Source organism: Viridibacillus sp. NPDC093762, from assembly GCF_050279675.1.
Classification (GTDB): Bacteria; Bacillota; Bacilli; order Bacillales_A; family Planococcaceae; genus Viridibacillus.
The window spans coordinates 1-52,735 of the sequence record NZ_JBNNUK010000011.1 but is presented as its reverse complement, the minus strand read 5'-3'; the positions used below and the strand labels follow the sequence as shown (position 1 = coordinate 52,735).

54 protein-coding genes, 4 tRNA genes, 1 pseudogene and 1 riboswitch are annotated in these 52,735 nt (G+C 33.8%); of the genes and pseudogenes, 9 read left to right on the top strand and 50 right to left on the bottom strand.

Annotated elements, in window-relative coordinates; all coding sequences use genetic code 11:
* Window positions 1-228 precede the first annotated feature (228 nt).
* Window positions 229-402 (bottom strand): hypothetical protein, encoded by a 174-nt coding sequence (locus tag ACQKM9_RS14220; RefSeq protein ID WP_157059193.1) that lies wholly within the window; start codon window positions 400-402, stop codon window positions 229-231.
* A 255-nt stretch (window positions 403-657) separates the two neighbouring features.
* On the opposite strand from ACQKM9_RS14220, the gene ACQKM9_RS14215 reads away from it, so the two are divergent.
* On the top strand, window positions 658-1,092 hold the full coding sequence (locus ACQKM9_RS14215; protein WP_427734994.1) for a hypothetical protein: 435 nt from the start codon (window positions 658-660) through the stop codon (window positions 1,090-1,092).
* A 131-nt stretch (window positions 1,093-1,223) separates the two neighbouring features.
* Here ACQKM9_RS14215 and ACQKM9_RS14210 read toward each other — a convergent pair whose 3' ends face one another.
* From ACQKM9_RS14210 to ACQKM9_RS14170, 9 genes are all read right to left on the bottom strand, one after another.
* A complete protein-coding gene (locus ACQKM9_RS14210) occupies window positions 1,224-3,335 on the bottom strand; it encodes a DUF2339 domain-containing protein (protein ID WP_427734993.1) in 2,112 nt (703 codons plus the stop codon).
* Between the two features lie 432 nt (window positions 3,336-3,767).
* Window positions 3,768-3,840: transfer RNA gene (locus tag ACQKM9_RS14205), tRNA-Phe, on the bottom strand.
* Window positions 3,841-3,843: 3 nt separating this feature from the next.
* Window positions 3,844-3,920 (bottom strand) — tRNA-Met (locus ACQKM9_RS14200).
* 31 nt (window positions 3,921-3,951) lie between these two features.
* Window positions 3,952-4,044: transfer RNA gene (locus tag ACQKM9_RS14195), tRNA-Ser, on the bottom strand.
* Between the two features lie 6 nt (window positions 4,045-4,050).
* Window positions 4,051-4,125 (bottom strand) — tRNA-Gly (locus ACQKM9_RS14190).
* Window positions 4,126-4,791: 666 nt separating this feature from the next.
* Window positions 4,792-6,396: a M20/M25/M40 family metallo-hydrolase gene (locus ACQKM9_RS14185; protein ID WP_427734992.1), complete on the bottom strand. Its 1,605-nt coding sequence runs from the start codon at window positions 6,394-6,396 to the stop codon at window positions 4,792-4,794.
* Complete coding sequence (locus ACQKM9_RS14180; protein ID WP_427734991.1) at window positions 6,396-7,826, bottom strand: amino acid permease; 1,431 nt, start codon at window positions 7,824-7,826, stop codon at window positions 6,396-6,398. The genes ACQKM9_RS14185 and ACQKM9_RS14180 overlap by 1 nt, the downstream gene beginning before the upstream one ends.
* A 24-nt stretch (window positions 7,827-7,850) precedes the next feature.
* Entirely contained in the window at window positions 7,851-8,612 is a 762-nt protein-coding gene (locus tag ACQKM9_RS14175) for a dimethylarginine dimethylaminohydrolase family protein (protein WP_427734990.1), read from the bottom strand.
* Between the two features lie 13 nt (window positions 8,613-8,625).
* Window positions 8,626-9,495: a dimethylarginine dimethylaminohydrolase family protein gene (locus ACQKM9_RS14170; protein ID WP_427734989.1), complete on the bottom strand. Its 870-nt coding sequence runs from the start codon at window positions 9,493-9,495 to the stop codon at window positions 8,626-8,628.
* A 134-nt stretch (window positions 9,496-9,629) separates the two neighbouring features.
* On the opposite strand from ACQKM9_RS14170, the gene ACQKM9_RS14165 reads away from it, so the two are divergent.
* Window positions 9,630-10,361: an IclR family transcriptional regulator gene (locus ACQKM9_RS14165; protein WP_427734988.1), complete on the top strand. Its 732-nt coding sequence runs from the start codon at window positions 9,630-9,632 to the stop codon at window positions 10,359-10,361.
* Between the two features lie 180 nt (window positions 10,362-10,541).
* Here the strand turns inward: ACQKM9_RS14165 and ACQKM9_RS14160 are convergent, their stop codons facing one another.
* Both ACQKM9_RS14160 and ACQKM9_RS14155 read right to left on the bottom strand, forming a co-directional pair.
* Entirely contained in the window at window positions 10,542-10,841 is a 300-nt protein-coding gene (locus ACQKM9_RS14160; RefSeq protein ID WP_427734987.1) for a DUF3817 domain-containing protein, read from the bottom strand.
* 353 nt (window positions 10,842-11,194) lie between these two features.
* Window positions 11,195-11,659 (bottom strand): DUF2231 domain-containing protein, encoded by a 465-nt coding sequence (locus ACQKM9_RS14155; RefSeq protein ID WP_427734986.1) that lies wholly within the window; start codon window positions 11,657-11,659, stop codon window positions 11,195-11,197.
* 319 nt (window positions 11,660-11,978) lie between these two features.
* Here ACQKM9_RS14155 and ACQKM9_RS14150 point away from each other — a divergent pair, with 319 nt between their 5' ends.
* On the top strand, window positions 11,979-12,656 hold the full coding sequence (locus ACQKM9_RS14150; protein ID WP_427734985.1) for a response regulator transcription factor: 678 nt from the start codon (window positions 11,979-11,981) through the stop codon (window positions 12,654-12,656).
* On the top strand, window positions 12,649-13,887 hold the full coding sequence (locus tag ACQKM9_RS14145) for a sensor histidine kinase (RefSeq protein WP_427734984.1): 1,239 nt from the start codon (window positions 12,649-12,651) through the stop codon (window positions 13,885-13,887). Before ACQKM9_RS14150 ends, ACQKM9_RS14145 begins: the two co-directional genes overlap by 8 nt.
* Window positions 13,888-13,962: 75 nt before the next feature.
* On the opposite strand, the gene ACQKM9_RS14140 is transcribed toward ACQKM9_RS14145, so the two are convergent.
* The 6 genes from ACQKM9_RS14140 to ACQKM9_RS14115 form a co-directional block, all read right to left on the bottom strand.
* Window positions 13,963-14,496, bottom strand: a complete 534-nt coding sequence (locus tag ACQKM9_RS14140) for a ferric reductase-like transmembrane domain-containing protein (protein WP_427734983.1) — start codon at window positions 14,494-14,496, stop codon at window positions 13,963-13,965.
* Between the two features lie 3 nt (window positions 14,497-14,499).
* On the bottom strand, window positions 14,500-15,405 hold the full coding sequence (locus ACQKM9_RS14135) for an FAD:protein FMN transferase (protein ID WP_427735072.1): 906 nt from the start codon (window positions 15,403-15,405) through the stop codon (window positions 14,500-14,502).
* A 5-nt stretch (window positions 15,406-15,410) separates the two neighbouring features.
* On the bottom strand, window positions 15,411-15,665 hold the full coding sequence (locus ACQKM9_RS14130) for a hypothetical protein (RefSeq protein ID WP_427734982.1): 255 nt from the start codon (window positions 15,663-15,665) through the stop codon (window positions 15,411-15,413).
* A 14-nt stretch (window positions 15,666-15,679) separates the two neighbouring features.
* Window positions 15,680-16,333 (bottom strand): stalk domain-containing protein, encoded by a 654-nt coding sequence (locus ACQKM9_RS14125; RefSeq protein ID WP_427734981.1) that lies wholly within the window; start codon window positions 16,331-16,333, stop codon window positions 15,680-15,682.
* Between the two features lie 336 nt (window positions 16,334-16,669).
* On the bottom strand, window positions 16,670-16,996 hold the full coding sequence (locus tag ACQKM9_RS14120) for a nucleoside triphosphate pyrophosphohydrolase (protein WP_427734980.1): 327 nt from the start codon (window positions 16,994-16,996) through the stop codon (window positions 16,670-16,672).
* Between the two features lie 658 nt (window positions 16,997-17,654).
* Complete coding sequence (locus tag ACQKM9_RS14115) at window positions 17,655-17,813, bottom strand: hypothetical protein (RefSeq protein ID WP_427734979.1); 159 nt, start codon at window positions 17,811-17,813, stop codon at window positions 17,655-17,657.
* A gap of 248 nt (window positions 17,814-18,061) precedes the next feature.
* Between ACQKM9_RS14115 and ACQKM9_RS14110 the strand changes: the two genes are divergently transcribed.
* Window positions 18,062-18,211, top strand: coding sequence for a hypothetical protein (locus ACQKM9_RS14110; protein WP_427734978.1), 150 nt, complete (start codon window positions 18,062-18,064; stop codon window positions 18,209-18,211).
* 83 nt (window positions 18,212-18,294) lie between these two features.
* Here ACQKM9_RS14110 and ACQKM9_RS14105 read toward each other — a convergent pair whose 3' ends face one another.
* The 10 genes from ACQKM9_RS14105 to ACQKM9_RS14060 all read right to left on the bottom strand — a co-directional run bounded on the left by ACQKM9_RS14105 (window position 18,295) and on the right by ACQKM9_RS14060 (window position 29,547).
* Window positions 18,295-20,013: a class I adenylate-forming enzyme family protein gene (locus ACQKM9_RS14105; RefSeq protein WP_427734977.1), complete on the bottom strand. Its 1,719-nt coding sequence runs from the start codon at window positions 20,011-20,013 to the stop codon at window positions 18,295-18,297.
* 156 nt (window positions 20,014-20,169) lie between these two features.
* Complete coding sequence (locus tag ACQKM9_RS14100) at window positions 20,170-20,979, bottom strand: enoyl-CoA hydratase/isomerase family protein (RefSeq protein ID WP_427734975.1); 810 nt, start codon at window positions 20,977-20,979, stop codon at window positions 20,170-20,172.
* 102 nt (window positions 20,980-21,081) lie between these two features.
* Entirely contained in the window at window positions 21,082-22,143 is a 1,062-nt protein-coding gene (locus tag ACQKM9_RS14095; RefSeq protein WP_427734974.1) for a zinc-dependent alcohol dehydrogenase, read from the bottom strand.
* 40 nt (window positions 22,144-22,183) lie between these two features.
* A complete protein-coding gene (locus ACQKM9_RS14090) occupies window positions 22,184-22,948 on the bottom strand; it encodes an SDR family NAD(P)-dependent oxidoreductase (protein ID WP_427734973.1) in 765 nt (254 codons plus the stop codon).
* A 30-nt stretch (window positions 22,949-22,978) separates the two neighbouring features.
* Window positions 22,979-24,370 carry a dihydrolipoyl dehydrogenase gene (gene lpdA, locus ACQKM9_RS14085; RefSeq protein ID WP_427734972.1) on the bottom strand — a complete coding sequence of 464 codons (1,392 nt, stop codon included), beginning with the start codon at window positions 24,368-24,370 and terminating at the stop codon, window positions 22,979-22,981.
* Window positions 24,371-24,406: 36 nt separating this feature from the next.
* Window positions 24,407-25,618, bottom strand: a complete 1,212-nt coding sequence (locus ACQKM9_RS14080) for a dihydrolipoamide acetyltransferase family protein (RefSeq protein WP_427734971.1) — start codon at window positions 25,616-25,618, stop codon at window positions 24,407-24,409.
* An 11-nt stretch (window positions 25,619-25,629) separates the two neighbouring features.
* Window positions 25,630-26,601 (bottom strand): alpha-ketoacid dehydrogenase subunit beta, encoded by a 972-nt coding sequence (locus ACQKM9_RS14075; RefSeq protein WP_427734970.1) that lies wholly within the window; start codon window positions 26,599-26,601, stop codon window positions 25,630-25,632.
* Window positions 26,602-26,616: 15 nt separating this feature from the next.
* Window positions 26,617-27,576 carry a thiamine pyrophosphate-dependent dehydrogenase E1 component subunit alpha gene (locus ACQKM9_RS14070; RefSeq protein ID WP_427734969.1) on the bottom strand — a complete coding sequence of 320 codons (960 nt, stop codon included), beginning with the start codon at window positions 27,574-27,576 and terminating at the stop codon, window positions 26,617-26,619.
* A gap of 18 nt (window positions 27,577-27,594) precedes the next feature.
* The gene (locus ACQKM9_RS14065; RefSeq protein ID WP_427734968.1) at window positions 27,595-28,743 is read right to left on the bottom strand and encodes an acyl-CoA dehydrogenase family protein; all 1,149 of its coding nucleotides are present in this window, start codon (window positions 28,741-28,743) and stop codon (window positions 27,595-27,597) included.
* A 27-nt stretch (window positions 28,744-28,770) separates the two neighbouring features.
* On the bottom strand, window positions 28,771-29,547 hold the full coding sequence (locus ACQKM9_RS14060; protein WP_427734967.1) for an enoyl-CoA hydratase/isomerase family protein: 777 nt from the start codon (window positions 29,545-29,547) through the stop codon (window positions 28,771-28,773).
* Between the two features lie 369 nt (window positions 29,548-29,916).
* Here ACQKM9_RS14060 and ACQKM9_RS14055 point away from each other — a divergent pair, with 369 nt between their 5' ends.
* Window positions 29,917-30,690 carry an SDR family NAD(P)-dependent oxidoreductase gene (locus ACQKM9_RS14055; RefSeq protein ID WP_427734966.1) on the top strand — a complete coding sequence of 258 codons (774 nt, stop codon included), beginning with the start codon at window positions 29,917-29,919 and terminating at the stop codon, window positions 30,688-30,690.
* Window positions 30,691-31,163: 473 nt separating this feature from the next.
* Here ACQKM9_RS14055 and ACQKM9_RS14050 read toward each other — a convergent pair whose 3' ends face one another.
* From ACQKM9_RS14050 to ACQKM9_RS14000, 11 genes are all read right to left on the bottom strand, one after another.
* The gene (locus tag ACQKM9_RS14050) at window positions 31,164-31,793 is read right to left on the bottom strand and encodes a TetR/AcrR family transcriptional regulator (protein ID WP_427734964.1); all 630 of its coding nucleotides are present in this window, start codon (window positions 31,791-31,793) and stop codon (window positions 31,164-31,166) included.
* 515 nt (window positions 31,794-32,308) lie between these two features.
* Window positions 32,309-32,500 (bottom strand): IS3 family transposase, encoded by a 192-nt coding sequence (locus ACQKM9_RS14045; RefSeq protein ID WP_427734963.1) that lies wholly within the window; start codon window positions 32,498-32,500, stop codon window positions 32,309-32,311.
* A gap of 527 nt (window positions 32,501-33,027) precedes the next feature.
* Window positions 33,028-33,240 (bottom strand): IS3 family transposase, encoded by a 213-nt coding sequence (locus ACQKM9_RS14040; RefSeq protein WP_427734962.1) that lies wholly within the window; start codon window positions 33,238-33,240, stop codon window positions 33,028-33,030.
* An 81-nt stretch (window positions 33,241-33,321) separates the two neighbouring features.
* Window positions 33,322-34,971, bottom strand: a complete 1,650-nt coding sequence (locus tag ACQKM9_RS14035; protein WP_427734961.1) for a pyridoxal phosphate-dependent decarboxylase family protein — start codon at window positions 34,969-34,971, stop codon at window positions 33,322-33,324.
* A 139-nt stretch (window positions 34,972-35,110) separates the two neighbouring features.
* Window positions 35,111-35,449 carry a hypothetical protein gene (locus ACQKM9_RS14030; RefSeq protein ID WP_427734960.1) on the bottom strand — a complete coding sequence of 113 codons (339 nt, stop codon included), beginning with the start codon at window positions 35,447-35,449 and terminating at the stop codon, window positions 35,111-35,113.
* A gap of 59 nt (window positions 35,450-35,508) precedes the next feature.
* Window positions 35,509-36,711: a methyl-accepting chemotaxis protein gene (locus tag ACQKM9_RS14025; protein ID WP_427734959.1), complete on the bottom strand. Its 1,203-nt coding sequence runs from the start codon at window positions 36,709-36,711 to the stop codon at window positions 35,509-35,511.
* Window positions 36,712-36,768: 57 nt separating this feature from the next.
* On the bottom strand, window positions 36,769-37,479 hold the full coding sequence (locus ACQKM9_RS14020; RefSeq protein ID WP_427734958.1) for a hypothetical protein: 711 nt from the start codon (window positions 37,477-37,479) through the stop codon (window positions 36,769-36,771).
* 57 nt (window positions 37,480-37,536) lie between these two features.
* Window positions 37,537-37,905, bottom strand: coding sequence for a hypothetical protein (locus tag ACQKM9_RS14015; RefSeq protein WP_427734957.1), 369 nt, complete (start codon window positions 37,903-37,905; stop codon window positions 37,537-37,539).
* A 130-nt stretch (window positions 37,906-38,035) separates the two neighbouring features.
* Window positions 38,036-38,122, bottom strand: a riboswitch (cyclic di-GMP riboswitch).
* A 399-nt stretch (window positions 38,123-38,521) separates the two neighbouring features.
* Window positions 38,522-38,701: a MarR family transcriptional regulator gene (locus tag ACQKM9_RS14010; RefSeq protein WP_390393146.1), complete on the bottom strand. Its 180-nt coding sequence runs from the start codon at window positions 38,699-38,701 to the stop codon at window positions 38,522-38,524.
* Window positions 38,702-38,924: 223 nt separating this feature from the next.
* Window positions 38,925-39,371 (bottom strand): YfmQ family protein, encoded by a 447-nt coding sequence (locus tag ACQKM9_RS14005; protein ID WP_427734956.1) that lies wholly within the window; start codon window positions 39,369-39,371, stop codon window positions 38,925-38,927.
* Window positions 39,372-39,759: 388 nt separating this feature from the next.
* Window positions 39,760-41,190, bottom strand: coding sequence for a PLP-dependent aminotransferase family protein (locus ACQKM9_RS14000; RefSeq protein ID WP_427734955.1), 1,431 nt, complete (start codon window positions 41,188-41,190; stop codon window positions 39,760-39,762).
* Between the two features lie 1,089 nt (window positions 41,191-42,279).
* Here ACQKM9_RS14000 and ACQKM9_RS13995 point away from each other — a divergent pair.
* The gene (locus ACQKM9_RS13995; RefSeq protein WP_427734954.1) at window positions 42,280-43,203 is read left to right on the top strand and encodes a DUF5655 domain-containing protein; all 924 of its coding nucleotides are present in this window, start codon (window positions 42,280-42,282) and stop codon (window positions 43,201-43,203) included.
* Between the two features lie 184 nt (window positions 43,204-43,387).
* On the opposite strand, the gene ACQKM9_RS13990 is transcribed toward ACQKM9_RS13995, so the two are convergent.
* From ACQKM9_RS13990 to ACQKM9_RS13945, 10 genes are all read right to left on the bottom strand, one after another.
* On the bottom strand, window positions 43,388-45,400 hold the full coding sequence (locus ACQKM9_RS13990) for a prolyl oligopeptidase family serine peptidase (RefSeq protein WP_427734953.1): 2,013 nt from the start codon (window positions 45,398-45,400) through the stop codon (window positions 43,388-43,390).
* Window positions 45,387-45,872, bottom strand: a complete 486-nt coding sequence (locus ACQKM9_RS13985; protein ID WP_427734952.1) for a DinB family protein — start codon at window positions 45,870-45,872, stop codon at window positions 45,387-45,389. Before ACQKM9_RS13985 ends, ACQKM9_RS13990 begins: the two co-directional genes overlap by 14 nt.
* Before the next feature lie 288 nt (window positions 45,873-46,160).
* The gene (locus ACQKM9_RS13980) at window positions 46,161-46,502 is read right to left on the bottom strand and encodes a hypothetical protein (RefSeq protein ID WP_427734951.1); all 342 of its coding nucleotides are present in this window, start codon (window positions 46,500-46,502) and stop codon (window positions 46,161-46,163) included.
* Complete coding sequence (locus ACQKM9_RS13975) at window positions 46,480-47,058, bottom strand: MarR family winged helix-turn-helix transcriptional regulator (RefSeq protein WP_427734950.1); 579 nt, start codon at window positions 47,056-47,058, stop codon at window positions 46,480-46,482. The genes ACQKM9_RS13980 and ACQKM9_RS13975 overlap by 23 nt, the downstream gene beginning before the upstream one ends.
* Window positions 47,059-47,645: 587 nt before the next feature.
* Window positions 47,646-48,110 carry a DUF3291 domain-containing protein gene (locus tag ACQKM9_RS13970; RefSeq protein ID WP_427734949.1) on the bottom strand — a complete coding sequence of 155 codons (465 nt, stop codon included), beginning with the start codon at window positions 48,108-48,110 and terminating at the stop codon, window positions 47,646-47,648.
* Between the two features lie 124 nt (window positions 48,111-48,234).
* Window positions 48,235-48,540 (bottom strand): DUF3784 domain-containing protein, encoded by a 306-nt coding sequence (locus ACQKM9_RS13965; protein WP_427734948.1) that lies wholly within the window; start codon window positions 48,538-48,540, stop codon window positions 48,235-48,237.
* Window positions 48,541-48,627: 87 nt separating this feature from the next.
* A complete protein-coding gene (locus ACQKM9_RS13960) occupies window positions 48,628-49,467 on the bottom strand; it encodes an alpha/beta fold hydrolase (protein WP_427734947.1) in 840 nt (279 codons plus the stop codon).
* A gap of 155 nt (window positions 49,468-49,622) precedes the next feature.
* Window positions 49,623-49,787: a hypothetical protein gene (locus tag ACQKM9_RS13955; protein WP_427734946.1), complete on the bottom strand. Its 165-nt coding sequence runs from the start codon at window positions 49,785-49,787 to the stop codon at window positions 49,623-49,625.
* A gap of 182 nt (window positions 49,788-49,969) precedes the next feature.
* Window positions 49,970-50,419 carry a GNAT family N-acetyltransferase gene (locus tag ACQKM9_RS13950; RefSeq protein WP_427734945.1) on the bottom strand — a complete coding sequence of 150 codons (450 nt, stop codon included), beginning with the start codon at window positions 50,417-50,419 and terminating at the stop codon, window positions 49,970-49,972.
* Window positions 50,420-50,630: 211 nt separating this feature from the next.
* The gene (locus ACQKM9_RS13945) at window positions 50,631-50,798 is read right to left on the bottom strand and encodes a DUF4190 domain-containing protein (RefSeq protein WP_427735071.1); all 168 of its coding nucleotides are present in this window, start codon (window positions 50,796-50,798) and stop codon (window positions 50,631-50,633) included.
* Between the two features lie 320 nt (window positions 50,799-51,118).
* On the opposite strand from ACQKM9_RS13945, the gene ACQKM9_RS13940 reads away from it, so the two are divergent.
* Together ACQKM9_RS13940 and ACQKM9_RS13935 are read left to right on the top strand one after the other, a co-directional pair.
* Window positions 51,119-51,613 carry a DUF2975 domain-containing protein gene (locus tag ACQKM9_RS13940; protein ID WP_427734944.1) on the top strand — a complete coding sequence of 165 codons (495 nt, stop codon included), beginning with the start codon at window positions 51,119-51,121 and terminating at the stop codon, window positions 51,611-51,613.
* A 13-nt stretch (window positions 51,614-51,626) separates the two neighbouring features.
* Window positions 51,627-51,827 (top strand): helix-turn-helix domain-containing protein, encoded by a 201-nt coding sequence (locus tag ACQKM9_RS13935; RefSeq protein ID WP_427734943.1) that lies wholly within the window; start codon window positions 51,627-51,629, stop codon window positions 51,825-51,827.
* Between the two features lie 471 nt (window positions 51,828-52,298).
* On the opposite strand, the pseudogene ACQKM9_RS13930 reads toward ACQKM9_RS13935, so the two are convergent.
* A pseudogene (locus ACQKM9_RS13930) lies at window positions 52,299-52,735 on the bottom strand (transposase); the annotation flags it as partial.

Sequence of the window (52,735 nt, the reverse complement as noted above, 5' to 3'; positions counted from 1 at the left end):
GCGCAGATAAACAATGCATCCAAAGGCTTTATCTTCATTCAGTAGGTGTTTGGATACCTACTATAAAGAAACAAAATCCACCACCTTCAGATGATGGCGTCTCTTACTGAATGAATTCAAAAGTGGTCTGGCCACTTTTGAAGTTGGCTTTATCTTACAAAATAATTATTTGAAAGTAAAGAAAAAACTGCATAAAAATTTATGCAGTTTCTAATATTCCCTTCAATTTCATATTCTTTTCGTCGTTTGTGCATATTTTATTTTCACTTGAGGTCTACCAAAGCGCTTTTCAAGCGTTCTCTCAATGTAAAGCAATTCATCTTCTAGTAAAAGCTCTTGAACAAGATGAAAAACTTGCGGGAATAAGGTTACAGAAACCGTTCCAAACTCATCCTGAAGCATGTAAACGGCGACCTACAAGGAAAGCACGTACCTGGCATCGTCCGGACGTGGCCCACTGAGCCAATACCCAGGGTTATTAATCGTAACTTTTTTATAATCGTCGCGACTTTATTTTAAACATCGTATCCTTTTTATAAACATCGCAACTTTATTTCAATTCTACAGTTGACTCCGTTTTTTATATTTGTTATAACAACTTTTACCCTATAATTTCTTTTTGATAAAATAGAAATTACAAAGGGGGAAAGCTATAAAATGAAATTGTCACTAAGTTATGATGAGGATAAAATTTATTTTAAAAATGAAGAACATGGTTTTTTAGGTTATACCACATTTGAAGCAGATTTTTGGGATTGGATTTCCAAGTTATCTTGGACAGTAAATACAAAGAAATTTTTAAATGGTGAAAAAACCTATATAAAAACGAGCAATAAAGAATTCGTAGAACATTCTACATTACATCAATCGGTAATGGCTCATTGGTATGGAATAAAGGAATTTCTAGAAACCAAAGAAAAAGATTTTATAGTGGAACATCATAATAATCAAGCATTTGACTGTACTCTTAAAAATTTATCTTTCGCACATAATGATTTAAATCTAGCAAAAGCACATACTTTTGATAAAAATCAACCTAGATTAGCTTTTCTTCGTAATTGTAAAATGTTTAATCTTTTAATAAATCTATAAAAAATTTATTCAAAATAAAAATGCACACTACTAAAATCAAATTTAGTAGTGTGCATTTTTTATTAAATGTGAAACATTATAAACAAAACGCTATCTAATAAGATGTAAAATACAATTACTTGTACTTAATCTTACAGAGTAAAATCTTCTTTCTGTAATAATTTATTCGACAACCATAAGCCAAATCCACCAATGCTTATAAAGAGGATTGCACGAATAAGTAAATCCAAATACGAAAGGTCAAAGAAGATTAATTTCGCAACTCCGAAAACCAAAAAACTGTATCCAGTATACCGGATAAATTTTTGTTGTTCTTTCGAACTAATCCATAGTGCAATACAAGCAGTAATTAGAATAATAATCGTATGCCCAGTATAAAGGAACCTTTCACCGAAATAATGTACTTTATGAATTTGTGATACCAATGTAATAACTGCAATCATATCTACAAGAAGTCCGATAGAAATAATAGGACCCACGGATTTTCTTAATTGTTCCTGCCATTTTCTAAAGTAGTTTTTCCCTTTATAAATTGAATATAGTAAGTAACTAAATATGACAGCATAAACTATTCTCAAAACGATATTTTTGGTAACTACCTGGTTAGATAATTCCTCTAACGGTAAAACATAGATCATTGAATAGCAGAAACTAAATAGGAATACTACCGGTAAAAACCTTCCGATAAATTTCTCCTTTATAAATAGCATTACGACAGTTGTAACAGCTAAGACAATTATTAAGAAGTATGGCAACTCACCTTCTAAATGGAAATAGCCATAATCTATCTTAGCAATATAGGAAAATACATAAAAACTTATTAAAATCGGCACAATCTCTAATATTGCAAACTCTTGCATTACTTTTTCAAAACGTCCTAATTTACTTTTTGGACGATTTGCAATTATAAATATGACAACCATATATACAACCACGAGTAATTGATTGATATTTTCAAAGCGCCAAAATGGATCGACTGAACTTTCTAAAAAGACAAACAAAGCAGTAAGTGTAAATATGAACGAATTTGTTACTTTCATCAAGCTAGCACGTAAACGTAGGGCTAAAAGCAAACTGATAAATGCAGTGAACGGTAATAAGAACTCTTTCAAGTTAGTTGCTAATTCTAATTGAACGAAGAAATTCATCGCAGCTACTAATGCCACGGTACTGAAAACATCTATAAGTCTTCTCTGCTTTTTCAAATAAGCATAACTCCCAAGTCCGATGAAACCAATCATGTAAACTAGTAAGAAAAAGCTAGTATAATTAACAGCTATTACATTTATGAAAAATAAACTAATCATACTAATACTAAAGAGTAGACTCTCATATAGCGTTGATATTTTTTGTTCAACTTCATAAAACCGAATCCAACTGTATATGAAGATTGCAATTACTATTAAAAATGTACAACCAAATGCAATCTCTTGATAACTATTCATAAAACCAACAATTAATACTGCCATTTGCGAAAAGAGTAACCCTGTATATAGTGCAATTATTTGATGATGCTTCCAAATAACAATTTGTAAACAAGCAAATAATATAACAATAAAACCTAATATTATAGACTCACCAAACTCCATATACTCAAGTAAATATGGTAGAAGTAGCGATGTGAATGCTACAAAAACAGTCAGTACTTCATTCTTTTTCATGTAACTAATAACAATTCCATATACAATATATAGCATCGCAACGAACAGAGCCATTAGTAATGGTAAAACATCATACAAAATGGCTCCAGCAGCCGTCGTCAAAATACCGATGATAAATGCACCGCCGTACAGCGTAATATACAACGCTTTTTGACGTTTCTTTTTATACTCCATAAAGTATGCTAGCCCCACTAAAACAAGTGAGAATACATACGCTAATGCAATTTTAAAACCATTAGCTAAAATTCCATAATCACTGATTAACTTTAGTCCCCATAAGACACCAAATACAATCATAATCATAAAAACTTTCGGTAATGACCAAACAAGCATCTCTTCTATAGTCTTTTCCTTTTTCGGTTCTTGAAGAGATGTATTATTTACCTGTACTTTCTTCCTTGGCTGCTGTTTAAGCCGCTCATTCTTTATAGCAGACTCCATTTCTGTATGTATGATTTCAGCTTTTTCTACACTTTTGGTTCGTGGATCGATTTGATTTTGTAGCTGAGCCATTTCCCTCTTTAATATAGAAACTTCCTGCTCTAGCTCAACTAGTCGTTTCTCTAAATTATGTGAATGCATTTACACTCTCCTCCTATTAAATATACACGTCATTATACACATTACCCTTGCACAAAACAATGACTTTAGTTAAAAAAAATGTAAAATTACACTTTTTACGGAATGATATATCTTATTTAACTTATTCATTGCTAAATTAAATTCTCTCTTTAATATATGAAAGAGCTACTGACGTTATAATGGAAGATTTCTGAAATGATATATAAAAATTGGATTCGATATTCATAATTCAATACACATTATGAATATCGACACGAAAAGTAAAAGTGGACTAAATTTAACTCTATAGCTCCACTTCCTTTTATTATCACTATCTATACCTACAATTCCCTAATGTCCTACACATAAGTAGCTATCACATTCAAAATAAGATAACAAAAAAGAGTTATCCTACAAGTCAATTAGACTATTAGGATAACTCTTAATTATGTATGGGTCAGGACGGAATCGAACCGCCGACACTTAGAGCTTCAATCTAATGCTCTACCAACTGAGCTACTGACCCGATTGGTTGCGGGGACAGGATTTGAACCTGTGACCTTCGGGTTATGAGCCCGACGAGCTACCGAACTGCTCCACCCCGCGATAATAATATTGAAAGCCCTATTTTAAAAAATGGAGGAGGAAGAGGGATTCGAACCCCCGCGCGGTATGACCCGCCTGTCGGTTTTCAAGACCGATCCCTTCAGCCAGACTTGGGTATTCCTCCGTACTTTGGAGCGGAAGACGAGGTTCGAACTCGCGACCCCCACCTTGGCAAGGTGGTGTTCTACCACTGAACTACTTCCGCATTTATCATGTGCTCTTTAGTACATAAATTAATTTAACACATAATACATTTATCCGTCAACACATAAATAATATGTTAGAATATTTAATTTTTAAGATATATTAAAATAACAAATATACAGTGTTTCCATTTGCGCTAACACAAACATATTGCCTCCTAAAATATCGTCTAGTTTACTATAGTTCTAGATGGGTTTTCATTTAATCTAAATCTCTATTTTAATCTTCTAGACGATACTTTACAGTCTGATTTTCACACCTCTACTCATAACTGCATTATTGCTATATAGCAAAAACTCTAAATGTACCCATATCAAGTCCTGACTCTATTACTTTGCATGCGCCACTAAAATGCATTGGATATCAACTTGTCATTACATGATGTCATTCATTTTATCTACAAAAAAACGTCTCATACATCAATTTTCAGATGACGAGACGTATCTTTCATTACGCTATTGCTTTAAGGGTATAAGCGATTTGCAAGTTCCTCAAAATACTGTACACCATAAATTAGCGGTTCTTCATCGATTTAAAATTAAGGATACAGTGGATACATTTCACCCAATGCCTCATTTTTGACAATATTAAATAGCATAGATGCAGGTCCATTTTAGCATCGTCAGCAATATCTAAAGTACTTAATGAATAGACCTGATTGGATTCTTTAACTATTTATCTTATTGCTTGAACTGACATATTGTAATAATTTGTATAACAATTCTGGCATTTCTTCAAAAGCACTTTTCACATGTAAACGTTCTGAAATTTGGTGTGCATCTTTTCCAAAAGGCCCTACATTTAATACTGGTGCAGTGAATTGTTCCATTTCTTTAAATGGTATTGAATATGTTTGTCCCCAAACTGGCGTGTTTTTTTCATACGTTTTCCAATCTTTATCTGCTGTAAATTGACAATAACTCAGGTCACAAATACCGTTGAAATAATGAATATGTTCTAATGGAATATCATATTTCTTGGCTTCTCCTAGCAATAATGAAATTGCACCATTTATTAATGGGTTCTCTGAAGAATTCGCCGGCGGATAATATGGCGGTGCAAACAACAATACAACTGCTGGTGCAAGTTCTTGACAGTGAATCATTAATTGATCTGCAATGCGTAATGATTTCTCACGATCATCCCACTCTTCTTGACCAATAACTTCCTCGATTATTGAAGTCACTTTTGCTTCACCCAGCTTTTCAAGTGCATGGTTTTGTAATTCCTCAAATTTAATAACACGAATGTTACCTACACCATCAATACCTTGTTTTTGACAAAGTTCATCGTATCGCTTCTGGCAATTTGCCATCGCTTCATTTGCAACAGATTCAAAGATTGACATAATTTCACCCGCACTACGTTTCAATAAGAAGACGTTATACATAGCTACAGCACGATATGGTGTTTGCGTTGAATATTGCATTTTTAAATCTTTTAGCTGTAACGAAACAGGAAGTGGCGTTTTTTCGCCGTAATCTTCTTCACAGAATCGTTCATTCCATTCCATTTCCTGTGTTAAGAAAGAACTCATATAAGGAGCTGTGATACCTTTTAGTGGTTCTCCTACATGTGTCTCTTTGCCATAGAAAAGGGCTGAAGGCATGATTTTACCAATTGTTCCAGAATAAATATATTCCTGTAAATCTGCCGGTCCTTGTGAAAATGATGGTTCGCTATTTAAAAATAAGACTAATTCTAGATTCTCTTTTTCTTGTAAATGTGTAATATGTTTTACTGCTTGACGCATACCAGCAGAGTTTACTTCCTCATCTGGTACTGTTATTAACAGTAAATTCAATTTCCATTGTTCTTCCATTGCCCGCTCCATCAATTGCATTTGAAGTGCAAGCCCCATCTTCATATCCATTACGCCTCGACCAAATAAATAATCACCTGATTGTAAATCCTTCTGTGCGGATTTAGGTAATAAATTTGGATTTGCTAAAAAGGCTTTTGTTAACTCTTCAGGCATTGTTGCTAAAGGCATTAATGAACCGTACTCTTCGATTTGTACCGTATCAAAATGGCTGATTAAAACAACCGTTTCTTGCACATCAGGATGCTTATATAAAGCAGATACAACTTGACGCCCTTTATCGACATCACATAATTCAATATGTTGTGGATGCTGTTCAAAATAAGGTAACTGCTGTAATTTAGCTTGTAATTTTCTAGAAAATTGTTGTTCTCCTGTAGTCAAAGTCTGGCTTTCCCAACTGACTAGTTCACATAATAATTCTCGTAACTGTTTGGATGTACCCCACATTATGTCTCGCTCCCTTTTTCAATAATCACTTTTGGATCTTCAGGTGCAAAGGACTTCCCCTTTAGCCTTACTTGATAAAAGATTAAACAAGCTATGAAAAACCCTACCCCGTAAGCTAAACCCAATCTTTGCGTGGAATCCCATGCAAGAAACCCTAAAATCAATGCGCAAAACGCGATACAAAAAAGAGGAATGAATGGATAGTACTTTACTCGATAACCTAAATCCTTCAGTTGCCCACCGTTTTTTAAATAATGCTTTCTAAACATTAACTGCGATAATGCGATACCCATCCATGAAATCGTAACTGAAATTCCAGCAATAGACATGAGCAATACAAACACTGTATCTGCTTCCATAACACTCGTTAAAAGTGATAACAATGAAAATACCATTGTAAATACAAGAGCGTTAAAAGGGATTTTGTTTTTATTGACTTTTCCGAAAATTCTCGGTGCCATTCCTTCATTTGACATTGCCCATAATAATCGAGTTGATGCATAGAGACATGAATTTCCAACAGATAAAATAGCTGTTAATATAATGAAATTCATAATATCAGCTGCAAATGGAATCCCTACTAAATCTAACAGCGTTACAAATGGACTCTCTAATAAACCGAGTTCACTAGAAGGGAAAATAGCAGATAGTACAATAATTGAAGCAATATAGAAAAGAATGATACGAACTAAAATCGTACGAATAGCTCTCGGAATATTCTTTTGAGGGTTTTCAGTTTCCCCCGCTGCAATACCTACTAATTCAGAACCTTGATATGAGAATATTACGTTCATCATAGTGACAAAAATAATAGCAATCCCAGCTGGGAATAACTGTGTTGGCGCTAAATTTGTTAAATGCGGAGCTGGACGATCTGCAATAGGAACCCAACCGACAATGACAGCGATGCCAATAATAATAAAAATCACAACCGCCACTACTTTAATCCCAGAGAACCAAAATTCTGTTTCAGCAAATCCTCTTGTAGACAAGGCGTTCAAAGAAAACAGCAGTAACATAAAGAGTGCACACCATATCCAAACTGCTACATCTGGAAACCAATGTTGCATCAATATTCCAGCAGCTGTAAATTCAACACCTGCGGTTGCAGCTGAACCTACAAAGTACATCCAACCAAGGGAAAAACCTGCAGATGGATGTATATATTTTGTTGCATATGTTTGGAATGAGCCTGTTACAGGCATATGCACAGCAAGCTCACCCAAACAAGTCATCACCATATACAAAATTAATCCACCAATTAAATAACCAATAATGGCACCACCAGCACCTGCTTGATTAATCGTATAACCAACGTTTAAAAACAAGCCTGTACCAATCACTCCCCCAAGTGAAAGCATCAATAAGTGACGGCTTTTCATGGATCTCTTTAATTGGTTTGACTCATTCACCCCTTGTTGATCGTTCATACCCATCCCACCCCATGTATGTTTTTAAAAGCGAAGTGACAAGCAGCTTAAGCCACCATCTTGTTTTTGGAACTCACTCATCGGTAATTCAATAACGCTATAACCTGCTTGTTCAATTTTTTGTTTTGTCGCTGGGTAACCCGCAGGAATAATGACAAAATCATTGACTAAAATGCAGTTTGCTGAATATTCATCTTCTTTTGGAATAACGATTTTGTCGTATGATGAAAATAGTTCGTCTTCAACAAATTCCCCAGCTAAAACCATTTTGTTGTCACCTAAATAAGCAATTCCAGTTTTCAAATGGAAGAATTCTTTAAGTGGTACAATATGAGCCACATAATCTTCTTTTTCTAAAATAGCTTTTAATTGTTCAGCACCTTGTTGATTTGTACGCTCTGAAATACCAATGTAAAAAGTATTATCTGCTTGTAATACATCGCCACCATCTAATGTGCCAGGATTTTCAATGTAATAGATTTTTTCAAATAAGCCTTTTAATACTTGTTCCATTTCGACAATTTCACCATTACGACTAGCTGCACCTGGGTTTGATACGACTGCAAAATCTTTTGTTAAGACAGCAGTATCCTCTACAAAAGTAGAATCTGGGAACGCTTCATCTGCTTTTAAATAAGTAACCTCTACTCCACAAGTTTTTAACGCTTCTTCATAAGCTTCATGCTGCACTAATAACTCTTCGTAATTTGGTATACCTAAATCAGAAGTTGTTAATCCTTCTACATAACTTTTACCTGGTTTTTTTACAATAACATTTGAAAACATATATATATCCCCCTTAGTATCTTTCGACTGGGCAAGTTAAACACGTTGGCCCGCCTGTCCCTTTTACTGTGATTTCATCGCCTTTATACGTATAAACTGTTGCGCCTGCTTCTTTCAATAGTTGTTCTGTAACCGGGTTACCAACAGGTAATACACATACTCTTGGTGCAAGTGCTAAAACATTACAACCAAGTGAATCGTATTCATCATTTGGTACTTCGATTAGTGTAAAGCCTTTTTCTAAAAGCCATTGACGCAAGAAGACTGGCATTAATCTTGAGTGTACAACCGCTAAATCCTTATCCACTATGCTGATAAAAGACATCAAATGTAAGCAAGCTTCTTCACCTAAATCATGTGGTAAAGGAACAATCATCACTTCATCTACAAAAGGCTTGAGGATTTCTGTAAGCTGACGAATCGCTTCATCATTCGTACGATAGCCTCTTCCTATTGCTACTGTCCGCTCATTTAACCAGACGATATCCCCACCATCTGAAATAGCTTCCCCTTTTAAGCTACCGATGATTGGTATCTCCTTTTCTGTCAAAAACTCTTTAAACACATCTGCTTCAGGTTGTCGCAATTCTTTTCCAGAACGTAAGATGATAGCTCCGTGCGGTGTGAATTTCACTGGATCATGTGCATATAAAGAATCCAAACCGACAATTTCGTTTTGTGGTAAGAAATCAATCGTTTCAACATGTTTTCTTAAAATATCTAGAAACGATTCGTACTCATTTATAGCTTCTTTTAAATTTGGCTCACTGAGATAAAAATATTTCTCCCAATTCTCCTGAAGATGCTGTTGGTTAATAAAAGCAGCCTCGGGACTTTTCACAATGACACGTTTTAAAGGTGCATACATTGAATCACAAAACATACTTACCCTCCCCCTTTCCGATGATCGGAAAATTTTTCCGTTAAAAGGAAACTATATATTTAGAATATATGAAAAATATATTATAATGTCAATATATTTCAATAAATCTGAAAATATAATTAGGGGTGAATTTAATGCAGACGATAGATCGGATAATGCAAGTAATTGGTATAGTATCCAATGTAAAAGAAGATGGGATTACTATAACCGAATTAACACAACAAACCAAATTACCATTGGCAACTCTGCACCGTATGCTCTCTTCACTAATTGAACATAGACTAATAGTTCAAGATAACGAAACAAAAAAATACCAACTAGGTAATGTTTGGTTAGAATTTGGACTTCAACTTTATGATCGCTTCGATTATGTATCGACCATTCGTCCTGAATTAGATCGATTGGCCAATATCGTCAATGAAAGTGTTTATTTAAGTAAACCAATTGGAACTGAAGCAATGGTGATTGAACGGATTGATGCGCCTAATAATCGAATACGAATTGTCGATCAATTGGGTATGAGAATACCGATGCATATTGGAGCCGCTAACAAATCTATGCTTGCCTGTATGTCCAAATCGCAAATACATGAATGTGTAAAAAAAGCAGTAACACCAAAGGAATTGGAAGGATTGTTTGAGAAATTGTTAGTAATTCAGGCTAATGGTTATGCAATCAGTTATGAGGAGAAAACAGAAGGTACAGCTTCCATAGCAGCACCTATCCGCCAAAGAAATGGTGAAGTACTAGGCGCAGTAAGTATAGGCGTTCTACAATTTACACTTTCTGAGGAACGTATTGAGTTTTTAAAGCAGGAGTTGTTGCAAACTACAGCCGGAATTTCACAACAACTTGGTTTTTTATAAGATTTAAATTCAAGAAAAAAACCTTTTGCTCCCCTTTCTTATACAATTGCGTTATTAAAGAACTAAGCATACTTGGATTGTTCTAAAGAAGACATTTCGCTTAAGTTTTATCAATATCTCTCAAATTCATATTGTTTAAAAATAACTACAAAAAAGCCTGACAATTAATTGTCAGGCTTTTTAATAACGCTGTTCAAGCTTATTTAATTTGAAATCAAATATAAAATTTCCAAATGGTATAAATGCTACTGCAAATGCAAGTAATGACCAAATAACATTCCAACGAACACGAATTGTTACATATAAAATAACTAAAACGTAAGCAACGAAGATGAAACCATGTGTTGCGCCAGCAATGCGAACAGCCATCGGAATATCCAACATATACTTCATAGGCATAGCAATAAATAATAATATTAATAGCGAAAAGCCGTCAAAATAGCCAGCTAACTTCAGCTGACCAACAGGATTTTTTAGCATAATTTCTCTCCTACAAACAACTTACTACGATAAAATCTGAAGTTACTACTAGCTTATCGAATTTTACAGTACCGTACAATATTGTTTGTATTAAGAAAGTAGGTTATGTCTGATTAATGACTAAAGAATTCGGATTCGTTTTTCAAAATGAAGATGGCATAGTTTTCAAAGGATTTGTATGATGTTACTATACTTTTCAACTCTTATGAAATAGTAAACATCCACGGATTATGTATTTTTTCCGTGCGACAACTAAAATTCATTTTATAGGGATGTAAATTGTAGATGACAGACGTCGGAGAGTGATTGAACAAGTTTGTGGAACATGACCATTCGTTTTATAAAAAATACGATTATTTAGAAGTGTTATCGATAATGATGTTGTCGTTTTCATAAACAATTTTTCCACCTAAGTCACCTGTAATTGCTAGAGATACTATACCTGATATACTTAGAAATACAATAACAATTGAAATTAATCCTTTATTTATTTGTGATCCATTCCAGCTTAAAAGGGAGTACTTGAACATGATTTTGACAATCGCTAGTATACCGAATAATATGATGGAAATATTGGCAAAAAACGCATGTAATTCTACCTGGTCATGAAAACCACGTCCCCAGTTTTGAAAAGCAAACTCTTCTGCTCCCTCCCCACTTAAAAGTGCAAATATTCCTGATATAACTCCAAATGTTATCAAAAGCGTTCCGAATTTGTTGAGCGTTTCCTTTTTGAAAAAAACATTTACAATTTCAATTACTGCTCCAAATACAAGTAGCGCTATAGGAAAATGGACAATCAATGGATGTAAAGGCATTAAGATCAATCTCCTTTCTTTTTTTAATCGTACTCATTCAGACTGAAAAGCGTCTGAAATTTTTATATACTTTTTAGTTATTCATTTTGTTTTGCTTCTATTAGTAAGGCTCTATTAAGGTTTTGATGAATCTGCTTGGGTATGTGAATTTTTTTGGGGGTAGAGTTCATATTATATGGAGCAAAGTCATTCACTTGTTTAACCAGTTTCCATTATAATGAAAAATAATTACCAACCGAACTATTTTTTTCAGTTTCTTTTCATTAATGGCGTGTACAATTTTATACATGATGTATGACTTAAAAGAGGTGAAATAGTTGTGAAAATACTTTTAGCAGAAGATGATGCCAGATTAAGGAAGAATTTAGTTCAAATAATAAAACGTGAAATTCACCAAGTTGATTCAGTGGATAATGGGCAAGATGCAGTAGATTATGCTATGTGTGATGAATATGACCTGCTTATTTTAGATTGGATGATGCCAAACCTTAGTGGTATGGAAGTCTGTCAGGAAGTAAGACGTAAGGGATACACTGGGGGCATATTGATGCTGACTGCAAAAGATGACACAGCCGATATTATTCGAGGGTTAGACATGGGGGCAGATGATTATTTAGTAAAACCAGTTAAAATGGAAGAACTACTTGCACGAATTCGGGCATTATTACGAAGAAAAGATAGACCTATTGAACAAGTTGTAAAAGTAGATGACTTCCTATTGCAATTAGATTCACGTAAACTATTACGAAACAATGTAGAAATTGAATTAACAAAAAAAGAGTTTCTCCTATTAGAATATTTATTTATTAATAAAGGTCGAGTATTAACACGTGATCAAATTTCTTTACATATATGGGGATATGATCAAGTTATCTCGAATAATGCACTCGATGCTCTAGTCAAGCTTGTCCGAAAAAAGATAGATGAAAACGACCAACAATCAATTATTCAAAATGTAAGAGGAATTGGCTACAAATTGAGAGATTCTTATGTTTAATCGTATAAGGAAAAAGTTAACGCTGTTGTATGCTGCATGTTATTTCCTATTTATCCTCGTTTTTATCGTTGTGCTCTATTTTTCACTTTCTAAACTGATGGAAAATGAGCAAATAAAAGAACTTGAATCCTACTATCTAAAAGAACAACACGATTTTTTCGAACACAAACATGATAAAGAGAAACATTTGACCTATGATCCAAACCGTAATTTCTTTTATTATATCTATACAAAAGATCATGTATTAGTACATGGGGACGAGTCATTTAAGGGATTGTATAAAGAACTTGAACATCTATTCCAACAAGAGGATGCTGCAAAAAGTACTAAACGTCATTTAGAGTCGCAAGAGCAACATTATCTATTATTAAAAAAACCTATAAAAAATTCAAATGAAGTTGAAGGTTATATCATTTTAGGAAAATCTATTACAGCACAATATCACTTTTTCCAAAAGATGAGTTGGTTGCTAGTTGTTTTAACTTGTATTTTCTCATTATTCATCGGATTACTTAGTAACTATTTAGCTGGAAAAGCCATGATTCCTATTAAACAATCGTTCGATAAGCAGAAAAAATTCGTCTCTGATGCATCACATGAATTAAGAACGCCTCTAAGCGTTTTTTATAGCTCATTGGATTTATTAGAGACAGATGAAGCACAGAAATTGAGTCCTTTTGGAAAAGAATTAATTGTTGATTTAAAAGAAGAATCTCAATTAATGAAAGACCTATTGGAGAAATTATTATTCCTAGCACGTCACGATCAAAATCATATCCCTTTGAACAAGGATGTTATTCATCTTTCTGAGTTACTAACAAATTTGGGGAATAAATTTGAAAGAACTATTTCTTTGTCAGTGACATTTACCCAAAATATAAATAAGAACGTCAAATTTTACTGTGATTCTACTAGAATTCAAGAATTAATCTATATTTTGCTGGATAACGCCGTTCAGTATACAAGAGAAGGAACTATTTCATTAACACTTTTACAAGGAGAATCTTCAATTAAAATCCTTGTGCAAGATACTGGAATGGGCATTCATCAAGAGGATCTTCCCTTAATTTTTAATCGCTTCTATCGTAGTGATTCTGCTCGACAACGAAACGGTACAGGTTTAGGACTTTCTATCGCAAAAGCGATTGTCGAACAACATAATGGAACAATTCATGTAGCTAGTCAAATTGGACAAGGTACAACATTCACTGTTTCTTTTCCCACTCTATAGAAAAAAATCGAGCGCTTTGTATTCTTTCACGAAAGATATTACAAAGCGCTTTTTTATAGTTTCTATATTCACTTATCATTGGAGTACCGCCCTTTTTTGATCCGCCATACGTAAAATCAAGATGAATACTGTTATATTCGCTGTTACGCCATAAAATAGTAGAATAAAAACATTTCCGGTATCGGTACCAATAAATAAGCCGTGGACGAGAGATAAAATCCATGCAGGTAATACAAGGAAATGTGTTTTTTTCCATATGTTACGGTTCATTTTTTGTAACCATAGATCTGACGTAATCATCACAACGAAAAACAAATAAAAAGCAATTGTGCCTAAACTAGATAGGAAGGGCTTATAACCAGAATTAAATGGTAGGATAATTTCCAATATAGTATAAGGTTCATAATGATCAATGAGTAATAAAAGCAAATGCGCCAATAAAATGAGTAAGCCCATCCACCCTGCACTTTGATGGATTTGATAGATTAAGTTTTTATTTGACTTTACATATGAAGACTTTCTTAACAAACCAAATATGACTGCTATCGTAAAATAAAAGTAGGCGAGAAATCCAAAAATGCGAATCCATTCCCATGTGTTACTGAACATCTGCTACCCTCCTTTTGACCTTTTCCAATACCCCTCTGTATCTTCTTTTACTACAAACCTTGCACATTGTTGATAGTTTTTTTCAAACCACAGTTGCTGTTCATCTTCATTTAGCAGAAAGCATAGTTTAGCCCCTACTTCTGCTTCACATAATGAATCGCTGATGACTGTGGCTTGAATTACTTCTGTTCTCGCAATTTCTCCTGTTTGTCCATTGAGTAGATGATGCTTTTTTGTATTTGCCTGCGTCCAACTTCTATATAAACAATTAGAAGTCGCGATAGCACCCGTTTTCATCTTGATAAAGCTGATTTCACGATTTTTATCAAGTGGATGTGCAATACCAATTGTCCATTCTTTTTTTCCATCAGACCACATCTTCATATCACCACCACCGTCAACAATACCGTATTCAGTATATCCTTGGCTTTGAAGCCATAACGCTACTCTTTCTATTGCATACCCTTTTGCAAAACCACCTAAATCAACTTCTTGGTTAGCCAATTTCAGTACTTTTTGATTGTGTAAAAATCTAAAAGGAAGATTATTTACTGTGTCTATTTTTATATGTTCATGAGCAATGCTCTCTATCGGAAATGATTGATTATAACCATGTTGTTCTAACTGGCGTTTTAAATAAGGTGAAAATAACCCATCTGAAAGAAGGTAATAGTGATTTGCTTTACTTAGGCAATCGAATAATAAAGTTGAAATTTGCATTGTGTTTCCTACTTTTAAACGGTTCAATTTAGATAGCTCATTGTTATCTTCGAATCTAGACCACTCTTTGGCCACAAATTGAAGCCATTTCTCTACTTTTTCTTTCCAATCTGGCTGATTTTTTTCTGGAACCGCTATATAAAAGTCTGTATTCATCAAATGAAGAGACAGTGTATCCATCTGGTTCATCACACCTATGACCTCCGCGTTTTACGATCACTATGTACAGGTGATTGCTCAACCGCTTCTATTTCAAAATTTGTCCAATCAAGTTTTACAAACTCTTTTTCTTTTTTCGTCATTTGATTCTCTTGTTCAGTAGTAAAATTATAGGTGGTTGTATTGTTCGCTTCAGTCTGTGTTATATCTTTCATTTGTGTTAATAACAATGCAGATAACATGACCCCAGATGTCCCTAATATCCATTTTGCTTTCTTTTGATCTTTCATACCATCCCCCCTATTTAGGATAATTTTTGGCATAAAAACATATTGTCTCTTTCTTGCCATTCAACTACATATCCTAAGCCATTTACAATTGCACTTAATGGCAAATAAATTTCCTCATTTATATAAAAAGAAATTGCTGGTAAAGGCATTTTAACATTGTTTTCGTAGACCACGTTCGTGTTCGCACGGAATAATAATTTTGTTTCTTTAGAAGTCACCTCTAAAATTCTACTAGTTTTATAAAATGATGCTTTTGCGCCTAAAAACTCTGAAACTACTTTACCTTGAACAAAAAACTCCCCGTCTTTTGGAATTACGTAAATATCCCTAATGGCGTTATTTGTACTAATTTTCAACTGGACTGTTTTAGAATCGGTAAAAGGTAAGTTCTCTTTATTTTTTGCTAAGTTTCTTGTCCAGATATTCCAAGTACCTTTTTCAATAGTCTTTAGTTCATCGTCATCACCTGATTCATCGTATTCGTATTCATCTTCATACAGATCTTCATAATAGTAATCTTCATCATCATCGTATTCATACTCCTCCTCATCATCTTCGTATGCATCTTCATACTTATTTTTGTGGTCATCATCAGCTTTCACTATGCTCCCGTCTACTAATGTCCCACAAAAGAAAAGCATTACAGCTAAGCGAATTTTTTTATACATTTGATCACCTTCACTATTTATTTGATTTCATTTTAATTGTTTATTATGAAATTCAACTGAAAATTTGAGGGAGGAGGTAGTTTTTTCTTTATGAGGGGAGTATAGATTGATGTATATAAAAAACAGCTTATGCATTTGGGCATAAGCTGTTCTTCAATATTAATATGATGCACGTTTACACTCTTCCAATTTCATCATCTTCTTTTCAAAGTATGTATGCAACCGATAGTTACAAATTTGTAAAGTCCATTCATAAAGGAGTTCTTGAGCTTCTTTTGAAACATTGAATGGTGTTAGAGTAAAGTGTATTACTTAATAAATGCTAGTTACTTTAGGTCAGACATCCTCTACTTCTATTAAATAGATACCTTTTGAGAATCCACCTCGTTTTTCCTTTTTCGATAAACGAATCTGTTCCAGTTCCTCGTAAGAAACCCCATAAACAGCCAATGAAGCATGCATTAATTCTAATATATCTGCGAGCTCTTCAACTGCGTCTTTTTGTACTTCTGCTTCTTTATATTCAATTGCTTCTTCTATCATTTTTAATTTTAATTCTGTTAAATATTCTTTTGGTTCTAAAATACGAGTTGTACATTCTTTTCCAGACTTCTCAATTACTTGAGGGATTAAATCTCGTACTAGTTTGTTGTATGTGGGCATTTTTGGTCACACCTCCTACAATCTACTTCCACAATTAGCAATGGTATTACCTATAATATAAAGGACTTATTTGCAGTTTACTATTAATAAAAAGACAAACATGGATTGGAAATCTCTTTACAATACTATTTTTACAACATAGATTAAATATAAAAATAAATAAAACACCATTCCGTTCGAAACCGATTCTTTTCCTAAAATAAGTTTCATTTTATTTATCGCGGTCATTTTATCAAAATGATCAATAGCGGGTATTATTTATAATCGTTTATGTTAGGAATCCCAAATTTAGTATAATTATAAAAAAGAAAGAAAAACTTTCAGAAAATGAATTAAAGGTTCTAGGAAGTATTAACACCTTATTAATCGCTTTTATATCAGTGTTTACAAGAATTTTTAATCCTTTAAAATTCACCAAATGCCATATACTAAATGTAACATTATTAGGACAATATTATAACTCTACTACTATCTGTTTCGTACCGTATAAGATAACTTGAACCTTTCCTTTGGTTCTTTGTTTACATATTCTTCACGAAATTTTACTGATATAGCATGCTTCTTCTGTTTCAATTTATAGTATTATTTCCTTTTATTTTACACTTCCGCACTTCCCTTAATTCCCCTGTGATAGTAAGAATCTAATCAACCTCAATTCTTAAGGAATTAATAGATTCTCTTGCTTTGAATAAATAGTCTTGATGATAAGTGCATAAATATTAGAACGTTTATGGTCAACTAAAATAGACATGTTACCATTTTCGATTCTACCTTTGTCGTATTTATCAAAGTATTCTTCGCATAATTTTTGTTGCACATTTCCATCTTCTTCAATACATCTGGTAATTCAAATACTAGCTGATTTACCTCTTATAAATTCAATTCTTGTATGAATATTTCATATCCCCTACTTTCCATTGACCATTCACTGACTAATCGTGTTTGTTTTTTATTCAAATATGAATAATTATATTTTTTAAAGTTTATTCATTTTACAATAGATAAACGGCGATGCTAAATGGTTGCACTATTAAGAACGAACTGGAAAGCTATATATGCTGCTGATTGGACACTAACAGACATAGTGAAAAAACAAATGAAACACTACCAAACGATAAACAGGCCTCTGTACAAAATATTTCTAACAAGTTAACTCGTGGCACTATTAAATACTGCGAAGTGAAGGATATTGCTGCTATAATAGGTATGAACTAAACTTGGACAGAAAAATAACAAAATAAAAGGAACCATACCTATTTCTTCCTAGGTATGGCCCACTACTTTTGAACATTATTCTCTTACTGTACCCTATCCTTCAAAATTCTTCTTAAAGTTTTGCCCATTGCATTTTTCGGAAGTTCCGGTATAAACTCAACGATTGTTGGGACTTTGTAGGTTGCGATTTCCTTCCGACAAAAATCCATAATATCTTGCTCAGTAACTTCACCTTGATATTCTTCCCATAAAACAACAAAGGCTTTAACTGTTTCAACTCTGTATTTATGCGGGACGCCCACTACTGCTACTTCACGTACACCATCATGTTGTAAAATCGCATTCTCTATTTCAATTGGAGCAACATTATATCCAGAAACAATAATAAGATCCTTCAATCTATCTACATAATGTAGAAAATCTTCATTGTCTATATAAGCTGCATCCCCAGTTCTGAACCATCCATCATATTGAAACGAGGCATTTGTCTCCTTAGGATTATTTAAATATCCTTTGGAAACTTGTAATCCCCTATAAAGTAGTTCGCCAACTTTTCCTCTAGGAAGTATGAGGCCATCCTCATCAATAATTTTCATTTCTCCTATAAAAGGAACCCCTACAGAAAATTCATTATTTTTATTCTTTAATCGGCTCCAAGTCCCCATAGTATTCGTCTCAGTACCGCCCCAACCTACCGTTAATTCTGACCCAATGCTCTCTTTCCATGATTGCATCAAAGTCTCTGATACTTTAGCAGCTCCTGCAGTCACCAGAGTCAAACTGCTTAGATCGAATTTTTTGAATTTTAAATATTGTAGTAATCCAATATAAAAAGTTGGTGGTCCAAATATCGCATTTACTTTATAATTTTGGATTGCTTCAAGTATGTCTTCCATATCTGCAATTGGCCTTAAAATAACAGTCCCACCTAAATAAAAGGTTGGTAATTGAAAAACTAAATATCCTCCGGTGTGATTCATAGGTAAAAAAGTTAGATTTATTGGCATATCTATTTTCATAAGGTGGGCATGAGTTATCGTATTATGCACTAAATTAAAATGGGTTGTCATAGATCCTTTTGGTTTCCCAGTAGTACCAGAAGTGTAGATAACTTTAGCAATATCTTCTTTTGGATTAATATCCACTTCAAACTCTTTCACTGTGGCACTATTTATTAATTTCTGGAAATCCAATGTGTTATCTATTTTTACTTTTGGAAAATCCCAATAAGTTCTCAATGAATCGTAAACCTTAAAGTCCGGTGAAGCATAATCTTTAATATTAGTGACAATAACATTCTTTAATTCTAGTTCTTCTCTTAAATTATTAAAATAATGATAAAACACATCTAATACAATTACTGTAGTCGCACCACAGTCTTTAATTTGAAACGATATTTCTTTTTCTTTAAACATTACATTAATCGGTGCTGAAATCGCACCAACTTTTGCTATAGCAAAGAAACTTACCCAATGCTGAAGTGATGGGGGAAGCATTGGACAAATTGTATCCCCCTTCTTAATCCCTAAATCAATTAATTGTGAGGCTAATCTATTAACCAATACATCAAATTCCTTGTAAGTTATTTCATTGTCCAAATAGATGATTGCTACTTGGTCTCCATGCTGTTCCACACTTTTTTTGAACATGTTATATATAGATATTCTAGGGAAATCAGCAATAGGATCATCCCATGATGGGTCATAGATAACATAAGAATCATTGTCACAATACGTTTCTGCATCGGTTATCCACTGCTCCGGATAGCCTATTCTCTTATAAAAATCTTTCGCTATATGCATTTTTATCAACCTTCCATAAGTATGGTTTTGTTCTATAGCAGTTACAGCGGGGCTAATTCCTCGCCATTTCAAAACTGAAAATTATAGAGATGAATATCCAATGGTGAAATTTTGTTTGTGTAATTCTTAATTGTCATCCCAATATGGACAAAAATTTTATATTCCATTGTTGCTGAAATTCGGTTGTCGCTTTTCAACAAAAGAACCTGCTCCTTCATAATGCTTATCTTCGCGTAAAAACATTGTCATTACACCTTCACTTTCAATAAAAGTCTGCTCTTCAAGAGTTCTTCCCACTCCGCGTACTATCGTTTCTTTATCAATACGAAGGGCTCCTTGAGGCAATTTACATATTGATTGTGCAAGTTCTCGTGCTCTTGACATGACTTCATTTTGAGGTACTACTTCATTAATTAGCCCTATGCGCAGTGCTTCCTCTGCGTCTATTTCTCTGCCTGTAATAATAAGCTCCATCGCTCTGGCATAACCAACCATTAATGGCAATCTCACACAAAGACCATCACCTGCAACAATATTCCAACGTCTTTCTAATGCTCCAAATTTAGCATCTTCCGAAGAAATACGAATATCACCCAACATAATATTTTCTAATCCAGCTGCAACAGCATACCCGTTTATTGCTACAATAATAGGTTTGAAAATATCAAATCTCTTTGTATAACCACAATACCCCTCTGAATTCCTTATATCTTTTCTAAATTGATCTAGCTGAGGACGCTCCCTCAGTGCTGCAGCATCATTTAAATCCCATCCAGCTGAAAATGCCTTATCCCCTGCTCCTGTATAAATTGCTACTAGTGCTTCGTCATCATCTCTGAATGCTTTAAAAGCATGATGAAGCTCAAAGTTTGTTTCATTATCGATACAGTTAAGGACTTCTGGACGGTTAATCGTTATAGTCACCACATTATTTTCTTTTTCATATTTAATTTTATTATAATTCATTACAATCTCTCCCTTAATAATAATATTTTATAACTGTAGTATGATTAGTTTTCAATCGATATTGATTTTTCACTATCTTAGTTTACTGAAATTACTGAATTATCAAATTTTAATTATAACTTTCAACGCAGTAGGATCTTTTACTAGCGTTTGAAATGCTTCGTTTACTTGATCTAAAGAAAACCTATGGGTAATTAGTGATTCAACATTAACTGCACTTTTATTCAAATAATCAATTCCACTAGGAATCATCGAACCTAATATACCTATTACACGTAAATCTTTATAAATAATTTTACTAGAATCAATTGTTACATCTTTTTCCGGAAGTGCTACTAGACCTACAACTCCTTTGCTTCTAGCAAAAGACAGGGCTTGATTTAGTGTATTCGTACCCCCAGCTGCATCAATAACAATATCTGCCATTCCACCTTCTCCAAAATGATGTCTTCCTTTTCCGGTATGTTGTTGAATCTCATAAAGAATAGCATCTGTTTCATTTGCATTTATTACTACATCTGCACCTACATTTTGGGCTGCTTTTAATCTTTCATCCATAATTTCAGTAACAATAACTTTTTCTACCGGATTATTTTTCATTAATTGCGTAATAATATTTCCTATAAAGCCAGCTCCAATTATGACAACTTTATCTTGTTCGGTAGGTTTTGTTCGAAGCAATGTATAAGCCGCAGTTCCTATAGGTTCTGCCATAGCTGCTTCTTCGTCAGTCACATAATCTGGAATCTCGAACACGTTTTCATTTAGCACAGCGTTTTGGATTTTCATAAATTCCGCCAAAGCTCCTGGTTCACCGTAGCCGGAGTAGGATTTAAAAAGATCTGGGCATAGACGATAAGATTTCCGAGTACACCAGTAACATTTCCCACAATAAGAAACGGTAAATCCAGTCACTCTACTTCCCAATTTAATATCCTTTACATCCGCACCAATCTTTACTACCTCACCACAAAATTCATGCCCCATTATTTGTTCAGGGAAGGAATAAAGCCCTGTCTTATACGAGTGTAAATCCGAACCACAAATGCCTACTGCTCGAATCTTCAGTAAAATATCATAATTACCAATTTCAGGAATATCCATTTCTTTAATTCGGATATCACCAACTCCATGAAGCACGGCAGCTTTCATTTTTCCATCCATTCTCACTACCTCCTTTCTAAATAAAATGATCTATACAGTTTTAGCAATTCCCTGCACCGCCATCGATATACAAGATTTGACCTGTAAGGTAATTGGAAGCATCTGAGGCAAGGAATACAATGGACCCCTTCAGTTCTTCGGCTTTTCCAGTACGGCCAATCGGTGTTCTATCAATAACTGATTGAAACGATTCATCTGTATGATTGATAAAATCTGCAACTCCCGTATCCATAAAGCCAGGAGCAATTGCATTTACATTAATATTGTATTTGCCCCATTCATAAGCAAGTGTTTTTGTAAGGCTATTAAGAGCTGCCTTTGTAATGGAATATGCGCCTAATCCTTCCATAGATACGGTTGAAGCAGATGAAGATACGTTAATAATCTTTCCTTTTTTTCTTGCAATCATATGCTCACTTACTGCTTGTGCACATTGTAGAGCACCTATTAGATTGACATCCATTATTTTTTTAAATCCTGCTATTTTAACTTTTTCCATTGGAGCCATAAATGGGCTAATTCCGGCATTATTAATGAGCACATCTATTGATCCAAAGCGCTCTAAAACTTCAGTTACTAGATTCCACACACTTTTTTCATCTGATATATCTAGTTGAACTACTGCTCCCTTCCCTCCTTTTGACTCGATTTCTTTCAACACATTATTACATTTCTCTACATTACGACTAGCAATAATTACATTTGCTCCATAATCGGCTAGTGCATGAACCAGCGAAATTCCGATTCCACTACCTCCGCCTGTAACAATTACCGTTTTGCCCGATAAATCAAACAAATTATTCATTTTCCTTTCACTCCTTTCACTTTTTCGTATTCAAAAATGTAGTGGCTTTCCTAATGCTAGGAGTGAAACCTCTTTCAACATTTCTGACAAGGATGGATGTGGATGGATCGTGTTTGCAATTTCATCAACCGTCGCTTCCAGAGTCATAGCTAATGTACCAGCGGTTATCATCTCGTTTATTTTAGGGCCTACTATAGCAATCCCTAAAACTTCACCATATTTTTTCTCGATTATGATTTTAACGATTCCCTCTGTTTGTCCATTTCCATTAATTAATGCTTTTGCATTAGCCTGCAATGGATATATAAATGCTTCTACATTGTCAAAAAGCTCTTTCGCTTTATCTTCTGTTAAGCCAACTGAACAAATTTCAGGAGATGTAAATATCGTACGTGGAACAGCTTCATACTTCATCTCTTTGACATTTCCCGCGATGATTTCTGCTGCTGCAATTCCTTCATCATAAGCAACATGAGCGAGTTGTGGTCCCGGTGTGATATCCCCTACCGCATATATATTTTCAACGTTTGTTTGCATCTTGTCGTTCACTCTTATAAACCCTTTTATCGTTTCAACCTTGGTATTTTCAATGCATAAGAGTTCTGCATTACTAACCCTTCCAGTTGATACCAGTACCTTTTCAGCAGTTAGATAATGTGTACCACTGTCATTTCCCACTGTAAGCTCAACATCATTTTCATTAACAAATCCATCTACAACCTTAGTTGATAAGTAAAACTCAACTCCCTTTTTTTCAAGAGATTCTTTTAAATATCCAACTATTTCTTGATCTTCATTAGCTAAAATCTTTGAGTCAAGTTCAACTACTGAAACATGTACACCTATTTGAGAGAAAATGCTAGCGAATTCCATGCCAATAACTCCTGCTCCTACAATGACAATACTCTTTGGCATCGAAACCCATGATAGAACTTCAGTACTACTTACAATTTTATCTCCATCAAAAGGAAGCATAAATTGGGATGGTCTAGTTCCAGCGGCAATAATGATATGATTTCCTTCTATTGTAAGGTCTTCATGTGGTCGTTGGACTTTCAATAATTTGTCCGAAATAAATGTAGCTTCTCCATAAATAACTTCCACATTATTTTTTTTCAAAAGTTGTTTTACGCCCGCAGATAACTGATCAATAATTTTATTTTTACGATTTTGTAATACTTGAAAATCAATATTTCCCATACTTATTTCAATTCCAAAGTTTTTCGACTCCATAATGTTTTTTAGGGTATTAGTAAACTCAATGAGATGCTTTGTTGGGACACAACCAACATTTAAACAAGTACCTCCTAATGCACTTTTTTCAATTAAAAGCGCTTTCATTCCAAGCTGACTAGCTCTTATTGCCGAAGAATATCCACCAGGGCCTCCTCCTATTACAACAACGTCCCACTTTGCTTCCATAACATAGCCCCCTACATTACCAATATATAGCGCTTTTTAAACAAATAATATTTTCGGATTATTAATAATTCGTTTAAATTCATTTTGAAAGTCTCCGGCAATCTTTCCATCTATTAAACGATGGTCCACCGTGAAACTATAGCCCAAGACTTCACCAATAACTATTTCTCCATCGCGAACAACTGGCTTTTGGCTAATCGCACCAATTCCTAAAATACCTACTTCCGGTAGATTTAAAATAGGTGTTCCAAAATACCCGCCAAAGCTCCCAAAATTAGTAATGGTAAAAGTACCATCAGCTATTTGATCTGGAGTAAGGGTACCTTTTCTCGCCTTTTCTATTAGTGTGTTACTTTGTTTATGGATTTCTCCTAATGATAGCTTATCGGTATTCTTAATTACTGGGACGATTAAACCATTTTCTACCGCGACCGCGATACCAATGTTGATATTTTCCCAAATAATGATTTGCTCATTCTGAATGCTAGCATTTAGAATAGGAAGTCTTCTCAATATAGTGGCTACAATTTTAATAAACAGATCATTATAAGAAATTTTAAAGCCTAACTCTTCTTGCAATTCCTCATTAATCGAATCCCTAAATGCTACTAACTTATGAACATCAATTTCATTGATATCCGTCATTTGTGCTGTTGACTGTAAGCTTTTCATCATTGTTTCTGCAATTACTTTTCTCATTCCTTTTAACGGATGGATTTCTTTGATTTTTTTAACAGGTTGTGCAAATAGATTATCCGATTGTTCTTTTTTTAATAGCCCTGTATTTTCGCTTTCCTTTTGTTGCCCTTGGAACTCCAAAATGTCTCGTTTTAAAATAGCACCAGAACTCCCACTTCCACATACGTCTGCTAAGTTAATAGCTTTATCCTTAGCCATTTTTCTAGCAAGTGGCGATGCCTTTTGCCTTTCCTCATGTTTACTCAAGGAATCATCATTCTGCTTTTCCTGCTTGTGATTCGAGTCCATACTTTGCAATCTTTGATATTCTTCCTTACTTTCTGCTATTTGGGCTACAACTTTTCCGATTTCATATTCCGTTCCCTCACGTCCGAGAATATGCAAGTATCCTGAGGCTGGTGCTTCAATTTCATTAGTTATTTTTTCCGTCTGGATCACAAGTATTGCATCATTAATATCAATCCAGCTTCCTTCATCTCTTTTCCATTCATCTATATTTGCACTTTGCATTTCAGCACCTAACTTCGGAATAATAATATCTGTAATCATAGTTTCCCCTCCTATTCACACAAACTTTTTATTTCAGATACTATCTTTTCTACTGTAGGGTAAAGATAATCCTCTAGTTCACCAACTGGAATAGGAGAAAATACGCTTGCAATTCTTTTGATTGGCGCATCCAAGTCATAAATAGCTTCTTCCGCGATAATGCTGGAAATCTCAGCCCCAAAGCCGCTTTCTTTTACAGCTTCATGTACAATTGCTACACGATTTGTTTTTTTGACTGATTTCAATATAGCTTCTTTATCTAAAGGGAGTAGCGTTCGAAGATCAACCACTTCTACATCTATTCCAATATCCGATAGCTTCACAGCAGCTTCCAGCGATGTATGAACCATTCGACCATAAGTAATAATTGTTACATCTTTTCCTTGACGCTTAATGTCAGCCTTACCTAGCGGGATAGTGTACTCCTCATCAGGAACTTCTCCCTTTACACCGAGTAATGATTTATGTTCGAGAAACACGACTGGATTATCATCTCTTATAGAGGATATTAATAGCCCTTTCACGTCATAAGGTGTTGATGGATATACAACCTTTAACCCCGGAACATGTGTTAACCAACTCTCTAAAGTTTGAGAATGATGTGCCCCTGCTCGAAAGCCACCACCTGCTAAAGCACGAACTACCAGTGGTACTTTTATTTTCCCACCTGATAAATAAAAGGTTTTTGCCGCTTGATTCGTTAATTGTTCCATGGCAATCGTGATAAAATCCATAAACATTAAATCAACGATTGGTCGATAACCAGCAATTGCTGAACCGACTGCAAGACCCATTATTGCTTCTTCACTAATTGGAGTATCCTTCACTCTTAAATCTCCATGTTTTGTATGTAAATTTCTAGTTATTCCAAAAACCCCACCTGGCTTACCAATGTCCTCTCCAACTAAAAATACTTTTTCATCTCTCGACATTTCTTCATCCAAAGCATGATTAATTGCCCAACGAAAACTAATATTAGTCATAGTAGTAACCTCCCCTTAAGCATAGACATTTGATAATACATCGCTTTGAGACGGATATTCTGAATTCAAGGCAAATTCAACTGCTTCCTCAATCTCATCATCAATAGCTTTTTCGAGACGTTCGATCGTTTGTAAATCAATTATTGACGTATCCAATAGTTCTTTTTTGAAGGTTACTATTGGGTCACGTTTTGCCCACTTTTCTACTTCTTCCTTCGTTCTATACTCCATCGGATCCCCTTCATAATGACCTTTCAGTCTATACGTTTTTGCTTCAATCAGGGTAGGACCTTTTCCGCTCCTAGCTTTCTCCACTGCTTTTTCAATTACTTCATAGCACTCAAGTGGATCATAGCCATCTATAACAATTCCTTCAATTCCGTAAGCAACTGCACGATCCGCAACATTTTCTAGCTTCATCTGTTCATGCTGTGGGGAAAATTCTGCATAATAATTATTTTCACAAATAAAAACAATAGGAAGATCCCAAATCGATGCCATATTTATTGCTTCATGGAAAGTACCTCGATTACTCCCCCCCTCACCAAAACCGCAAATGACAACTTTATTGTCATCTGACAACTTGCTACTATAAGCAAGACCGACACCGATTGGAATATTACTACCAATAATTCCTCCCGTTCCATAAACATTCGTTACTGGGTCCATAATGTGCGCTTCTCCACCGAAGCCGTTACAACAACCTGTTTTTTTACCCATGATTTCTGCTAATAAAAACTTAGCAGCTAACCCTCTTCCTAAAATGGATGAGCGTGAACGATGATACGGAACTAAGTAATCATTTTCCTTTAAAATAAGAGATATCGCAGAACCCGTAGACTCATGGCCTTTACAAGAATGAATCCATCCTGCTAATTTATTTTCGGCGAATAATTTATCGAGAGCATCTTCAAACTTTCTAGATAAATACATTCTTCGATACAACTCTATTTTCTCTTCATTATTTAAAGACATATAATCCCTTCTTTCTGTTTAATTCGAAAGTAATGCCTTTGCAATGATATGCTTTTGGATTTCGGATGTTCCGCCTCCAATTTGCATTAACTTTGCATCTCGCATATATCGTTCAACCGGAAATTCCTTCATATAACCGTATCCACCGAAAATTTGTACCGCTTCCGTTGTAACTTCCATTGCAACATCAGCACCAAATAATTTCGTAGCAGCCGCAAGTCTAGCTATTCCTTCAGTCTTTTCGTTTTCTATTAAGGATGCACCTTTATAAGCTAATGCACGACCAGCTTCTATTTTCGTATACATAGTCGCAAACTTATCTTGAATCATTTGGAATTTAGAAATGGATTTTCCAAATTGTTCTCTTTCTTGAGCGTATTTCAATGAAGCATTCAATGCTCCTGTAGCAATCCCTACTCCTTGTACTCCCATTACAACACGTTCACTATCTAGTCCTGCCATTAAAATGTTTATTCCTTTATCCTCTTCGCCGACTAGATTTTCTTTTGGGATAAAACAATTTTCAAAGATAAGTTCTCCTGTTGGTGACCCTCTCCAACCCATTTTTTCGAACTTTTTGCCTTTCTTAAATCCTGGTGTGCCATCTTCAATAAAGAATACGCTAATCCCTTTCGCACCTTTTTCTGGAGATGTTTTAGCGTAAACTAAAGCAAAGTCTGCTACAGGACCGTTTGTTATAAAAGTTTTTGTACCGTTTAATATATAACCATCTTCTGTTTTTTCTGCTCTCATTTGCATGCTCAATACATCTGATCCTGCATTAGGTTCTGTCATGGCTAGACATCCAATTAATTCTCCAGAACATAAGCGTGGTAAATATTTTTCCTTTTGCTCTTCAGTAGCATGTCGCATAAAATTGTCTATTACTAAACCCGATTGATGCATAATAGTTGCACAAGTAGAAGTACAAACAGCTGCTAGCTCTTCTGCAACGATACATGTTTCAATAATTCCTAAACCAGAGCCACCATATTCTTCAGGAGCCGTAATTCCGAGTAAACCAAGTTCTCCAGCTTTTTTCCACGCTTCATATGGAAAGCTTTCTTCCTTGTCAATTTTGTACGCATGCTTAGCAACTTCATTTCCTGCAAAATCCCTAACCATTTTTTGTAGCATTAATTGCTCTTCTGTAAATTCAAAATTCATAATAAATCCTCCTGTATTTAGTATTTATTATTCACCTATAAAATCCGGTTTTCTTTGCTCTAAAAATGCCTCAATTCCCTCTTTACAATCAATTGATCGAGTTAACTTTTCAAGACTTTCTTCTGTATAATGAATGGCATGATTTAATGGTAGATCAGCTCCTATTGTTACTGCCTCTTTAATTGCCTTCACAGCAAGGGGGGCATTTTCAGAAATTTGTTCCGCCAGGTTAATCGAATGCTCCATTAATTTCTCCAAAGGCACTACTTCATCAATAATCAGCAGTTTATTTGCCTCATTCGCATTAATATTTTTGCCCGTTAACAATAATTTCATCGCTTGCCCCCTAGATGTTGTTCTTACTAATCTCTGAACTCCACCTGCTCCCGGCATTATGCCAAGCTTTACCTCAGGTAATCCTATAACTGCATTTTCAGATGCGATCCGAATAGTACATGCTAGTGCTAGCTCCAACCCTCCACCTAAGGCGTAACCATTTATTGCTGCGATAAACGGAACTGGTGAGTTTTCTATCTTGTTGAATGTTTCTATAATTAATCGATTGTATTTTCTATTTTGTTCCGGGGAACTCTTAAACACTTGTTCTAAATCTGCTCCCGCCATAAATGCTTTTCCATTCCCCGTGATAACCGCAACAATGATTTTTTCCTCGTTGTTTATCTTTTCGATAATCTGATTCAATTCTTTTAAAAGATCCTCGCTTATCGCATTCATTTTATCAGGTCGACTAAGCGAAATAACTGCTACTTTTCCACGTTCTTCATACAAAACATTACTACACATACTAAATCCCCCCTTGCTACTAATCTTGATTTAAAGCCTTTTTCTACACTTTGTCTTTCATTTAAAAATCGTATTTATTACCATTTCTCACTTCATAATCGATTATGTAATTTCTTTACTTCACTTGCATACTGAACGTTCGGTAGATAAAAGATATCATTTGATTTCTGAATTGTCAAACAACTAAATAAAAAGATTAATAAATTACTCTCTAGTGTAATCTTTTCCTATGACTTAAATGATTCACCAGGTGTTCTCAATTCTCTCTGACTCAAATTATTTTTTTCTTGACAAATGATAAATTTGAATTTATCGTTCGATATAATATACAAAAAATTCAAATATTTATATTATTCAGGAGGGATCTTAGTGGATTTCAAAGAAAAAGTAGTTGTTATTACTGGTGCTGCAGGAGGAATAGGGCAAGCAACAGCAAGACTTTTTGCCCAAAAAGGAGCTAAATTAGTACTTGTCGATTTAAATAGTCAAGGTCTGAAAAATATGGTATCTAATCTGAATCTTGCAGAAGAGGATTATCTTATTCTACCGACAGATGTTTCTAAAGAAGAACAAGTACAAAATTATGTAGAAAAAGGAATGGAAAAGTTTGGTAAAATAGATGTATTCTTCAATAACGCTGGAATTGGTGGGAAAACAGGCTTGTTAATCCAACAAAGCGCACATGACTTAGATAATGTATTAAACGTAAACGTAAAAGGTGTCTTTTACGGGATGAAGCATATTCTAAAAGTAATGGTTGAGCAAAAATCTGGTTCAATTATCAATACTGCTTCAGTGGCTGGATTAGTAGGTACTCCTGGATTAGCAATTTATACTGCTTCCAAACATGCTGTAATCGGTTTAACAAAAGCAGCAGCCTTGGAAAACTCTAGAAATGGCGTAAGAGTTAATGCCGTATGTCCAGCACCTGTTGATACCGATATGGTACGTGAACTTGAAGAATGGATAGCACCTGGCAAAACAAGAGAAGAACAAAAAAGTATTTTTGCTAAATCGGTACCGATGAAACGATATTCAAGTCCAGATGAAATTGCACAATTAGTTGTATTTTTAGCCTCTGAAAATGCATCCTACATTACAGGAAGTGCCTATACAATCGATGGGGGCATGACAGCAGGTTAAATTATAAATAAATAGAACGAGCAATTGGACCAGGTAATCTCCCAAAGGCACTGCACTAAGAATACGAGACAAATAAAAACACCTTACTTTAGAAAATGGGTATTGAATGCATACCGCGTAATCTAAATGAAGGTGTTTATCTATGAGAGCAAGAGTAAGTTATCCAATAGAAGCGAAAATGATATTGTGGTATAACAATTAGCGAGTTGCAAGACACTTTTTTTGTTTTAGAGACACTACAACAACTGAAAAATGTTCTCATCCTGTGTTTTACATTGTGATCAAAGTTCTATTTATATGTCTAATTTCTATCAAAAAATAGAAATTCGCTAATCGAAATGTTTCACTTCTCGCCAATTCCAGAAATATTCTTTCTCGATAATATTTATAGCACAAAGAATGCGCATATATTATTAATCATTGAAGAATATATATACTATATGTACCAAAAAATACGGCTAACTTATATATATCTATTTCAAAGTTGCGTATACTGTAGTTAGTATAGTTTGTTTATTTTTCTCCATAAGTAAATCATTATCTAAGTTGCCGGTTATTTTCCCGACTGTTGGCAAAGCAATCGACATATACGATATTGCACCTATGGTTTGAATTAAAAATAGCATCGGGTCAATTGAATCTATTTTCCCCTTATCCTTCAAAATATCTAATGGTCTTTTCACTTCATTAATGAATTCGATTAAATACATATCTTTGTTGTTTTTGAGACGATTCCCGTTCTCCATTATTTCACGAACCATAATTTGGTTATATTGAGGGAATTTCCATGTCCAATCAATAAAACGTTCCAACATGCCCATTATTTGATCCAATTCGCTGCCATTATGGTCACTTGAATCCAGTATAATAGATTCCAAGCTACTTTCTATTCGTTTCAATACTTCAATGTATATTTTTTCTTTTGTAGAAAAGTAATACAAAATTGTAGAGTTTGCAACACCAACTCGAATTCCAATTTCCCTTATTGATGTATCTGCAAATCCTTTTTTTGAAAACAATTCCTCTGAAACAGAAAGTAGACGTTGTATTGTTGTTTCGGTTTGACCATTCGGAACATGTTTTTCTTTATTTTCATTTAACATATAAACAACCAACTTTCATTTATTTAGAAATATAGTCAACAAACATAACATGAATTTTTGTGTTGCAATTCACGTATCCTTTTTACAAATTAATAGAAGTCCCCACCAATTCCGAACATTTCTCATTAATTTTATAATTTAAGTGCAGATTATCTTAATAATATCGGAAGAAAATTAAAATAAATTACTAAAGTAGCTAAGATTAGAGAACGAACGTCACAAATAAGAAGAGTGCTCCCGTAGAACTTACACATATAGGAATAATCCTTATTCAAAAACTACAGGCAAGTTTAAAATATTCATCTTGGTTAATCTTTAATATGAAATATTCCTAGCCTTCCCTTAGTATACTTTTTAAGTGAAACTGAGAGTAAGTATTACGATTGTAAGTTCATGGTAAGTTTTGATGCTATCATAAATTTTCAATTTAGTCTAATAATTAGTTTAATTATAAATAAAAAGAAAACCCTGTCTTATATTATTTTGTACTGAACCCTAAAAATTTGGCCATTTATTTAAACAGCGAATTGGATAGTGTGATGACGGTATTCTACCAGATTTATATCCGTCAATTTCTCTTTTATTCGATCATGATTATAATAGTGGATATATTCTACAATCACTTGTTCAAGCTCATCGAAAGTGTGATAAATCTTCCCTTTGACCATCTTTTTTTTGAGAATGCTTCTCCATGACAGAATAATCAATACCGTTACCTTTACGGGACATATTTTGAAATAGTTTATTTGCTTTCAGTTTATATACATAGGCATACATTTAATAGCCTAGCATGGTTCTGAATGAATCGTTGTTCGGTTTGCCACTCCTTCGATACTTCAATTTCTTCATGCATATCTTCTAAATTTCAACATTAAACATAACTAAAAATAGATCTAAATACGCTTTCTTAGCTACTTACTTCACTTAATTTTCGGTATAACCTGTTAAAATAAGAGGATTATTCATAAATCAGGTTAATATTTAGGAAAAGATACTTACAAATGTATAAATTGTAATTGGATTGTTCAATTAGATGCTCATCCAGATACCTTTCCACCTTTTCCTAGATGTGCGTAAATTAAAGTTAGTTAAACTATTTTAACAGTCTCTTCTTCAGACTTTTTTTATGTACTAAAAAAAGTGCGAGACTTTGCACAAATTGATTGCATAAGGCTGCACTTCTATTTTGCAATAAAACTTGAGTTGGCGTCGGTCAATACTTTTTTACGATAGTTTAACGGATTCCAGCACGTTTCATTAGACGCTGTACTTTTTTGATGCTCACTTGAAAACCTTCTCTACACAATAAATAGTGAATTTTAGGTGCTCTATAACAACGGTCACTTGCTCGATGTATTTCACGAATACGTTCCGTAATGTGTTGATTTTCTAGATGATATATCGAAGGTTTTTTATGGGCACCCTGATAATACGTAGTTTTAGGCAACTTTATAACGCGCTTGATACTAGAAATCAACAAAGTTATCTAAAAAAGCATCTAACCTATTGATTAATCTTTTTTACCTCTTTAGGATCTTATTAGTATATTTTCACTGCTTCTTGTTTTCAGGAAAAACTCTTGGTGTTCTTTTAGAAATCCAACATAACGTTCGACTTCTTCAATTGTTGTGTATGGCGAGATCGCAAAAAATTTATGCGCATATACGGATATCCGCTTGTTTGAGTTTGCTGCTTCCACGAGACGCTGCTTTTTTGTATTTCCAAAGAAGACTGTATCTCGTTCGGCACCAATTACATCTGCAAACTCGTCATTAAATTGATTAATTTCCATCATTTCTTCTACGGTTAAAAGTCCGTTTAATTCATCATTCCATTTTGTCTTTTCAGGATAAAAACGGAATGTTGTAATCGGCGAAACCTCATTTGTAATTACCACATTTGAAACTTCTTTTATTAAAGTATCTCTAAAAGTAATATTGACACGAATATAGTTGGCTAAAAGCTCTTGATAGCCTTCTATTCCAAATGCTAATAAAGACGCATAAATCGTCAAAGCACTTCCCATTCGAGAGCATTCGAGCGTGTAGCCTGTATGATAGCTACCATAACTGCGATTCCCAACATACGGCGTTTCCGCTGCATCTAAATCAACATACTTCAGATACTCTCTGTTTTTGATTAAAAATAAACTCGTGATATATGGCGTTTGTCCAAGCTTATGGAAATCAAAGACCATACTATCTGCAAGTTTGATATGTTTAAACTTCTGTTGATAGGATTTCAATACCTCATTAACGTTGTTTTCAAATTGCAGAGGATTGCTTTCAAAGTCGTAATTATTAAAGAAAGTATACATGCCTCCCATAGCAGAGTCTGCATGGATATAAATTGGATTTATGCCATATGTGCTTTCCAATTCTTCCGCTATCCGCTTAATTCCCTCAATGTCATCAATCCCAAAGGTATCAGTAGTTCCCATTGTGGCAAGGACATAAAGAGGAACACCGCCTTTTGCAATAACAAGCTCCATTTTTTCTTTTAAATCTTCTAGATTCATAGAATGATCAGCATTAGCTTTCACACGAATCATGTTTTCTACGCCAATCCCAGTTGCTTCTATTGATTTATACAGACTGTAGTGTGATAGCTCTGAACAGAAGCAATAGAGATTTTGCGGTACACCATTTTGATTAGAGGAAGGCGCGTAACGGGCAATAGCAAGACGTAAAGAGTTAAAGACAGCCCCTTGTCCTCCCCAAGTTGTATATCCTGCACTGATGCTTTCATCGTATCCGATAAGTTTGGATAACATACTAGTTACTTCGATTTCTGCTGTAGCCGCTGCTGGGCCTTCCACATCCCAAATATTGTTCCCATTGACAAGCACCATTACTAAATTCCCGATAATACTAGCAATATTCGGGAGAGGCGCTGCATTGGCTACATAATTTCGATTGACGTACCGGTGTCCTTCTACCAATTTTAGAAGCTCCTGAATTACTTTCTCCATCGACACACCCGTTTTCGGAACATCAGCCTTTTGAATAACACGATTATAGTAATCCTCTGTGTACTCTGGCATTTCTCCTAGCGTTAGTTTGTTAGGGTCCTTTAATTCATCTATTTTCGTTAATATCGTCCTAAAGTAGGACAATAGTTCCTCTCTTTGAAAGTCATTCCCGTCCATACTAGGAAACAATTCTTGTACTTTCTTCATTGTTTTAGCTCCTTGATATTTTTAGTAGAAGTAGTTTTATTTTTAAAAAATTAGAATACAATCTGATAGACCAGGTACATTAAAAAGAACAAAGATGATGGCAATTGGAACTACATATTTTAAGAGAAAATAATAACGGTTAAAGAATATGTATCCTACATTCGATCCTAGTTTTAATTCTGCAAACAAATCTATTTTCGAATTTTTCCAGGATACAAAAATCGCGATCAATAATGCACCTACCTAAAGGCATCCAGATAATGCTGACTGCATAATCCATCAGGTCAATGATCGTCTTATTAAAGAGTTGGACATCTGCCATCGCACCATACGAAAGACGAGACTGTGCGCCAACGAAAACAATAAAAATACCAATCACCCAAGTGGCTTTCATGCGCTTACTCAAATCATTATTAGTAACTGCAGTCACACCTTGCTCCTTTTCAGTTTTTACCCCGTATAAAAAAGAGCTTTCCACAAGTTGGATCAACCTATGAGAAGCACTCTTAAATTTATTAGCCTGCAAGGTGAATATCTTTATACTGATACACTGACCTTATTTTCAGTATCTTGACCCACTTTAGCTTCCGCAGTTTCAAAACCCTGATTCAATGTAAATTGTAATTTGTTTACATCATTTCTTAATTCTAAAAGACTCTTTGCTTCTTGAACAAGTTTTTCCATTGTATTTAGTTCATCATCACTAATTTCAATTAGTTCCTCAAACATTTCAACAGATTCTCGAGAGATAGAAGCTATCTCAACAATTGTTATCATTATCTGCTGAGAAGCAGAAGATAATTCTTCTGTACTTGCAGAAGAATATTCATTATTTTCAGCAATGATCTTTGTAGTAGATAGAATCTCGTCGAACATGGTTCCAACCTCTAAAATGGTAGTATTTGTATCTTTAAATTCTTCTTTTCCCTGTTGAATTGACTTGACAACTACTTCAGTTTCTTCTTGTATATTCTTTACAATAATTGATACTTCAGAAGAAGACTGGCGTGATTGTTCGGCCAATTTTCGAACCTCATCAGCAACAACCGCAAATCCTTTACCATGTTCCCCCGCACGGGCAGCTTCTATTGCCGCATTCAAAGCCAATAAATTAATTTGTTCTGCAATCCCAGATATCACTTTTACAATAGTGCCGATTTCGTGAGATTTTTCTCCGAGTATATTTATTGCATCAAATGTTGTATTTATCGTTTGATTAAACTGATTCATTTTATCTAAGGAATCCTTTAGCTTCTCGTTTCCTTCTTGCGTCAATTCTAAGGTAGTATTCGATTGTTCTGAAATTTGACTTGATCTCACTGATAGATCTTCGATAGCCTGTGCCATTTCTTCCATAGATTCGGCACTTTCTTCTGTAGCTACTAATTGTTTCTGTAATCCTCTACCTACCTCATCAATTGCCGCTCTAACAATATCTCCTTTCTCAGAAGCATATTCACCGGTTTCAGCGAGGTTTTCTCCTTTTTTATGTACATGTTTTGAAAATGTAAAAACTTTTTCCCTAGTACTGCTGAAAAACTCAATTAGTTGATTAAATACAGCATGACCAGGACTTCTTTCATCAACTTTGCTTGTGATATTACCTGCAGATATTTCTTTCATTCCATCTATTATTTCTTTATTAATCTGAGAATGGTGTTTTAGTGAAAAATAGCGGTAAGCAAAATACACCGATACCCCCATTAAAATAACAATTATTCCTAGCATAATAGCCTCCATGATAAATATATCCCCTAACTCCTATTAATTATTGGATTAGACTTAATTATGAATATTTTAAAGCTCCTTTATAAGGATATATGTTCCATCCGATACATTTTCAGGAATACCATTCAACTTACTATTATCCTGATATTTATGAACAATATAATTTCCGTCTAAATCTTTATATTTTTTCATATTATGATATTTTTCCATTACACGTATCGACTTCGGGTTTGTCGCTTCACCTAAAACAGCCTTCACCCCTTGTGATGATGCCTTTGTTAGCAATCCATTTCCTAATTGCTGAATAATTTCGTGACGTTCATGTTCAGCTGTCACTCCTAACATGAACAGGTGTAATAACTCTCCATCTTGGATTTCTTTTCCGTTTCGTTTTTTATAATCTTCTATGAAACGTTTATCCACATCCTCCAGAACACGCAGAATTACATTCATATCATAAAAAGAACCTTCAAATATATCTTCTCCGATAATCTCTGGTGCATTTGTATCTCCAGCAAGCGCACCAACAACATTATTATTAATATCCAGAGCGACTGCGCAATATCCCTGCTCTATTGTAGAGTCTAAATAATCCTTGGTAAACTTATAGAAATCTTCATAACCTATATTTAATTGACCTACCATTGGTTCCTGAACCCATTTCCCTGAAACATCCACTCCAATAAATGAACGAGCTAAACACTCAGCTGCTTTCTGAATTAAAGCTGTTTGTCCCTTCGTAATAATTTCATATGTATATATCTCTTGTGTTGTTTGCACTTATTGATCTTCCTTTCAAATTGTAAAATAAAAATTTCTTTTCTATTGGACCTAACATTACATAGAATGATTTACTTTATCGATAAATGTACCAGTGAACTCAATTCTTTCAAGAGCATTCCTAATTTGCACTTGAGCAATTTTAGATGAAGGTTTTACTACAAGGATATCCTTAAAACCTAAGTTAGAATAAAATTGCATCGTTTGCTCCAACTGCGGTACAACCTTTGAAGGGACAGTTGTTTGATGAGTCCCATCGACAACAAACGTATATTCTCTTCTTGATACTTTATTAATTGTATCCTGTAAATCTTTCATATAACCTTCTGCATCTTCCTCTTTCATTAATCCACGCACCTGTACTTGAACTTCCTTCGCGACCTCATTAATTGCCATTTTATATTTCTTTTTATCTACGACTATCATCTTTTAACCTCCTTTTTCTTTTTTGCCTGCTTTACTTCATTGTTGACATTTGCACGTTCTTTTCGTTCGAGTGTAATAAATAAAAGCTATCCCAGATATAGATAGGGATAGCCAAAAAATCGTTATTATTCTTGGCAACCCGACTATCATCATCCAAGAGGATTTTAGACTCGTAGCTTTGCGTCCTTATCTTTCAATAAGTTTGCCCTTTTCAATTTTAGAAAAATAGTACTAATATCATGCTCATATATTACTATAACATTATATATTACTTGTCTTTTTTTGTCGAACTAGAATTTTTTATTGGTTTACATACGAAATAGGCTCCCCTCTTAGGTACGTTAGTTAAATAAGAATTAAACAACTGATAAGAGCCTTACTACAATAAGATGTAGCAAGGCTCTTACATTTTTATATCAAAATCAAATAAATTTATTATCACTTTACGGTCGGTTTAAAACAAATTTGTACTGTTTAAAATAAAGTCTAGATGTTATCTAGCTGTTATTTTACCAATGTACTTTTTACTTTGCTGTTCTTCATCTGTTGGAGCTAATGTTATGCGGACAGCATTCAATTGATATTTTTCTTGTAGTGCTAATTCAAGATTAAAAGACTAATCTCTAGGATCGTTAATAACGATGTTTACGTAATTTTTTTCTTTGGCGTACTTCAATAACTTTGAAACAGTAGGTCTAGATAGATCGAGAGCTTTAGCGATTTCACCTTGAGTCTTATCTAAATCGTAATACATCTTTGCTACATCTACACTAAGTAAATCTTTATCATTGAACATAATTTGCTCCTTTAATGGACTGATTATAAATAATGATATGTTTTTTCAATGTAAGTCAGATAAAAACATTCATAGTATGGGGTGTCCATTGCCATTGGAAATACAGTAGGGGTACGTTTCGGAAATCAAAATTACAAGGAAGTGATTTAATTTCATTATAATGGCGACTTCAATTTGGAAAATACAATTCATGAAGTTATTGTATATCCCTTGAATAGTATACTTACTCCACTGTTCTACTAGTTGACATATTAAATTTTTGAAGATCATCAGATCTAAGACTATAAGAAACAACTTTCTTCTTCCACTGCTTAACTACATCAACGTGATTATCGTGATTATAAACAAAGTAATTAACTTCTTTTTTGCCCTTTTTTAAGTTGATGACAAATGGAGTTACATTAGTGTCTGGATATAGAAATAATTTTTCATTGCCTGGAAATATATAATGTTTTTTTAAAAAGTTAGCTTCATTAAAATACTCAAGCAATCTAATTTTTTCTTCCACTTCTAAATTCTTTCCGTTAAATGTTACATTAACATCTTCTGAATCAAGTTTTTGATGAAGTTCAAATTTATCTAAAACCCATGCCACAAGTGCATTTGGAGGACTCATTAACAATTTAAAGATAATTCCAATCACTATCATAATTGCCACTGTCCATGTCATATTATCTCAACTCCTTCAATAAAAACATCTGGTTACTATAGGTCCTCATCTTAATAGCAAGAAATATACTATCACAAAATAGTAATTTTCAAACGAGTGCTATTTTCAATAAGACAACATAACAATCGGTCGCTAAAAACGTCCGGCCTCCCTTAGTATACAAATGATAAATTGTAAATCAATTCACACACAAAGCCACAAATAATTATTAATTAGCCTATATAGATGTTTCATCAACTACCTCTTAATGATAAAGGATTTATATTTTTAATAACCATCCAATTGGATTATTTTTTGACCATCCATTTATCTTAGGAATACAATTTAAAATAAATATTAATAACAAATCTTCTTAGAATATTATAGATGCTTTTCCAGAAGGAAATATTTACACACAATTAAGAGCTTCTGCAAACCTTTTGATTCCTTCATCAATCGAATCTTCATCTTCTCTTGCGAAAGTAAAACGAACAAATCCATTTTTAGATCCCATTGTAGAACCAGGAACATAAATGACGCCTCTTTTAATTGATTCTTCAAGTAATTGGATTTCATTAAAGTGTTTAAGTATTTTACACCAAATATGAATACCACCTTGAGGAATAGAATATTCCACTTGGCCTTTTAAATAAACATCCAGGCTTTTCATAATTTTATCTCTCCTTTTTTCTAATTCCTTAATTAAACTTTTTATATGAAAATTGAAATTTTCCGATTCTAAAAAATCATTCGCTATCCATTGTGTATAGATAGAATGTCCAAAGTCGACTTGCTGCTTTGCATCAGATAATCTTTCAATCACTGATGTTGGGCCAATAATCCATCCTATTCTTAATCCTGAGGCAACAATTTTGGACAAAGAACTAATGTATAATACGTTTCCATTCTTATCTATAGATTTAAGGGTAGGTATTTTATCTCCTGAAAAAGCTGTTAAACTATAAGGGTCGTCTTCTACTACTGGAATCCCAAGCTTTGAGGATATATCTAAAATAGCTTCTCTTTTTTTTACATTCATTAAAGAACCCGTTGGATTTTGAAAATCTGGATTTAAAAAAATCATTTTAATACGGTGTTTTTTATATAATGACTGCAAATCTTCAGGGTTAATCCCATCCCTGTGGACAGGTAGATAATGTATTTGTATACCTGCTGATTTAAAAATCGGAAGATTATAATTGTAAGAAGGATCTTCTATTGCTATTGCATCTCCAGGCTTTAACAAACATTGTACAATTAAATGTAATGCTTGTTGCGCTCCTGATGTTATAAGTATTGAAGAAGGATTCGTTTCGATTCCCCGACTTTTTTTTATATGTTTTGTAAGGGTTTTTCTTAGGATTTCACTCCCCTGTGGATGATCGTATCCTAGGCTTCCAATAAAAGAACGTGTTGAGGTTATCTCCCTTAAAAAGCTTTTTGGGAAAAGTTCTTCTGACAATTCACCTGTAGCTAAATTTATTAAATTATGTTCAACAGCTTCTTTTCTTATTTTTTGTGTTACTGGTAGATTAGGTAAAAAAGAACCTGCCCCAATATACCTATTCCAGCTAGGAATTCGTTTTTTTGTTATACCCCATATATCTTTACTAATGGTGGTACCACTTCCTCTATTTCTTTCAATTAGCCCAATCGATTCTAATTCGTCATATGCATTTACCACAGTACTTCTATTTATTTCTAGAATATTCGCTAAATTTCTCTCTGATGGCAATGGTTTATCAGGTGGAAATGTACCATCTGCAATTCCCTTTTCTATATATTCTGCGAGTTGTTTATAGATAGCTTTTTTTGCTTTTCTATCAGGTTTCCAATCCATATATACTCTCCTCATTCTTTCTATTAAACTTGCTTAAACTTCACCATTTATCTTTTAGCAGTGTCATGAAAGATAAAAAAGTAAATATTATTTGTAATTAACCTTCCTTTTTTAAAATTCAATACACATTTTTTTATAAGACACCTATTGATTCCAATAAAATTATACTGATATTATTTTTAAAGTTTTAGTACATTTTGGGTTATATTTCTAAACTCCTAGTGTTTCAAATTTTGTGCAACTATTATAAAAATCAATTGTAAATCAAACCCCATACAAACCTATAGTAGCCTAAAATAGTTCAAAGAATAATTAAAAGGGGTTTGTTTATGAAAAAAGATGGATCATTTTAATCGATTTTTACACTATGCTAACTGAATGTTATCTATTTTTGGTATAGGCTCCCATTATTCACAAATTATTTTAACAACTATACATCTATAATCGCTATATTTTTGTTGAAACTTATAACGAAATCGAAATTGTAGATGGGTAATATGGATTACTCAATAAACAAGAACCATTTGAAATTTCAATGGAAGAATACTTAGGAAATGAACCTGATTCGAACTATATTTTATGTATCAAACAATTATATGATAAGTTAATAGAGTTACATTAAGATACATACATCTATTACACTGATGAAACCTACTTTGATATGCAAAAAGCAATCCTTATTAACTAGGTTACATTAGGTGATGACGAGTTTATCGAAGAACAGATAACACATTTACATGATTTTTTATGTGTGCAATTAAATAACGTTTCGGTACAATATAAATTACTGGATTTTACAAAGCCACTTGTAGATTTTTCTACTACAAATACTATTTATTTCACTAGTGAAGATGTTTCACTAGAAACAAATACAGTAATAGACAAAATTTATGCTCACGCTTCCATAATACTTAGATGATTATGATTTAGGCAACGATATGTCTGCATACATACAAAATTCACTTGTTACTGTTTGTCCAAAAAAAGGTTCATATAAGTTAATTGAACATTTTTCAAAAGATGCAGATGATTTATTTTGTTGTAAACATTGCTAACAAAATGAACTACAACTACTAGGAGGATATACTAATGGGGGATATTAAATTTTTCAAGCTAAACGGTGACAATGTTCAAGAATTACATGGTCATTCTGTTGCACTAGAGAAATCATTACAAAATTTAATCGAAAAACACCTTGAATCATTTCTTGGGATAAAGTTTTTAGCGTCGGAATATTCAACTGGAAAACGCCATGGAGGAAGAATAGATACACTTGGATTAGATGAAAATCATTCTCCTGTAATTATCGAATATAAACGATCTATGAATGAAAATGTGATCAATCAGGGCCTCTATTATTTAGACTGGTTACTTGACCATAAAGCAGAATTCGAATTGATGACTTTAAGAAAATTCGGTCAATCGATTGCAGACAATATTGATTGGAGTAGCCCACGTCTGTTATGTATTGCAGGTAACTTCACAAAATACGATGAGCACGCCGTTATACAAATTAATCGCAACATAGAACTTTATCAATATAAACACTACGCAGATGGATTTTTAATGTTGGATTTAGTGAATGCAACAACAGCCCAAACTGTTTATATTGAAGACAATTCTTCAGATAGAGTACAAAAATCAAGTATCAAAACATTTAAAACTGTTTCAGACTATTTAGATCAATCTAATGAAAAATTAACGGATCGCTTCGAAAATTTAAAGGCCTTTATGATTGCCTTAGGTGACGATGTACAAATGAAAACGTTAAAATATTACATCGCTTTCAAACGTATTAAGAACTTTTCTTGTGTCGAAATCCATCCACAGTCAAATTCAATCTTGTTATATTTGAAAGTAGACCCTTCAACAGTGACTTTAGAACAAGGCTTTACTCGCAATGTAACTAATATTGGTCATTATGGGACCGGTGATTTAGAAATAAGAATCAATAACGATGAAGACCTTGAGAAAGCTAAACACTTTATCGAAAAATCATACGATATAAGCTAAAGTAAAACTTCCTATTGAGTATCAATTTTTATTCAATAGGAAGTTTTACAATTTATTAAGCCTAATTCTTTTAATTCACATAGAAATCATAGAACTACAATCACAGGCTAAATAAGAAAAAAAGCTTCCTTATGAAGAATGTTTCATCCTTATGTATCGTGTGAGGATATCCATTTATTAATCATCAAACCCTAAAATCTTTCATACTTTCTCCAAGAATATAGTGTGAAAACCACATCAAATTCTGCTTCATAATAGCCACATCAATCCCTGGCTGGTCAGAACTATATGCCATTCCTTTAAAAATAATTAATTCTGTATCAACTTCCATATCCCTTAATCCTTGATATAGCTCATATGCATTTGGAGTTGGAACTCTTGCATCCTTTTCACCATGTTGGATTAAAGTGGGAGTACAGGCTGATTTAATATATGTCATTGGTGATGTTTTTGTATATATCTCTGGATCATTCCATGGATCATTTCCTAAATACATCCTAATAAAGTAAGGGATATCTGTATTTACATAATGGGTACTCCAATTAGTAATTCCACCTCCAACTGAAATAGCTTTAAATCTACTACTAAATGTAGAACAGAAAGCTGATATATATCCCCCGTTACTCCATCCCATAACCCCTACTCTATCTTTATCTGCAATCCCTTTGTCAACTAGTTTATCCACTCCAGATATAACATCATCGTAGTTAGCAATTCCCAATTTTCTATAGTTTGCTTTTAAGAATTCATTTCCATAACCAGAACTTACCCTGTAGTTTGGTTCTAAGACTATAAAGCCTTTTTCGATAAACTGTTCAATAGGATATTTCTCATTAAAACAGTCTGAAAATATTGGAAAGGATGCCCAAGCCGGTCCACCATGGATTACCACTAATAAGGGATATTTTTTATTTGCGTCAAACTCTACTGGGGTTGATAAAACTCCCTCTATTTCAAGTCCATCTCTACTTTGCCATGTGATTATTTCCCTGTTACTTTTAAGCTTTCCTTTGAAAAAGCTATTTTCATTCGTTATTTTTTTATCGTCTAAATAGATTTCAAAGGTTTCATTTGTTATAGCCTTATTATAGGATATATAATTTCCATCCCTTGTTATAGAAGCATCCATTATAAAGCTATCTACTTTTTCGCTTAACATTTCCACAGTGCCATTCTCAGATAACAACCCAATAAGATAATTAGTTTTATTCTGCCATCTAATTAAAATTCCTTTAGCTGTCCACCGTAATGGAATAACCGTACTATCAAAATCTGTTAAAGGTTGAATTAGCTCTCCATTATTAATATCATATATCTCTAGTGTACTGTCTTGTATATGGGTCTTATAGTAATCCTTCTCCATTATGCTTGCTGAGTAACATATTTTGCTGCCTTCAGGAGAAAAGCAAACGCTCCCCCCCAACAACTTATCTATTTGCATCTTTTGTAGCTCTTCAGCCTTAATATCTAGTATGTATAGATCACCATTAATATAATCTTCCATATTTGGACTTGGTGTAGCCATAAATACAACCTTTTTCCCATCATTTGAAATATCAAATTCATGGATATGAAAATGCTTACCATCAGTTAGTTGATAAACAATGCTATTTTCGTGTTCGTCTTTATCCTTTCCAGCACTATCAGAATTTTCCGGGTGTTCATATTTATCATTTTGTATCACTTTTTCTATTTCAATGTAATATAAACAATTATTCTGGTATTCCTTACCTATATGATGGAAATCTCCATATAGTTCCTTACGTTTCTTTAACGCCTCAGATTCTTTAGACTGTGCAACATAATAAAAACCCTTTCCAGTAGGCTCCCATTTGAATTTACTGACCCCTTCTTTCTCATCAGTAATTTGAACCTCACTATAACCATCTATGGACTTAACAAAGATCTGATTTTTCTTCATATCCCCGTCACCAACTGGGCTAAGGTATGCGATATCTCTAGAATCTGGGGACCATAATGGGTATGTACTATCTATACCCCTAGTTGTTAATGGGGAACACTGCCCCTTATCTTTTTCATATATCCATACATGATTCCTATATTTATTGTCTTTCCAGTTAGCTGTCTTCTTGACAAATGCTACGTTTTTGCCATTATCACTTATGTTTGTACTTGATAAGGTTGGTAATGAAATAATCTCTTCCATACTTAGATATGTTTTTTCATTCATTTTCATTAATAAACCCCCTCGTTAACTCTCTTCCAATAAAGTTAGCAGGTACAGGGCTTAGTTCTAATTCTCTTTCCCAAACAGAAAGTTGACCTATGTAGTGAATTTCGCGAGTAATTATATGCTGCAATATTTCATCAAAAGTGTATTTATCTTCATCCCTAGAAACACTGACTAGTTTTTCTTTTAAACCTCCTAAATTTGTTTTTATAAATTCAGCTATTTCATTTCGTGAATTATCTGAAAGTGATTTAACCTTTTCAAGTGTATTATTATCAGCAAACTGAAATACTACATCTTCTTTGCTTTCAATACCACGAATACAACTATATTCCACATCAATTATGTGAAAAAGTGTATATAATATATTTCCTACTCCACCCCTGCGGTCTTTTAACAACTCTTTAATTGTCAGTTGATTGCACCAGTCAAACCATTCATCTCTTACCTGCCAGTTGTATTCAAAGAATTTAATCATTGTAAGCACTCCAATCTAGCTTATTACATTATATTTCGATGTAAATGCAACTATTTCCTTCTTCAACTAACCTACCCCGTTAATTGAAGAAGGATTTACTGTTAAGAAATAAATAGTCAAACATTGCCCTTATTCTAATTTCAATTTTTTAAATCTGGAATTTTTTTCATAGTTGGTTTTTTCGGGTAAATAATGAATCCATTTCGTTAATTGTAGTGCTCTTTCCTACGGCGTTTGGTCCTAAAAGACCAAGGATTTCTCCTTTATGAATTAAAAAGCTAATGCATACTACGGCCTTTTTTGACCAATAGCTTTTTTCCAAATTATTGATTGAATGATAAGTAAAAAGGCATTACTTAAAATACTTACTACGCCTGCCCAAAATAGCCAATTTATTGTGGTTAGCCAAGAGAAGGTAATGATAAGCAGTGCAATGACAATTGATACATAACTACCTGCTCGGTTTAGTTTCTTGTTGCGATGAAATTTATACTTGGCATGAGATACAGATTGCTTGATTGTATTTTTCACATAATAGATTTTCCTCTTAAGCTTATACTCAGCTTCTTTTACTTTCTGATAGAGCAGCATACAACTCATATAGGCATTATTCACAATCCGCCCCCCCATATCGTCGTTTTGAAAACTCAACCAAGACTTTTTCTTGATAGCTATCTGAATTTAACTGTGCCTGCTCATCAACTTCCAGATTTGCTTTTTCTTCAAAACCATCTTGTTCTTCGCCGTCGAAGCGATAGAGTTTGTGTAGCAATCCCCAAAATGTTTCGATTTCGTCAGTTGTGAACTCATGAAACATATCAGCTAAAAAATAGTTTGATTTTTCCGAACAAGCTATTAACGCTTTTTTTCCATCGGAGGTAATCTCGATATTGATAGAGCGTTTATCCAGTTTACTCGGCCCAGTTTGAACATAACCTTTTTTCACAAGGCTTGTAATTAACTTGTTAGCGCTTTGCTTTGTTGTGCCTAGCTTTTTAGCGATATTAATCAGCGTGGTATTTTCAATTGGCAAATGGGCAATAGCGATAAGAGCCATGTGTTGTCGAGAAGTTAATATCTCCAAGTATTCGTCTCCACGAGTTTGAACCTTATTGACAACCGAAAACAATGTTGCGTAACTTTGCTGCATAAAATGCAGTTCTTTCAGTAAGAGGTTGATATCCATATTTAGCTCCTTTCCATTTTAGTCACCATATTGACTAATTTAGAATACCATCTATCTATAAAAAGTCAACATGGTGACTAAAAAACTTTGTGAATTTGCACATGTTTGATTTTACGGTGTATATGGTAAGCTGTGACAGAAGAAATCAAAACACATTTAAGAAGCAAGGATATGTAAAACAAAACCTTTTATAAAAGTTGTTTACTAATCCACAAGTAAAAAATCCATTTTGATCAATCTTCTTCAAAGTGAATTCTTTTTAATTGCTATCATTTAATCCTAACAATGTATGTTTATTAAATTTATTCTAAAGTATCTAAGACTTTATATCGTATGGTTCCATACCATTTCCCTATTTATGGTATAAATTAGCACTTATATATTGCTGCTTTTCTACATGATAATCAGAATATTCAAAATAAAAATAATAAAAAATGTAAATATTTTCCATTTAATCACCTACTATTTATTTAATAGGTATTTTGTTCATTGACATCAATAAAAATAAGGCTCTACTTCTTAGTGAAGTAAAGCCCTCCGTTAGTTTAAGTGTAATTCTTCAAAATTCCCTCCAGAGTGGACCCCTGCTACTTAATCAAGAACTTCTCCCCTTTTTCATCAAATGTATGCTTAAAATCAAATGCAAGAGGAGTTGGACCATGCTGAATATAGTAGTTGTATCTCTTAAATGCCTCCTCCCATGAGACATCCTTCACCTTTTCTGTCCACCAAACTACATAAGAAAGGTGTTTCTCTGGATATGGCTCGATCCATTTGCTTCTATCCTGTAATGCTTGTATATGTCGTCCTGAATAGGTAAAGTGATATAAGGATTGAAGACTTCTCCATACTGTTAGCGTAAGAATAGGAGAACCCTTTCCCTTCACGGTTTCTTCAGGGAAAAGGACTCCTTCAGGTGAAAATGCCTCTATAAGTCCTGATTTAGTTGCCTGACGATATACTTCATTTCCCACTTGATAAAATTCACGAGAGGTAGGGTGATCATAGGGGTGGTTTAGCCTACCAACAGTGTAGATTGAAACTAATGCCATAAACAGCCCTCCATCTATCTTTTTATTGTAGATATATTCAAGTGAAAATGTGAAAATTCCATCTTCAACTAAACTGCCCGTTAGTTTAAGTAGGAATCCCTATTTCTTACAAAGTTAAACCAATTTATTGTCGTTGAAATTGTAACCGATCATAAATAAAGAGTAAAAGGATTAAAATGATATGCCCCATTGCAAGTACGGCAATAGAAAGAGGGGCAATTGATGTGATGCTTAAATTAAGTCCCATTAGTATAGCAACTTCCGCACCAAAGAAAATCACAACAAGTCCTATATTACGTGCTAGCTTTTTAGCATCAAAAATTTGATTCTTTTGATATCCTGCAATAAAATCTAAGGGCTTCTTTTTCCAAATGATAATACCTAAAACGACAAAGAAGCCACTAAAAATAATCACTTGTAGCATTTCCATTTAATTTATCCCCCACCTTTGTATACCGCCTGCTATCTCCTCTTACCTACACCGTTAACTAAGCACCCATTAGTTGAACAACATTTTTTATGATAAAACGCCTTTTAAAACTCGCTTAAACTCGAACTCTTCTTCTAAAAATGGATAATGGTTACTTTGTTCAAATATATGTAATGAAGCTTCCGGAATTAAATCATTCATTTCGATTGAAAATTCCACTGGGCATTGAACATCATGCCTACCGCAAAGAATGATAGTTCTTGTTTTAATAGCTGATAATTGGCGAGTTACATCAAAAATTAGTTGTTCTCTACTAAAAAAATTCAATCTATTTGCAGACATTTTTTTTATTATATTTCCCGAAAAGTATAGGTCATAATTTTCAGGTTTAAATAAAGATAATTGAGTTCTTTCTTTAGACAATCTATTCCGGTCATCTCCCACTGTGCGTTGAAGCTTTAAATGTTCCATTAATTCTTGCATCCTTTTAAATTTAGGATGTCCAGCATTATATATACACTTACTTGATGATGAGCTATATTCTCTTGCAGAAGAGCCTACAAGAATAAGTGAAATTAAAGAGGATGAAAAATGAATACCATATAAAACGCCAATCATTCCACCTGTAGAATGTCCAGCAAATATCCATGATGAGTAACCCTTCACTTTTCGAATCTCTTCAAGGTCAAGCACTGCGTCCACCATGCTTAATTCATAGGCATTCTCTGCTTTATCTGAGTTTCCTGCGTCTTTTAAGTTAACTAAAAAAACTTTATTATTGTCTGTAAATGTTTCAGCAAAGTAGTCCCCAGACTCATTAAATTCCGAATAATGATGAGTTATACAAACTGGTTCACCCTCTCCTTTTTCAAACACCTCAAAGCAACCACGAGAGGTTTCAATCATCTCTCTTTTCCATTTGGACATAATAGCTTCCTCCCTTCTAAACCTATTATTTCATGTTCACTAAACTGCCCCGTTAATTAAAAAAATAGCTGTCTGAACAGCTCCAATATCTTCTGCTAAAACACCCTATAGTTCAATAAGAAAAAGGATCTGCCTACTTATTAAAGCCATACCCCTTAATTAGATTTTTTTAGTTTAGGTAGTCCTTTAATGATTAAATAAATTAATACGCCTGAGATTGTTATTGCTATAAATTTATTTAAAGTATTCGGTTCCCCTAGTATCTTTTCAAGTAATTGGTCATATGTTGGAATATTTAACCACATAAGTATTCCATTCATTATAGAAATCCCGATTACAATACTAAATATATAAAATAGTCCGTATTTCTTTATCACACTTTCACCTCTTTTAAATTTAGTCAGTTACTTAAATAACTCACATATTTTATCTAGTTCTACAATCTTCTGAAAATACCTGCTTATTCCATTAACCTGCCCGTTAGTTTAGTAACACTTTAGCTTTAAAACTCCATATAATGACTAGAATTTGGATAAAGATTTTCCTTTAAAAAACCCATAGAAGTATAAAATTTGTCAGCTTGTTCCGTATCTGTATGAAGTACCATAATTTTATAATATTTTTTTGCTTTCTCAATTATCCTTTTTACCAAAAGGCTTCCTATACCGTTTCTCCTATACGCTTTATTAACATAAAACCTTCTCAGCCTACCAATAGAATGTTCATTAGAAAATGGATCTTTATTTAATCCACCAATAGCAACAAGGAGACCTTCTTCATTAAACACGCCAAATAAACATTCTCCAAAATGGTTAAAAGTATTACTGCCATTTTTATAGTCATTTACTAATCTTTCTACAAAACGAAAACCATCTTCTTTGCTTTGCTTTACTAAACTATCAAAATCAAAATTTAACAGATTATTTATTTGTTTTACCTCATATTTTCCCATGTGTATCCCCTCCAAATTACTTAATTCTTGTTAAACTATTCTGCCCTTTTATTTGAATAAGCATAAGGCTCAACTCCATATTGAAGTAAAGCCCCTGTTAATTGAAGAAAAAATCCATTACAGTTTCTTAATTATTTCCCTCATTGGTTAAAAGTGAAATTGTTGCAATTGATACAACCGTAAGTAAAACTAGTAGAATCTGAATACAGATTCATACGATACTACAGATCTTACCTAAAATAGCCAAATCTTTCCCTTTTTCACCTGAATGGTCAATCTCTAACATACTTTTAGATGATAAAACAATCCCAATAATGCCAAAGATTAATCCAACAAAAGTTATGAAGATGGATAATATACCTAATGTGAGTGATGCAATAGATTTACTATTTGTTTCTACATTTTATCGCCCTATAAATGAAAGTGTTCTTATATTTAACTTATTACAAAGATCATAATCCTATTCTAAACACACGAACTGCCCCTTTAGTTGAAGAAAAAAAGAGCTGTCTGAACAGCTCAACACTCCTCCACTATAGCCCCCGTTAGGAGCTATACGTCAGGAATCTCCTTGAAAAAAAATATTAAAAATATTATTGTTTGACGATAACACTTTATTGATTTAGAATAATATGTAAAAAAGAGGTGGTGTTTCCAATCAATCTTTTTACCAAGACCGTTCTAAAATTTTTATCAATTATGTCGCTAATTGCTCAAGTTTTATGTGCGTTTGCTGGATTAATGCTATTATTTGCGTCTGGAGCTTTATTGTTAGTACCAAACGGAGTCAAAAAACAATTGCTACAGTTTGCAGATTTAAACTCAAACACAAACGTATCAGTATGGTTATTAGTACTTTCTTGCTTATTCGCGCTAGCAATCATTTCTTGTTTGTTTATCATTATGTACGCTCTACATAAGATAATTGGTAATATTTACGAACAACTCTTCTTTGTTTCTCGAAATCTTAAATACCTAAAACTAATCTTAATCTCGATCACTAGCTTTACCGTTTTTAACTTCATTAGTCAGCTGTTATTTGCGCAAGTACATGCGTACAATGTCAGTAATATTTTTCCGGATTCTTGGCCAAGTTTAATAGGAAACATTCTTTTGTTATCCATCGTTTATACGCTTTATGTGGTTTTAAAATACGGCATATCTTTACAAGACGATTCTAACAACGTGATTTAGGTGGGAGCTCCTAATGATAAAAATTAATCTAGATCGAGTAATGCTTGAAAGAAAAATTTCTTCAAAAGCGTTAGCAGAAAAAATTGGAATTACCCAAGTTAACTTATCAATACTAAAAACAGGTAAAGCACGTAGTATTCGCTTTGCCACATTAGAAAAAATCTGCCAGACATTAGATTGTAAGCCTGGTGATATACCTGAATATGAAGAATAAACTGACATATAACAAAAAAATTGCTATATGTCAGTTTTCTACTACTCCGCAAAATGGCCCGAAAGTTGAACACAAGATAAATTACACTCTTCAACTAACCTCCCTCTATAAACATTGAAGTATCAACGGTTTTCATCACTTCGTGTTGTAATGAAAATATTTTCCATCTCTTTTGTAAACAGATGATTGAATTTATAGTTTTTATTACCAAATCGAGCGTACGCTTCGCTAAAACTAATGAAAATCATTAGCTTTTTTATCCACTATTTGATGCACAATGGATCTCTGCGATGCTTATGACGACGTACCCTCCCATGTCTCTTAGCGTCAGTGCGCTTACATTCCTTCGTTCGGTCTATTCATAAGGCAGAGGCCTGCTAAGCTGCCCCGGGGACTCTTGGTCTAAGTTTAGTTATGTTGCCGGCTTCTCCGTGTCATCCTTCTTGTTATAGTTCGATGGAAAGAAATTGTTTACGTTGTCTCTGCGAGACAGTAGAGGTCTTTCATCATATGTTTCTTGTTAAAACGGACTTTCTTTTTACAAATACCATGTAATACCTTCAGTAATTTACCACACAGTACCACCATTGATTGCTTTCCACGTAAGGGATTTTGTTGGCGTGTTGTGTAATTGGTACTATTACTTTGAAAAGAATATTTCTAAGTCTCTTTCTGCCCCGTCTGGAGATATGTTTTTGCCCTTTATGTTGACCAGATGAGTTTTCACGTAAGGTTAATCCCGCTAGTTTGATAAGTTGGCGTGGATTTTCGTAAAGTGAAAAGCACCCTACTTCTGAAAGTAAATCAACAATCGTCGCATCTCCTAAACCTGGAACCGATGCAAGTAGATCATATTCCATCGTTGTTTTAGCCATTTCGGCTAATTGATTATTTAGAGATTCAATTTC

Bases quoted from the DNA above. Each gene is read 5' to 3' on its own strand.
- ACQKM9_RS14220 (WP_157059193.1), bottom strand. From the start codon at position 402: ATGCTTCAGGATGAGTTTGGAACGGTTTCTGTAACCTTATTCCCGCAA.
- ACQKM9_RS14215 (WP_427734994.1), top strand. From the start codon at position 658: ATGAAATTGTCACTAAGTTATGATGAGGATAAAATTTATTTTAAAAAT.
- ACQKM9_RS14210 (WP_427734993.1), bottom strand. From the start codon at position 3,335: ATGCATTCACATAATTTAGAGAAACGACTAGTTGAGCTAGAGCAGGAA.
- ACQKM9_RS14185 (WP_427734992.1), bottom strand. From the start codon at position 6,396: ATGTGGGGTACATCCAAACAGTTACGAGAATTATTATGTGAACTAGTC.
- ACQKM9_RS14180 (WP_427734991.1), bottom strand. From the start codon at position 7,826: ATGAACGATCAACAAGGGGTGAATGAGTCAAACCAATTAAAGAGATCC.
- ACQKM9_RS14175 (WP_427734990.1), bottom strand. From the start codon at position 8,612: ATGTTTTCAAATGTTATTGTAAAAAAACCAGGTAAAAGTTATGTAGAA.
- ACQKM9_RS14170 (WP_427734989.1), bottom strand. From the start codon at position 9,495: ATGTTTTGTGATTCAATGTATGCACCTTTAAAACGTGTCATTGTGAAA.
- ACQKM9_RS14165 (WP_427734988.1), top strand. From the start codon at position 9,630: ATGCAGACGATAGATCGGATAATGCAAGTAATTGGTATAGTATCCAAT.
- ACQKM9_RS14160 (WP_427734987.1), bottom strand. From the start codon at position 10,841: ATGCTAAAAAATCCTGTTGGTCAGCTGAAGTTAGCTGGCTATTTTGAC.
- ACQKM9_RS14155 (WP_427734986.1), bottom strand. From the start codon at position 11,659: ATGCCTTTACATCCATTGATTGTCCATTTTCCTATAGCGCTACTTGTA.
- ACQKM9_RS14145 (WP_427734984.1), top strand. From the start codon at position 12,649: ATGTTTAATCGTATAAGGAAAAAGTTAACGCTGTTGTATGCTGCATGT.
- ACQKM9_RS14140 (WP_427734983.1), bottom strand. From the start codon at position 14,496: ATGTTCAGTAACACATGGGAATGGATTCGCATTTTTGGATTTCTCGCC.
- ACQKM9_RS14135 (WP_427735072.1), bottom strand. From the start codon at position 15,405: ATGAACCAGATGGATACACTGTCTCTTCATTTGATGAATACAGACTTT.
- ACQKM9_RS14130 (WP_427734982.1), bottom strand. From the start codon at position 15,665: ATGAAAGATCAAAAGAAAGCAAAATGGATATTAGGGACATCTGGGGTC.
- ACQKM9_RS14125 (WP_427734981.1), bottom strand. From the start codon at position 16,333: ATGTATAAAAAAATTCGCTTAGCTGTAATGCTTTTCTTTTGTGGGACA.
- ACQKM9_RS14120 (WP_427734980.1), bottom strand. From the start codon at position 16,996: ATGCCCACATACAACAAACTAGTACGAGATTTAATCCCTCAAGTAATT.
- ACQKM9_RS14105 (WP_427734977.1), bottom strand. From the start codon at position 20,013: ATGCATATAGCGAAAGATTTTTATAAGAGAATAGGCTATCCGGAGCAG.
- ACQKM9_RS14100 (WP_427734975.1), bottom strand. From the start codon at position 20,979: ATGAATTATAATAAAATTAAATATGAAAAAGAAAATAATGTGGTGACT.
- ACQKM9_RS14095 (WP_427734974.1), bottom strand. From the start codon at position 22,143: ATGGATGGAAAAATGAAAGCTGCCGTGCTTCATGGAGTTGGTGATATC.
- ACQKM9_RS14090 (WP_427734973.1), bottom strand. From the start codon at position 22,948: ATGAATAATTTGTTTGATTTATCGGGCAAAACGGTAATTGTTACAGGC.
- lpdA (WP_427734972.1), bottom strand. From the start codon at position 24,370: ATGGAAGCAAAGTGGGACGTTGTTGTAATAGGAGGAGGCCCTGGTGGA.
- ACQKM9_RS14080 (WP_427734971.1), bottom strand. From the start codon at position 25,618: ATGATTACAGATATTATTATTCCGAAGTTAGGTGCTGAAATGCAAAGT.
- ACQKM9_RS14075 (WP_427734970.1), bottom strand. From the start codon at position 26,601: ATGACTAATATTAGTTTTCGTTGGGCAATTAATCATGCTTTGGATGAA.
- ACQKM9_RS14070 (WP_427734969.1), bottom strand. From the start codon at position 27,576: ATGTCTTTAAATAATGAAGAGAAAATAGAGTTGTATCGAAGAATGTAT.
- ACQKM9_RS14065 (WP_427734968.1), bottom strand. From the start codon at position 28,743: ATGAATTTTGAATTTACAGAAGAGCAATTAATGCTACAAAAAATGGTT.
- ACQKM9_RS14060 (WP_427734967.1), bottom strand. From the start codon at position 29,547: ATGTGTAGTAATGTTTTGTATGAAGAACGTGGAAAAGTAGCAGTTATT.
- ACQKM9_RS14050 (WP_427734964.1), bottom strand. From the start codon at position 31,793: ATGTTAAATGAAAATAAAGAAAAACATGTTCCGAATGGTCAAACCGAA.
- ACQKM9_RS14035 (WP_427734961.1), bottom strand. From the start codon at position 34,971: ATGAAGAAAGTACAAGAATTGTTTCCTAGTATGGACGGGAATGACTTT.
- ACQKM9_RS14025 (WP_427734959.1), bottom strand. From the start codon at position 36,711: ATGGAGGCTATTATGCTAGGAATAATTGTTATTTTAATGGGGGTATCG.
- ACQKM9_RS14015 (WP_427734957.1), bottom strand. From the start codon at position 37,905: ATGATAGTCGTAGATAAAAAGAAATATAAAATGGCAATTAATGAGGTC.
- ACQKM9_RS14010 (WP_390393146.1), bottom strand. From the start codon at position 38,701: ATGTTCAATGATAAAGATTTACTTAGTGTAGATGTAGCAAAGATGTAT.
- ACQKM9_RS14005 (WP_427734956.1), bottom strand. From the start codon at position 39,371: ATGACATGGACAGTGGCAATTATGATAGTGATTGGAATTATCTTTAAA.
- ACQKM9_RS14000 (WP_427734955.1), bottom strand. From the start codon at position 41,190: ATGGATTGGAAACCTGATAGAAAAGCAAAAAAAGCTATCTATAAACAA.
- ACQKM9_RS13995 (WP_427734954.1), top strand. From the start codon at position 42,280: ATGGGGGATATTAAATTTTTCAAGCTAAACGGTGACAATGTTCAAGAA.
- ACQKM9_RS13990 (WP_427734953.1), bottom strand. From the start codon at position 45,400: ATGAAAATGAATGAAAAAACATATCTAAGTATGGAAGAGATTATTTCA.
- ACQKM9_RS13985 (WP_427734952.1), bottom strand. From the start codon at position 45,872: ATGATTAAATTCTTTGAATACAACTGGCAGGTAAGAGATGAATGGTTT.
- ACQKM9_RS13980 (WP_427734951.1), bottom strand. From the start codon at position 46,502: ATGGGGGGGCGGATTGTGAATAATGCCTATATGAGTTGTATGCTGCTC.
- ACQKM9_RS13975 (WP_427734950.1), bottom strand. From the start codon at position 47,058: ATGGATATCAACCTCTTACTGAAAGAACTGCATTTTATGCAGCAAAGT.
- ACQKM9_RS13970 (WP_427734949.1), bottom strand. From the start codon at position 48,110: ATGGCATTAGTTTCAATCTACACTGTTGGTAGGCTAAACCACCCCTAT.
- ACQKM9_RS13965 (WP_427734948.1), bottom strand. From the start codon at position 48,540: ATGGAAATGCTACAAGTGATTATTTTTAGTGGCTTCTTTGTCGTTTTA.
- ACQKM9_RS13960 (WP_427734947.1), bottom strand. From the start codon at position 49,467: ATGTCCAAATGGAAAAGAGAGATGATTGAAACCTCTCGTGGTTGCTTT.
- ACQKM9_RS13955 (WP_427734946.1), bottom strand. From the start codon at position 49,787: ATGAATGGAATACTTATGTGGTTAAATATTCCAACATATGACCAATTA.
- ACQKM9_RS13950 (WP_427734945.1), bottom strand. From the start codon at position 50,419: ATGGGAAAATATGAGGTAAAACAAATAAATAATCTGTTAAATTTTGAT.
- ACQKM9_RS13940 (WP_427734944.1), top strand. From the start codon at position 51,119: ATGTCGCTAATTGCTCAAGTTTTATGTGCGTTTGCTGGATTAATGCTA.
- ACQKM9_RS13935 (WP_427734943.1), top strand. From the start codon at position 51,627: ATGATAAAAATTAATCTAGATCGAGTAATGCTTGAAAGAAAAATTTCT.